The sequence below is a fragment of the uncultured Vagococcus sp. genome, from assembly GCF_963518325.1.
Taxonomy (GTDB): domain Bacteria; phylum Bacillota; class Bacilli; order Lactobacillales; family Vagococcaceae; genus Vagococcus_D.
On sequence record NZ_CAUQJB010000035.1, the window covers coordinates 1 to 50,089 of the forward strand.

43 protein-coding genes, 1 pseudogene, 1 riboswitch and 1 other annotated feature are annotated in these 50,089 nt (G+C 38.9%); of the genes and pseudogenes, 10 read left to right on the top strand and 34 right to left on the bottom strand.

The genetic code is table 11. From position 1 onward, the window contains the following. From fdrA to allC, 5 genes are all read right to left on the bottom strand, one after another. Positions 1 to 1,645, bottom strand: a 1,645-nt coding sequence (fdrA, locus tag RWN13_RS19860) for an acyl-CoA synthetase FdrA (protein WP_314067317.1), incomplete at its 3' end; no start/stop codon positions are given. Positions 1,646 to 2,111: 466 nt separating this feature from the next. After that, positions 2,112 to 3,179 carry an ureidoglycolate dehydrogenase gene (allD, locus tag RWN13_RS19865; protein WP_314067320.1) on the bottom strand — a complete coding sequence of 356 codons (1,068 nt, stop codon included), beginning with the start codon at positions 3,177 to 3,179 and terminating at the stop codon, positions 2,112 to 2,114. Positions 3,180 to 3,333: 154 nt separating this feature from the next. Next, complete coding sequence (allE, locus tag RWN13_RS19870) at positions 3,334 to 4,119, bottom strand: (S)-ureidoglycine aminohydrolase (protein ID WP_314067323.1); 786 nt, start codon at positions 4,117 to 4,119, stop codon at positions 3,334 to 3,336. 26 nt (positions 4,120 to 4,145) lie between these two features. Further along, positions 4,146 to 5,390, bottom strand: a complete 1,245-nt coding sequence (locus RWN13_RS19875; RefSeq protein ID WP_314067326.1) for an MFS transporter — start codon at positions 5,388 to 5,390, stop codon at positions 4,146 to 4,148. Between the two features lie 18 nt (positions 5,391 to 5,408). Next, positions 5,409 to 6,641 (bottom strand): allantoate deiminase, encoded by a 1,233-nt coding sequence (gene allC / locus RWN13_RS19880; protein ID WP_314067327.1) that lies wholly within the window; start codon positions 6,639 to 6,641, stop codon positions 5,409 to 5,411. Between the two features lie 444 nt (positions 6,642 to 7,085). On the opposite strand from allC, the gene RWN13_RS19885 reads away from it, so the two are divergent. Further along, positions 7,086 to 8,300 carry a dicarboxylate/amino acid:cation symporter gene (locus RWN13_RS19885; protein WP_314067330.1) on the top strand — a complete coding sequence of 405 codons (1,215 nt, stop codon included), beginning with the start codon at positions 7,086 to 7,088 and terminating at the stop codon, positions 8,298 to 8,300. A 70-nt stretch (positions 8,301 to 8,370) separates the two neighbouring features. On the opposite strand, the gene RWN13_RS19890 is transcribed toward RWN13_RS19885, so the two are convergent. The 8 genes and pseudogenes from RWN13_RS19890 to RWN13_RS19925 form a co-directional block, all read right to left on the bottom strand. Beyond that, positions 8,371 to 9,084, bottom strand: a complete 714-nt coding sequence (locus tag RWN13_RS19890) for a GntR family transcriptional regulator (protein WP_314067333.1) — start codon at positions 9,082 to 9,084, stop codon at positions 8,371 to 8,373. A 186-nt stretch (positions 9,085 to 9,270) separates the two neighbouring features. Beyond that, entirely contained in the window at positions 9,271 to 10,563 is a 1,293-nt protein-coding gene (locus RWN13_RS19895; RefSeq protein ID WP_314067335.1) for a PTS sugar transporter subunit IIC, read from the bottom strand. Between the two features lie 289 nt (positions 10,564 to 10,852). Further along, positions 10,853 to 11,446 (bottom strand): sortase domain-bontaining protein, encoded by a 594-nt coding sequence (locus RWN13_RS19900; protein WP_314067338.1) that lies wholly within the window; start codon positions 11,444 to 11,446, stop codon positions 10,853 to 10,855. A 345-nt stretch (positions 11,447 to 11,791) separates the two neighbouring features. Next, a pseudogene (locus RWN13_RS19905) lies at positions 11,792 to 11,998 on the bottom strand (EF-Tu/IF-2/RF-3 family GTPase); the annotation flags it as partial. Between the two features lie 425 nt (positions 11,999 to 12,423). After that, positions 12,424 to 13,119, bottom strand: a complete 696-nt coding sequence (locus tag RWN13_RS19910) for a tryptophan synthase subunit alpha (protein ID WP_314067344.1) — start codon at positions 13,117 to 13,119, stop codon at positions 12,424 to 12,426. Beyond that, positions 13,120 to 14,400 carry a PTS ascorbate transporter subunit IIC gene (locus RWN13_RS19915; RefSeq protein WP_314067347.1) on the bottom strand — a complete coding sequence of 427 codons (1,281 nt, stop codon included), beginning with the start codon at positions 14,398 to 14,400 and terminating at the stop codon, positions 13,120 to 13,122. A 70-nt stretch (positions 14,401 to 14,470) separates the two neighbouring features. After that, a complete protein-coding gene (locus tag RWN13_RS19920) occupies positions 14,471 to 14,752 on the bottom strand; it encodes a PTS sugar transporter subunit IIB (RefSeq protein WP_314067350.1) in 282 nt (93 codons plus the stop codon). 1 nt (position 14,753) lies between these two features. Beyond that, positions 14,754 to 16,811, bottom strand: a complete 2,058-nt coding sequence (locus RWN13_RS19925) for a BglG family transcription antiterminator (RefSeq protein ID WP_314067353.1) — start codon at positions 16,809 to 16,811, stop codon at positions 14,754 to 14,756. 172 nt (positions 16,812 to 16,983) lie between these two features. On the opposite strand from RWN13_RS19925, the gene RWN13_RS19930 reads away from it, so the two are divergent. Then, entirely contained in the window at positions 16,984 to 17,451 is a 468-nt protein-coding gene (locus RWN13_RS19930) for a glutathione peroxidase (protein WP_314067356.1), read from the top strand. Positions 17,452 to 17,540: 89 nt separating this feature from the next. On the opposite strand, the gene RWN13_RS19935 is transcribed toward RWN13_RS19930, so the two are convergent. Further along, positions 17,541 to 18,509 carry a pyridoxal-phosphate dependent enzyme gene (locus tag RWN13_RS19935; protein WP_314067357.1) on the bottom strand — a complete coding sequence of 323 codons (969 nt, stop codon included), beginning with the start codon at positions 18,507 to 18,509 and terminating at the stop codon, positions 17,541 to 17,543. A 352-nt stretch (positions 18,510 to 18,861) separates the two neighbouring features. Between RWN13_RS19935 and RWN13_RS19940 the strand changes: the two genes are divergently transcribed. Next, positions 18,862 to 19,080 carry a hypothetical protein gene (locus RWN13_RS19940; protein ID WP_314067359.1) on the top strand — a complete coding sequence of 73 codons (219 nt, stop codon included), beginning with the start codon at positions 18,862 to 18,864 and terminating at the stop codon, positions 19,078 to 19,080. 628 nt (positions 19,081 to 19,708) lie between these two features. Here RWN13_RS19940 and RWN13_RS19945 read toward each other — a convergent pair. From RWN13_RS19945 to RWN13_RS19960, 4 genes are read right to left on the bottom strand one after another with little or no spacing between them, the layout of a single operon-like run. Beyond that, complete coding sequence (locus RWN13_RS19945) at positions 19,709 to 20,908, bottom strand: ABC transporter permease (protein ID WP_314067362.1); 1,200 nt, start codon at positions 20,906 to 20,908, stop codon at positions 19,709 to 19,711. Then, positions 20,905 to 21,588: an ABC transporter ATP-binding protein gene (locus tag RWN13_RS19950; RefSeq protein WP_314067365.1), complete on the bottom strand. Its 684-nt coding sequence runs from the start codon at positions 21,586 to 21,588 to the stop codon at positions 20,905 to 20,907. Before RWN13_RS19950 ends, RWN13_RS19945 begins: the two co-directional genes overlap by 4 nt. Beyond that, positions 21,585 to 22,778, bottom strand: a complete 1,194-nt coding sequence (locus tag RWN13_RS19955; RefSeq protein ID WP_314067368.1) for an efflux RND transporter periplasmic adaptor subunit — start codon at positions 22,776 to 22,778, stop codon at positions 21,585 to 21,587. The genes RWN13_RS19950 and RWN13_RS19955 overlap by 4 nt, the downstream gene beginning before the upstream one ends. Positions 22,779 to 22,798: 20 nt before the next feature. Beyond that, the gene (locus RWN13_RS19960) at positions 22,799 to 23,281 is read right to left on the bottom strand and encodes a hypothetical protein (RefSeq protein WP_314067371.1); all 483 of its coding nucleotides are present in this window, start codon (positions 23,279 to 23,281) and stop codon (positions 22,799 to 22,801) included. A gap of 435 nt (positions 23,282 to 23,716) precedes the next feature. On the opposite strand from RWN13_RS19960, the gene RWN13_RS19965 reads away from it, so the two are divergent. Next, positions 23,717 to 23,983: a hypothetical protein gene (locus tag RWN13_RS19965; protein WP_314067374.1), complete on the top strand. Its 267-nt coding sequence runs from the start codon at positions 23,717 to 23,719 to the stop codon at positions 23,981 to 23,983. Positions 23,984 to 24,234: 251 nt separating this feature from the next. Here RWN13_RS19965 and RWN13_RS19970 read toward each other — a convergent pair whose 3' ends face one another. From RWN13_RS19970 to gcvT, 6 genes are all read right to left on the bottom strand, one after another. Next, positions 24,235 to 24,600 carry a hypothetical protein gene (locus RWN13_RS19970; protein WP_314067377.1) on the bottom strand — a complete coding sequence of 122 codons (366 nt, stop codon included), beginning with the start codon at positions 24,598 to 24,600 and terminating at the stop codon, positions 24,235 to 24,237. Between the two features lie 276 nt (positions 24,601 to 24,876). Beyond that, positions 24,877 to 26,550: a formate--tetrahydrofolate ligase gene (locus RWN13_RS19975; RefSeq protein ID WP_314067379.1), complete on the bottom strand. Its 1,674-nt coding sequence runs from the start codon at positions 26,548 to 26,550 to the stop codon at positions 24,877 to 24,879. A 129-nt stretch (positions 26,551 to 26,679) separates the two neighbouring features. After that, a complete protein-coding gene (gcvPB, locus tag RWN13_RS19980) occupies positions 26,680 to 28,116 on the bottom strand; it encodes an aminomethyl-transferring glycine dehydrogenase subunit GcvPB (protein WP_314067382.1) in 1,437 nt (478 codons plus the stop codon). Continuing rightward, on the bottom strand, positions 28,116 to 29,435 hold the full coding sequence (gcvPA, locus tag RWN13_RS19985) for an aminomethyl-transferring glycine dehydrogenase subunit GcvPA (RefSeq protein ID WP_314067384.1): 1,320 nt from the start codon (positions 29,433 to 29,435) through the stop codon (positions 28,116 to 28,118). Before gcvPA ends, gcvPB begins: the two co-directional genes overlap by 1 nt. A 3-nt stretch (positions 29,436 to 29,438) precedes the next feature. Further along, complete coding sequence (gene gcvH, locus RWN13_RS19990; RefSeq protein ID WP_314067387.1) at positions 29,439 to 29,825, bottom strand: glycine cleavage system protein GcvH; 387 nt, start codon at positions 29,823 to 29,825, stop codon at positions 29,439 to 29,441. Positions 29,826 to 29,882: 57 nt separating this feature from the next. After that, the gene (gene gcvT / locus RWN13_RS19995) at positions 29,883 to 30,980 is read right to left on the bottom strand and encodes a glycine cleavage system aminomethyltransferase GcvT (RefSeq protein WP_314067389.1); all 1,098 of its coding nucleotides are present in this window, start codon (positions 30,978 to 30,980) and stop codon (positions 29,883 to 29,885) included. A gap of 306 nt (positions 30,981 to 31,286) precedes the next feature. Next, positions 31,287 to 31,391, bottom strand: a riboswitch (glycine riboswitch). Positions 31,392 to 31,896: 505 nt separating this feature from the next. Here gcvT and RWN13_RS20000 point away from each other — a divergent pair. Beyond that, the gene (locus RWN13_RS20000; protein WP_314067391.1) at positions 31,897 to 32,112 is read left to right on the top strand and encodes a hypothetical protein; all 216 of its coding nucleotides are present in this window, start codon (positions 31,897 to 31,899) and stop codon (positions 32,110 to 32,112) included. Positions 32,113 to 32,182: 70 nt separating this feature from the next. Here RWN13_RS20000 and RWN13_RS20005 read toward each other — a convergent pair whose 3' ends face one another. From RWN13_RS20005 to RWN13_RS20050, 10 genes are all read right to left on the bottom strand, one after another. Continuing rightward, the gene (locus RWN13_RS20005) at positions 32,183 to 32,737 is read right to left on the bottom strand and encodes an HAAS signaling domain-containing protein (protein ID WP_314067393.1); all 555 of its coding nucleotides are present in this window, start codon (positions 32,735 to 32,737) and stop codon (positions 32,183 to 32,185) included. Continuing rightward, positions 32,737 to 33,078, bottom strand: coding sequence for a PadR family transcriptional regulator (locus RWN13_RS20010; RefSeq protein WP_314067395.1), 342 nt, complete (start codon positions 33,076 to 33,078; stop codon positions 32,737 to 32,739). Before RWN13_RS20010 ends, RWN13_RS20005 begins: the two co-directional genes overlap by 1 nt. A 132-nt stretch (positions 33,079 to 33,210) precedes the next feature. Beyond that, a complete protein-coding gene (locus tag RWN13_RS20015; RefSeq protein WP_314067398.1) occupies positions 33,211 to 36,042 on the bottom strand; it encodes a MucBP domain-containing protein in 2,832 nt (943 codons plus the stop codon). Positions 36,043 to 36,857: 815 nt separating this feature from the next. Beyond that, the gene (locus tag RWN13_RS20020; protein ID WP_314067400.1) at positions 36,858 to 37,412 is read right to left on the bottom strand and encodes a DUF2179 domain-containing protein; all 555 of its coding nucleotides are present in this window, start codon (positions 37,410 to 37,412) and stop codon (positions 36,858 to 36,860) included. Positions 37,413 to 37,594: 182 nt separating this feature from the next. Then, on the bottom strand, positions 37,595 to 38,917 hold the full coding sequence (locus RWN13_RS20025) for an amino acid permease (protein ID WP_314067402.1): 1,323 nt from the start codon (positions 38,915 to 38,917) through the stop codon (positions 37,595 to 37,597). 201 nt (positions 38,918 to 39,118) lie between these two features. Next, the gene (pheT, locus tag RWN13_RS20030; protein ID WP_314067405.1) at positions 39,119 to 41,533 is read right to left on the bottom strand and encodes a phenylalanine--tRNA ligase subunit beta; all 2,415 of its coding nucleotides are present in this window, start codon (positions 41,531 to 41,533) and stop codon (positions 39,119 to 39,121) included. 4 nt (positions 41,534 to 41,537) lie between these two features. Continuing rightward, the gene (pheS, locus tag RWN13_RS20035) at positions 41,538 to 42,584 is read right to left on the bottom strand and encodes a phenylalanine--tRNA ligase subunit alpha (RefSeq protein ID WP_314067408.1); all 1,047 of its coding nucleotides are present in this window, start codon (positions 42,582 to 42,584) and stop codon (positions 41,538 to 41,540) included. Positions 42,585 to 42,687: 103 nt separating this feature from the next. After that, positions 42,688 to 42,894, bottom strand: a binding site (T-box leader). A 39-nt stretch (positions 42,895 to 42,933) separates the two neighbouring features. Next, a complete protein-coding gene (locus RWN13_RS20040; protein WP_314067411.1) occupies positions 42,934 to 43,296 on the bottom strand; it encodes a winged helix-turn-helix transcriptional regulator in 363 nt (120 codons plus the stop codon). 133 nt (positions 43,297 to 43,429) lie between these two features. Continuing rightward, positions 43,430 to 43,927, bottom strand: coding sequence for an HD domain-containing protein (locus RWN13_RS20045; RefSeq protein WP_314067412.1), 498 nt, complete (start codon positions 43,925 to 43,927; stop codon positions 43,430 to 43,432). A 146-nt stretch (positions 43,928 to 44,073) separates the two neighbouring features. Next, positions 44,074 to 44,841 (bottom strand): RNA methyltransferase, encoded by a 768-nt coding sequence (locus RWN13_RS20050; RefSeq protein WP_314067414.1) that lies wholly within the window; start codon positions 44,839 to 44,841, stop codon positions 44,074 to 44,076. A 188-nt stretch (positions 44,842 to 45,029) separates the two neighbouring features. On the opposite strand from RWN13_RS20050, the gene RWN13_RS20055 reads away from it, so the two are divergent. The 5 genes from RWN13_RS20055 to RWN13_RS20075 all read left to right on the top strand — a co-directional run bounded on the left by RWN13_RS20055 (position 45,030) and on the right by RWN13_RS20075 (position 49,778). Continuing rightward, positions 45,030 to 45,305 (top strand): acylphosphatase, encoded by a 276-nt coding sequence (locus RWN13_RS20055; protein ID WP_314067416.1) that lies wholly within the window; start codon positions 45,030 to 45,032, stop codon positions 45,303 to 45,305. A gap of 107 nt (positions 45,306 to 45,412) precedes the next feature. Then, positions 45,413 to 46,372 (top strand): membrane protein insertase YidC, encoded by a 960-nt coding sequence (yidC, locus tag RWN13_RS20060; protein WP_314067419.1) that lies wholly within the window; start codon positions 45,413 to 45,415, stop codon positions 46,370 to 46,372. A gap of 222 nt (positions 46,373 to 46,594) precedes the next feature. Then, the gene (locus tag RWN13_RS20065) at positions 46,595 to 47,938 is read left to right on the top strand and encodes an MATE family efflux transporter (RefSeq protein ID WP_314067422.1); all 1,344 of its coding nucleotides are present in this window, start codon (positions 46,595 to 46,597) and stop codon (positions 47,936 to 47,938) included. 207 nt (positions 47,939 to 48,145) lie between these two features. Then, positions 48,146 to 48,766 carry a DUF47 family protein gene (locus RWN13_RS20070; protein WP_314067425.1) on the top strand — a complete coding sequence of 207 codons (621 nt, stop codon included), beginning with the start codon at positions 48,146 to 48,148 and terminating at the stop codon, positions 48,764 to 48,766. A 13-nt stretch (positions 48,767 to 48,779) separates the two neighbouring features. After that, positions 48,780 to 49,778 carry an anion permease gene (locus RWN13_RS20075; RefSeq protein WP_314067427.1) on the top strand — a complete coding sequence of 333 codons (999 nt, stop codon included), beginning with the start codon at positions 48,780 to 48,782 and terminating at the stop codon, positions 49,776 to 49,778. The last annotated feature ends 311 nt before the right edge of the window (positions 49,779 to 50,089 follow it).

The window sequence follows — 50,089 nt, forward strand, 5'->3', positions numbered from 1 at the left end:
CGTTGTCCGTAATCGACTCTGTAAAGCTCTGTAAGCCGATGTTAATCACTTTTGGCTTAACTGCTAATAACTCTGTTACTTTTTCAGACGCAATCGGCAAAGCATCTAATGAGCTCGCTATTTTTTCAGTGACTGATTTGGCAGCAAAATCTAAAGTATGCCCTGTTGCGCCAAGAGCAGTTCGAACCATTTGGACATTATTTTGACACATAACAACGCCAGCTTCTTCTAAAATTTCCACCTGTGACTCATATCCCTGTTTGTCTGCATCGGTTCCGACAATTACACCGACAAAAACCACATCTCGGTTTTGTTCTTGTAACTTCGCCTTAAGAGCTTTAATGGGTTCAGCCAAAGCCGTTGCCATATCCTCATGAGCACCATAACCAAGTACGATATCCAGCATGACAACCCCAACTTCTGGTTGCTTCAATACCTTATTAAGCTCTGTTACACGCACTTCAGGGTCAATCATCGGGTGAGGTCGTCCATTGGTATATAAATCATCACCTAAATCCATAATTTCATGTGGGCCATTTTGCATAATAAAACCTTCTGCATGAGACGTTTCAGGTAAGTTTAACGCATCTTGTAATAAAAAGGCCGCTTCATAAGCAAGTGTACCACCAGAATAAAGGCCTTTGATTCCACTGGCAGTTGCTTTTTTGATTATTTTGGCAGGGGCTGGTGTATACTCAACCGCCTCTTTAAGGCTGATTTTTGTCGCTAATTGAGCGGCTTCTTCCAGTGTGTAAGCGTGATACAAGTTTTCCTCATGAGACTCCGGCTTTGATCCAAGGAACAACGTCACAACTGGTTTCGACACTTGACGCAAGACATCTAATACCTTAGTAGCAACTTCTTTTGCTGGTGGCTTCGAAATCACCACGATAACATCCGTATCTGCTGAATCATTCAATGCGATAATACTGTCAATCATTGTTACAGCGCCGACTTCAGTTGATAAATCGCGCCCACCAGTTCCAATGGCGTTCGTCACCCCTTGTCCATAACGATGAATTAAGGTCGTCACTTCTTGAATACCTGTTCCTGAGGCTCCAACAACGCCAATCGTACCTGGACGAACATTATTGGTAAAGGCCAACGGCAAGCTATGAATAATTCCTGTACCACAATCCGGACCCATCACTAAAAGCCCTTTGTCATGTGCTTTTTGTTTTAAACGCGCTTCATCTTCAATGGCCACATTATCACTAAAAACAAAGGCATGTAACCCATTGTCCAAGGCTTTTTCAATTTCCAAGGCAGTGTAGGCACCTGGAATCGAGATTAATGCCACATTGGCATCTGGTAAAGTTTTCAAGGCTTTTTCCCAAGTATTGATGGTTTCTTTGACCTCTCCTTCACTTTCCTTTTGACTGTTGAGTTCTGAGTCAATTAAATCCAGGACTTCTTGCGTATCGTCTTCAGATTTAACTTCAAGCATGACTAACATATCATTAGCAGTTGCATCCGCCATTTCTGGCGTATCAAATCCGCCAGAGACTAAAATATCTTTATTGGCAGGTGTTCCCATCATAATAGAGACCCGCTCCACACTTGGTAGCTGATTTAATTTACTTGTTAAAAGCATCAAGACAACTGAGTCCTGATAACTATTTTTCATAATAATCGTTTGTAACATATTCCCACTCCTTTTACTTTATGGTCCCGTTGTCCTAAACACTTCACTTTGCTTCGATCTCATCAATTTCTATGCACTGTCGTTGTTCTAGCATTTTAATACGTAGAGACAAGGGACAACGTAGTAAAGTGCTAAGAATTGAAGGTCTACGCATTAAAAATGCTAGAGTTAAGGCACTCCTTTTACTTTATGGTCCGTTGTCCTAAACACTTCACTTTGCTTCGATCTCATCAATTTCTATGCACTAAAGAGCTAAGAATTGAAGGTCTACGCATTAAAAATGCTAGAGTTAAGGCACTCCTTTTACTTTATGGTCCGTTGTCCTAAACACTTCACTTTGCTTCGATCTCATCAATTTCTATGCACTAAAGAGCTAAGAATTGAAGGTCTACGCATTAAAAATGCTAGAGTTAAGGCACTCCTTTTACTTTATACATTTTTTATAATGTCTAAATCATTTTAGTCTTTATTTTTCTGCAAAGGTATCCGAATGATCATATTTATCAGAATGAACGGTGTCACTTACTAAGTAATCATAAATTTCTTTGACAATAGGAATGCCTTTAGCATCGCTTTCTGCTTGTACTTTTTCAGCTAATTCGCCCGGGTAAAGGACTTGATCAAAGCCTTTGGTCGGCTGATTTTGATGTAATTCATCAATCATAGTAGATAGATTATCTTTAAATTGGTCCAAATCAGTAAAGTAGGCTGGGTTTATAACAATATGTAAATGCCCTAAATTACGGCCCTCCGACAAATCTGAATACATCGAACTTACATGTTTACCAAATGGTAACCCAAGTAAACTTCCTGATAAAATATCGACCATCATCATTAAGCCATAGCCTTTTGGACCAGCTATCGGCAGTAAGCCCTGAACTTTATGGGGATCAGTAGTCGGTTGTCCTTCACCGTCTACTGCCCAATTGTTCGGAATTTCTTGATGTTTACTACGAGCATCTAATATTTTCCCCCAGGCTTGAACCGTGGTGGCCATATCAAAAATAATCGGCCGTTCGCCTTTAGTCGGCGCACTAAACGCAATAGGATTAGTTCCAAAATAAGGTTCCGTACCACCAAAAGGGACAGCCATCGGATCTGATTGACAAACTGTTAAGCAAATCAAATCTGCTTGAGCGGCAATATCAGCGTAATAAGATAACATACCACTGTGGCCCATTCTCGAAATGCCAACAATTCCAACACCGGTTTCTTTTGCTAGCTTAATGGCGTGAAATAGCCCTTCTTTGGCCGCCACGTGTCCAGATCCATTGTCTCCATGAAAAATCCCTGTGCTGGGACCAGTTTGTTCGAACTTAAAGTCAGGGGCTAATGTCAACCCGCCTTTGGCAATTCGCTCTGCGTAATATTCCACACGCACAGCTCCATGGGAATGAATACCACGAGCATCAGCATATCGCAAATGACTTCCAACTTCATCCGCATGTTCTCGAGGCAGTCCAGCTGCTTGTAATTTGCGACTGACCAGTGATTCTAGTTCTGTTGCTTCTAAGTATACTAATTCTTCTGACATGTTAATCCTCCTAATTAAGAAAAGCTTTTCGATTCGTAGTCTGGTAAATGGTCTGTTTCCAAAGAGGTAAAAGTGAAGAGCTTTCCGAGAGCTAATTCTCTCGAAAAGCTCTATCCTTTAACAAGATGGCATCAGCTGACTACCAGTCTCAGATCTACAGTTCCACGTCGCGATTACAGTCTTTAGAATATAAATAACTCAAAGGTGCATTACGTCCAACTGAATAACAAGCTTGTAAATTATAAGCGCCCATAAAGATGTAATCACCTTTTTTCACAGGAACCCAGTTATTGTCGAGATTGTACATGCCTTCGCCACTTAATAACAGTGCACCATGTTCCTGATAATGAGTCTCGATGTACCCATGAGAACCACCTGTATCGAAAGCTAGAATATGAAAATTCATGTCAAAATTTAAATCTGTTGGCAATAGATTTTTGAAATTAACGTCTGTCATGCCTTCATAAGCTTCGCCTTCAACCTCATTAGAATTGCCAGAAACAACGTAAGGTTCATAACCATCCGCTGGTTGATATTTTTTCTTGTAAAGGAACGTTTCAGTTGCGACAGACGAGTGATTAACAAACGTTAACTTCTCAGTGGGCGGGCAATAAACATACCCTCCTGTTGTCAAATCAAAGGTCTCCTGACCAACGGATACTGTCAATTCACCAGTCATCACATAAATAAATGTTTCAATGCCATTCCCACCAAACCCTTGGTCATTTTTTCCACCGGGTAACACATTACACACGTAATCCACGAATGTTGCGCCTAATTTAGGTGTGGCTAAAATTGTCATTTCGCAATTATCAAAGCCAGGAAGAACATTCTTAACTAGCCCATTGGGTGGGATAATCGCAAAGTTCCCTCGTTCAATTACCGCTCGTGATGCTAATAAATCTGTTGGATACCCCATCTCATTTGTCTTGTAACCCATGTCAATACGCCTCTTTCATTTACATTTTAAGCATTTGCTTTTTTTCTATTTGTTATGACAAACAACACTGTTGCCACAACTAAAATCACCGCTGAAATATAGAAGCCCATAATTTTCGAGCCAGTATTATCAGAGATTAAACCAGTTAAGGCTGGTGCAATAACGGATGAACTCATACCAAAGAAATTGAATACGCCAAAAGTGGTTCCATAACTTTCTTTTGATGCACTGTCGGCAATGTAAGAAATAATAATTGGTTCTACAGCCAATTTACCTAATAATCCATACAAAATTAAGGCAACTAATAAAATACCTGAACTTGGTGCCAAAACAGTTAGTAACAACATTAAGGCTGCTGCAATTTCTAAAACAAAGATAAAGCTGATTTTTTTGTCACGATTTTTATCTGACAATCGACTGAAGAACAATGCACCTGGAATAGCTGAAAAGGCCACTAATGCCGATGAAAACCCAATCGCCAATCCTTGAAATCCTCTTTCTTCTTGCAAGAAGGATGGCAACCATGTTACGACCATATAATAGCCATAACAAGTACCAAAATATAACAAGTAAGCTGTAATCATTTTCAAACTGAACAATTGTTTCATATTAGTCTTGCCTTGCGGTTGCGTATCTTCCACTACTTCTTTGCTAGTAGAAACAGGTGCAACCTGGCCTGGTTTAATAACAATCGCAAAAACTGCTACCATCGCAAGGATTGCCACCACACAGATATACATCATCGTTTGCCAAGGCATACCAAACTGTTTAACAATCAAACTTGAACCGATTAAACCAAATCCCATCCCCACTGCTGATCCACTGTTAATGATGGCAGTTGAAAGCCCCCGACGCTCAGCAGGAATACTTTCAGACGAAAGTGAGTATGCCGCTCCGTAATAAGAACCACAACCGATCCCAGCTAAAACACTACCGATGTAGATACCTGTAATGGACGTTGCCGTTGAAATAAAGAAGGCGGCTACAGCGAATAACAGGAATCCTGGAATTAGGACTGTTTTCTTCCCTAATTTATCGACTAAAATCCCAGCTGGTATTTGCATACCCGTATAACCAAAGAAATAACAACTTGAAATTAGACCCATTTGAGCATTTGAATACTTACCAATCGTTGCTTGAATTTCCGGGAAAAGGGGTGTTAGTGCTGAACGATAAATCCAAATCGTCACCCAACCTAAACACAACATAATAATTACTTTTTGCCAATACTGTAGGCCCTTCTCCTGGGGGCTTGTGCTAACATTTTCCATCTATTTCTCCCTCACTCTCTAATCTTCGTACGCTAATTTATGAATCGATGCAATTAAAGCTTTCAGACCTTCGACTAAATCTTCTGTTTTGGTTGCTTCGGCTGGGTTGTGGCTGATGCCGCCAATACTTGGAACAAAGAGCATTGCCGTGGGAACATTGACTGCAAAAATTTGTGAATCATGACCAGCACCACTGTGCATCACTTGGAAATTTAAACCAGCTTCGGTACAAGCGGCCTCTAAAACATCCACGATTTCTTTAGACATTGGAGTTGGCGCTTCATCCATCCAATTTTCAATCTCTATTTTAATCCCCATTTTTTCAGCAGTTACTTTCATGTCTTCTTCAATTTCTTTAGTGAACGCTGCAAGTTCAGTTGCGTCAGTGTGGCGGCAATCCATTGTAAACATCGTATGACCAGGTACAACATTGACAGTATTAGGTTGAACTTCCACATGACCAAAAGTTAACACCAACGGATCTCCCAAGTGATGTGCTTTCTCAATTGCCTCATTAATCATCTTGCTCATGGCATAAACCGTATCCTTGCGGTATCCCATCGGCGTCGTTCCCGCATGATTTGACTCACCTTCTAAGGTGATGTTATAGCGCTTTTGTCCGACAATACTGTTCACAACACCTACTTGTTTGCCAGTTTTTTCTAAAACAGACCCTTGTTCAATATGAATTTCCACAAAGGCTTTAATGTCTTTACGCAGTACTTCATTTTCATCTTTAAAATCAAAGCCAGCATCACGCATTGCATCAACAAATTTAATACCTGCTGCATCAGCAGCTTCAAGTACATCTGCTTTGTTGGCAATCCCCCAGATATTTTTACTGCCCCAGAAAGCGTAAGGAAAACGACTGCCCTCTTCTTCCGCCATTGAAATAACTTCCACACTCCGCAATGGCTGTCCGTATTTTTCTGTTAAGTATTTTACTGCTAAATAAGACGCTAAAATACCAAATTGACCATCCAACGCTCCACCGTTAACCACTGTGTCCACATGAGATCCTGTCATAATGGTTTCCATTGGGTATTTACTGCCTTCAATTCTTCCGAACAAATTACCTACAGCATCAAATGATGTCTTTAAACCAATTACTTCAAATTTTTCCTTTAAGCCATTTTGAGCAATTTGCCAGTTTTCATCATATAAGAGACGAGTTGTGCCACCTGTTGGGTCAGCACCGATTCCTGATAACCATGCCACATGTTCTTCCACTACTAAGTTTAAATCATTCATTCGTTCGTTCCACTCCTTTTTTCTTATGGGTCCCTTGTTTCCAAGTTCTAAAACCTTAGAACAACGGGATGACTTAAATTAATTGACTTCTAAAGTGTAAGCCTTTTACAAATAGTTAGCATTAGCTAATAACACTAAAAAGTAGGTCTACTTTTAGCTATTATGACCAAATGCCTTTTCACATAGTAATTCCAACAAACTCTTACAGCCCTGTGATTCCTAAAAAGATTGTGTGTTTTTCCGAACATTATTTTATAAAGTTATTTTTCTTTTGTCTGTTTTGAACAAGGTTTATTTTCTTCTTTGGCATTTTCACTTATATCATCTGGAAAACGCTTCATGGTATTATTTCTATATATCCTATATGATGCTTCTTAAAAGAGTAATGAATACGATCGACGCATAAAAGTTCATAGTTGTATAAATCGGAAGGAGCTTGATAAAATGAAAGTTTGGAGACGACTGGGAACAACCAATCAAATCATGGTGATGTTAGTAGCTGGAATAATTGTTGGCCTTTCTGTGGGTGAAGCAGTTGCCCCGATTAAAGTTGTAGGTGATATTTTTTTAAGATTAATTCAGATGTCAGTTGTTTTACTTGTCATGGGGGCAGTAATTGAAGCAGTTGGTAGTTTATCTCCTAAGGATTTAGGTAAATTAGGTTTGAAAAGTTTAGCATGGTTCATGTTTTCAACTATTATTGCAGCAGCCGTTGGCATCGTTTTTTCACTATTTATTAACCCAGGGAAAGGCCTATCCCTTGTGAGTGGTGCCGAGACAATCACCCCACCAAATACTCAGATTGATGAGATGATTATCGAATTTTTTCCAACTAATGTGATTACATCAATGGCAGAAGGAAATATGATTCAAGTGATCATCTTTGCCATCCTTTTCGGTATTGCGTTGAGTTTTGTTCAGAAGGAACAAGGGGACTCAAAACTTTTAACCCTACTCCAAGAGTTTAACAAAATTATCATCCAAATGGTAACCTTTATCATGACATTGGCTCCTTTCGGTGTTTTCGCCCTAATTACATGGGTCACAGGCACCATCGGATTTAAAGTAATCTTGCCACTCGGAAAATTTCTTTTAACCTTTGGTCTAGCTACACTCTTCTTTTTATTTATTTGGTTTGTTTTTGTAGGCTTCTACGTCAAGGTTTCACCTTTGCTTATCTTAAGTCGGATGAAACGGATACTAATTGTTGCCTTTACCACAACCAGTTCTGCTATAACTTTGCCTGTTGAAATGGAAGATGCTGAATCAAAGCTAGGCATCTCCAAAAAAATCACTAAGTTGGTGTTACCTCTTGGTTTAGCATTAAATAGCAATGGGCTAGCAACCTTTTTAGCCGTTGCTTGTATCACCTTAAGCCAAGTCTATGGTTTGCCAACAAATCCTTCATCCATCATCAGCATCATTCTGCTGTCCACTTTGGCTACCTTAGGTACAGTTGTTGTTCCTGGAGGAGGTCTAGTCGCACTGGCTATCGTCGTTCCTAGTATGGGGATTCCAGTTGAAGGGATTGCTCTTTTAGCAGGAATTGATTGGTTCTCTGGCATGTTTAGAACGGTCTCCAACGTTGCTGGCGACACGACGATTGCCTTAATGGTGGCAAAGGATGAAAATGAAATTGACCGAAATATCCTATCCTAGCAAAAATAAGCCTTTAAAATAGTGATAATACGCAAAAAAAAAACACTTCACTAACTGAAGTGTTTTTTGCTCAATTATCAATAACATCTAAAACTGAATAACTCCTCTGATCAAAACGACTGCGGCTGCGGGAATAATCAATGATTTTACCGTCTTTTAAATAAATAACCTGATCCAACTCCAAAATCGGATCACAATCACCACACTTTAAAAATTCTCTGTCGTAATCGTCGGGACGGTCCGCCTTAATATTTCTTAAGGCTCCGGCAAAGCCTAAACCTAATTCTTGATGAATATAGTCATAAATTGATTTTTCCAAAACCTCCTCAGTCAAATTAATCACGATGTTAGTCGGCATAAAACTATGTTCAATGACATAGGGACTGCCATCTACAATTCGCAAACGAATAATTTTGTATACGGGCTGATGAGCATTAATCATCAATCTTTTTTGTACCAACTCATCGGGAAATTCCACATTAAAATAAATAATATGGCTTTTCAAATCCCGCCCTTTCATTTGAACGCTTAGTCCCTCGTAGTCTTTTGCCGAATAATTTTCCGCCCCTAGTAAATCATTGTTCAGCACACGAGTTCCTGCCCCTCTTTGGCTGTATACCAACCCCTCCATGGTCAAGATGTTCACGGCTTTTTTTATCGTGACACGACTAACTTGAAATTCTTCTACCAGATCAACTTGGTTAGGCAACCAACTATCAACAGGATAGTCACCATCCTTAATCCGCTTGCGAATGACATTAGCAATTTGTTCATATTTTGTCACCCTGTTCCCCCACCTCTCAACTGAAAACGCTCCCCATAAAGCTTAATTAACTTGTAAGGGGTGCCCTCCGATATACCCACTTCTATTATACCCAACTATTTAACTACTCACAATTCAATTACTGACTAAACGAAGAAAAAGAACAGAAAATTCAGCTCAGCGAATTTCCTGCTCTTTTAGTTGCGACTAAAGCGAGTCGTTCTCTAAATCAACTCGACGTGATTCTTGGATTTGTGCCATCTTAACAAATGGTAAATAAATCAGCACTGAAATCAATAGATTGACGGCTGCCAAAACACCACCTGCTAAACTTTGAGTCGCTAGAGCACCACCAATAATGGGTGGTGTCGTCCAAGGCGCGATAATAGTCGCAGCCGGCACTAAACCGACGGCTGTTGCAAAATAGGCCACTGTGACTAAAACTAAAGGTGTTAACACATACGGAATAAATAATAATGGATTTAAAACAACTGGTAACCCAAACATAATGGGTTCGTTAATCATGAAGATCCCAGGTGCAACAGACAATTTTGCGACAGTCATATAAGCTTTATGTTGACGAGCCACTAGGAAAATGGCGATAATTAACCCTAATGTAGCACCCGTCCCACCTAAGTTAACAAACGAGTCAAAGAAAGGTTTATTGACAATATAAGGCATTTTTTGGCCCGCTTCTAATGCTTTAACATTGGCTTCAATAGCTGGAATATTAATCGTTTGCATAAATGGATCGATAATATTCGCCCCATGTAAACCAAAGAACCATAAGAAAGCTGAGATAAACCCTAACAATAAAGCCGCTGGATAAGAATTCGCTAATCCCATAAAAGGCTCTTGAACTAATTGATAAAAGGCTGTTACCAAGCTTGTAATGCCAGCTGCTTGGAATAAAGCAGTTATAAACGCAAAAATTGATACGGTAATCATTGCTGGGAATAAGGCCGCAAACGAACGGGACACTGCTGGTGGGACACCGTCCGGCATGTTGATAACCAATCTTTTATTATCAGCTAAGCGACGGAATACTTCTGTTGATACAATGGCAACAATTAACGCTAAGAAAAGCCCCTGAGAACCTAACCCGGCATTGCTTAGAACCCCTTTATCATCTGGGGCTAAAGCGCCTAATGAAAAGAAACTTGAAACAGAGATAACACCACCAGCTAGGGCATCTTTACCATAGCCTTTTGTTAAATTATAGGCAACGGTAAAGGCTATCAATAAAGCTAAAATTGAAAAAGTGCCATTGGCTAAATTATTACCAAATGCCTGCCATTTACCTTCACCAAACAGGTTATTCATAAAATTAATATACGGTGGAATCGGAAAATTGTTAATCAGTACACCAAACGAGCCTAAAATCATCAATGGCATTGTGACGATAAACCCATCTCTAATCGCAACTAGGTGTCGTTGGGCGCCAATTTTCGCAGCCACTGGGATAAAGTGCTTTTCCATAAATGCGATAAATTTATTCATCTCTAGTTCTCCTTTTTGTATTCTTTGCTTATACTTGTGTCACAAAGAATAGTGTTAGTTACTATTTGACCCACTTCACTACTTCAATACTACTTTGTTATTCCTTTGCGCGAAGAACAACTAATTGAAATCGATTTCTTGTTTATTGTATCATCATCTGTTAATAATGACTAGTCATTTAACTCACTGGGTCGAACTTTTCTTTTATTGATGGTTTAATCAACAAAATAAGCAATGGCTTAACCGAAAATTCGGCTGTCACTGCTTATTTTGACAATGGATTTTTTCTCTATTTAGCTTTCGCTTCGACAATTAAATTAATTTTACTCGTCAAACAAGTCTGGAACGTCACCCGCTCACCGCCAGAAGTTCCTGTAATACGACTCCAGTAGTTGACGCCGTTAGTTATTCCTTTGGCATAATCATCCACTTTGTATATGGCGTTAACCACATAGGTTTTAGCTGCCCCCTTACTGTCAGTTATTACGATTGATACGCCGTTCTTAAGGCTTATAAGCGAGTTAAAGGCACCTGGATTATGCCCGATAAAATGAGTATTACTATTATCCGTACCCGATTGAATCGCTTTACCTCCCCATGTAGAAGCCAGACTATTTGGATTACGGTTAATCACAGCCTGTCCATTTCCCTTACCAGCATTTTGATAAGAGATGGTTTTCCCTAAAAACTTAATGACTTGTTTTTGGACAGTAGCAGTCCGAGGCAGAGTGGTTTCACCAACGCTCTCCACAGCGGTAATCATAGTTTCTGGCAAAGGCGTCCCTCTTTTCGAAGTGGCATGAGACACACCAAGCTCTGATAAACTATTTACTAATAAACTTCCAAACAACGTGCAAGTAATAATCAGTCGTTTTCTATTCATTTTTTCTCCCTCATTTCTAGTTGATGAGGCGCGCCTTTTTTGCTAGCAATCTGTTAAAGTGTTTCATGGGTTACTAAATACTTAGCTTTGTTATACCCTTATCATAACGTCTATCTAAAACAACGAAGTTGACTAAGGAAACTTCCTCATTAAACCCTCATAAAAGAGCCAGATTTTCTACAAAAGCTGCCTTTGCAGACCAAATAAGTGATTAGTCACTGATTAACGCACCAAAAGCACTGCTTCTTGCTGAGTTTCTTCTTGATAATCAATTATTAGGTTATTTAATGTTTTAGTTAAGGTCCACTCGGGAACTTGTTTAACATCTTCAAAAGTAAGTCAGCTTAGCGTTGATCCGATGTTATCACTTGCTTCAGCATAATCCAATTCTTTATGAAACATTTCCATACTAGTAACAGTTATTTTAAGTGGTTCTTCTACAAATCGGACTATTTCCACTTCATCTCCTGAACGAACAACGCCGCGTTCGACACAACCTGTTGACGCTGTCCCTCTCCTAGTAATCGTAGAGATATCTTTGATCGGCATCATAACTATCTAAGTATTCACTTACTTTTTGAAAGTAAATCATTAAAAAGGATTGATTCCTTAAACGGCTTAAACTTGAATCATTAAGAGCAGAAAGGATCTAAGTTCTGACCAAATTTGTTACAATCGACGTAGAGTTTCGATACTAACTGCTTTCAGTTCACTACTGAAATTACTTTCATACAGCCTGAGGACCTTGTTTTTTGGCATGTTTGCGCCTAAGACTATTTTTTTACAACCTCTCGATTCACTGTCTTTGTTTTACGTTTACCTTTGGACTTTGGTGTGTTAAGCAATTTCCTTCATCATTTCTAACTTCGTGCGGGTCACTTTGTTTGGCGACAACTCCCGCGTCTGGACGTGTACCAGCCAGATAATTGCCATGGCTGACTCACCAAAAAAAAGAGTGTCTTTTCAGACACCCTTAGTTACAAAACTGCTTGCAAACTTTTAATATACTTGCGAGCTTTGGCTAATCCTTCATGTTTAAGCAATGCCATAAAGTGTGAACCAATCACCACCCCATCAGCACCATGCTCACAAACTTCTGCCACATCTGCCGCTGTTTTAATACCGAACCCTACGTAGATTGGTTTATCACTTTGGCTACGAACAAAAGGAATCGTAATTTGATAACCAGTTGGCACATGGTTAAAGGTCCCCGTTTTGCCAAGACCACTCATCACATAATGAAACTGAGAACTATGATTTAGCTTATCTTTACAATCATCAAGTGTCATCTGTTCATTGAACAATTGAACCAATCGAGGGCTATCGTTGATACTTATAAACTGATCCACACACAATAAGCCATCATAAAGCTTCTCTGGCAAGGCCAATATATCGAAATACTCAATTCCAGACTTGTATGTCATCAGTGTTACTTCAAAGTTGTAACGACTACGAATTTCTTCTAAATGTCTCTTTAGATTAGCCGGCGTTAAGCCTAACGCCAGTACTTCTCGATGACTCTCCTGAATAATTTCACCGTCCATATAAGGCTCTAATACAGGCACACCTAACTCTACCACGTCTACTTGACAGTCGTTTAGCATATCCAATGTCTGATAGAACTGTTCCTCATCAGGATACATGAATGTCAGATAAATCACTAATTTTTTCATTTATAAAGCTCCAATCACTTTCAGAATAGCTCCTAAAATTGGGCCGTAAAAAGCATAGTCCGTCTCACTTAATATGCGCATAATTGGCTCATAAGCCCCAACCATTGGCAGTAAGAATGCCTGACCAATTATGAGAATTAACCCATTAACAAAGGATCCAATAAAAGCGCCACGGCGACCACCTGTGGAATTCCCAAAAATCGCTGTAATCGCACCTGTAAAGAAAGTCGGTATCAGCGCTGGGAAAACGGCAATCGGGTAATTTACCATAGCTAAGGCAGCCATCCCGATGAATCCTGCTAATAAACTAACTAAAAAGCCAAAAATAACTGAGGTTGGATAATTTGGAAACAACAATGGAATATCCAACCCTGGAACAGCATTGGGAATAACTTTATCAGCAATACCATGGAATGCTGGTATAATTTCTGACAAGAGCATCCGTACACCTGTCAACAAGACCGTAATCCACAAACCAAATTGCAAACCGTTTAACAATGAGAACGTCACAATATCCTGACCATTTGAGACATTAGCCATAATCCAACTTGGACCCGCCAAAAGTGAAATAATCAAAAACATCAATGTCATAATAACAGTTAATGCGATAGTCATTTCACGTAAAAAGTTTAATTTTTTCGGTAATTTAATGTCTTCTAAGTCGTGATCTTTATTGCCAAAAAGTTTACCTAACTTAGCTGCAATCCAAATCCCTACCGAACTCGAATGAGCCAAAGTAAAACCTTCTCCGCCTTTGACATCCTTCATCAAAGGTGCCACATAAGCACAAGACAACGTTAGGTACAGACCTAATAAAATAGAACCAATGACAACAATCCATAAAAAACTTAAGTTGGTTCCGTATTTTAACAACGCTGCCATCATTCCTGAATAAAAGAACGAAACATGAGCCGACAAATGGACATATTTAAAGCGAGTGAACCGGGCCAATAAAATATTAGTTAAAAAACCAAAGGCAAAAATCAAGGCCATTTCACTGCCAATGCCTTCCATACTTGCACCTGAGGCTGAAGCCAAATCTTGTACTGCCACATTCAAATGAAATAATTTAATTAACATCGGCTGCAAGGGCAAGAGCGCCACACCAAGTGTTTGGCCCCCGGTATTAACTAATAAAAAGCCAATCATGGTTTTAATAGCACTTGACACGATTTTTTCAACTGGTGTTTTTTGAGCAACCAACCCGATAATCACCACTAAACCGATCACGAACACCGCTTGTCCCAGAACATTATTGATGATATACATTATTATACTCATATCTATCCCCTATCTCTCTAACGAAGCTGCCCCCCCAAAAAAAAAGTATTTCTAGCAGCTCGATTTTTAACTATTTACCTACTTTGGCAATGGCTTTCAACAACTCTATTTTCAAATAGGCTTTATCCATCATATTATCAATACGGACAATTTCTGCTGAAGAATTCCGTAACACATCAGCAAAGTCTGATGTGGTTACCACAATGTCATAATTTGCTGCGTCAACAGTACCGATATCAGAGGCATCCACTTCCGCATCTTTACCTTCTGCCGATAAAATTTGTTGGGTATAGAGTCGCAACATCATACTGCTCCCTACACCTGCTCCACAAACAGTTACAATTTTTAACATACTATACATCCTCCTTAATAATTGTCATGACTTCTGCTGGCGTTGTTGCCGCTAGAATTCGCTTAACATTGTTTTGATTGCCTAAAATATCCACTAATTCAGACAGAGCTTGCAAATGGGACTGATGATCAACGGCACAAAGGCCAAAAATGATTTGCACAGGATCATTGGTCGGATGACCGAATACAACTGGCTCAGCCAATGTTACCAAACTAAAGCCGATGTCTTTTGCGCCATATTCAGGACGGGCGTGAGGCATGGCAATTCCCGGTGCAATCACAATATAATTGCCGTTCTCTCTTAAATTATCAATCATTGCGTCAATATAAGTTTCTTCTACTAAATCTTGTTGAAATAATAGCTGACCACATTTTCTAACAGCCCCTTCTTTGTCCGTAATAGGCTGATTAACAGCAATTAGCGCTTCGTTTAAAACTTCGATCAACATAGGGTCTCTTACTCCTTTATATCGTGGTTTGTCGGGATTGGGTTGTAAATAAGCTTTCAGCTCTACTTCTAACTGATCCCGCTTGGTTATCTGAGCATTACGGTCAATAATGGACAAAATTCGGTCTAAATCAACCTCAGTATCAATTGCCATCATGACTTGTTTGAGACGTTGAATGTCTTTATTTACTAAAATAGGACTAACTTTAACCACTTGAACATGGTCTCGTTGTAAATCAACGGTCGAAATAATTAAATCAATCTCATATTTGTCTAAAATACGGTCAACATCTCTTGAGGAATAGGAGCCAATTAGTGTCATATCGAAAAGGGTTTCAATTTGTGAGGCTAATATCTGAGATGTGCTAATTCCAGAGGAGCAAACAATCAGAACACGCGGTTTTACTCGCTTATAATTTTTTTGACGCTCTACTGCCCCTGCAATATACATCGTCAAGAATGAGATTTCGTCATCATTAAACCCAACATTTAACTGCAACTCCAACCATTTTACGTTAACTAATACTGAAGCATGAATGTCTTTATAGGACTGACGAATTTGTTCAAGCATCGGATTAGCCACACGTTCTTTTGCTATCATTCGATAATAGGCAGGTCGTAAATGTGCCAGTAATCCTTGAAACAGACTTTGATCTTTTAATAAATAAGTCCCTATGTCTGCTGCGACTCCTTGCAAAAACTCATAAGTGCCAATTTGTAACGGTACCCAAATATCAATCAACCCATTTTGAGTCATATCGGCATGAATGCTGCTGCTCATCAGTTGCAAGGTTAAGTAGTTAATTTCACCAATCGAAAAATGAACGTCACATAATTGCGTCAATTTATGACTAAGAATTGAAATAATTTCATATTCCTTACTGATGCTCAGCTCAGCCATCTGTAATTCAATACCTTGAGATTTTTGCTGACGGTTACGCGCAATCGCCATGGCAACATACAAACGAAACTCTTCATAAGAAACATCCGTAAATCTAAAATTCAACTCTGTTTCAATTTCGCTTAACAAAAGATCTAAATGAGCTAATTCATCCTGACTGACAAAGCTGGCTAATACAGTTTTTGATTCCTGGAAGTTTCCACCTAAGTTATCCACGTATAGACTAACCATTGCTCGCCGCTTAGCCAACTCTTTTCCTTGAACTATCAATCCTTGATAGGGGTAACTGTCTAAGCTAAGCTCCTTGTCTTGAAAAAAAGGTTTCACTTCCTGTAAATCATTGACGATTGTATTGCGAGAAACCCTAAAGTGATTGGATAATTCATCAATCGTCACATAACCATGTTTAAATAGCAATAAGGCTAAGAGCCGACTACGTCTGATAGCCGGTTCTAAATAATCCGACTGGCCATTCTCTAATAACTGAATGATGTGATTGAATAATTGTTTATCCGCCAAGTAACGAATGCCTTTACCCTTTGTACGATTTAACTGGGGAATACCATTCTCTTTGAGAAATAAATCGATCTGAGCCAAGTCATTGTATATGGAACGGGTACTCACCTCATGAAGTTCTGCTAAATCAGTAATTGTGACGTAAGCCTGTTGATGAATCAGCGACAAAAACACTTTCTTTTCACGATTATTCACTATTTCCTCCTCCTCACCAAAAGTATAGGTTATTATTATAGTAAGCACCAAAACCAATTTATTTCAAAGTAATTTGCACTGTATTGCTACCCCATTGGCCAAACTTTCACGAGTCACTTCGCTTCCTAAAGACGACTCTATTTGTTACCATTAAAGCAAGAGGTGAAAGATAATGACAGTATATGATTTTACAGTAGACAACATAGAAGGTACAAGCCAACCCCTTAGTGAGTTTAAAAATAAAGTAGTGCTAATTGTTAACACTGCTAGTAAATGTGGCTTTACTCAACAATTCGCTGGTTTAGAGGCACTCTATGAGAAGTATCGGGAGAAAGGCCTGGTTATTTTAGGTTTTCCCTGTAATCAGTTTAAACAACAAGATCCAAACAGCAATCAGGACATTCTAGAATTTTGTCAGTTAAACTATGGGGTGACCTTTCCAATGTTCGCTAAAATAGATGTTAATGGTTCAGAACGAGCCCCCCTTTACGATTATTTAATCAGTGAAACAGGTGGCGAAGACATTGAATGGAATTTTGCTAAGTTTTTAATTGGGAAGGATGGTCAGATCGTTAAACGGTTTGCTCCTAAGGTTACACCTGAAGAATTAGAGACAGATATAGCCACCTTATTAGCATAACTAAAAAAACACTACAGTCCCGTGTAAGGACTGAAGTGTTTTTTTAACTATAGGAAAGCGCATCACTTTCCCTATATTTTAGTCGGTGTCTAACTTAAAGTAGCCAGTCCCTTGCGATAAACAGCCAACAATTCATTTGCCCCACTCATTTGCATGACAACTGTTTTTCCTGCTAGCTGCTCCTTTAGTTTTAAACAGGCCATAATACTAGCCGATCCAGCTCCCTCTGCCACATTTTTAGTGTATTTGTAGGCTAAACCAATACCTTCTAAAATCTCCTTTTCACTCAATAACACAAAATCTGTTAGATGGTCTTGATAGATCGACAATGGTAATTGACAACCCGCTCCTGTAGCAAAACCTCCAGCAAAAGTGTGGTTATCTGCCTGTCTTATCTTTTTAGACTGCCAACTCAAATAAGCCGCAGGTGATTCTTTTGCTTGAACTGCGATAATGGCCACCTGTGGCTTTAGCTCTTTAAAAACAGTGACTGCCGCCGCTAGCTCGCTACCACCACCGATTGGTAGAATAATTGCATCGATATTAGGTAATGCTTCAATGATTTCCAAAAAGCCGGTTGCCACGCCATTAATCAAATGGGGTTCATTGGCGGCATGGATAAAGCGATACCCCTTTTCTTTTTGCAACTGAAGGCCGTACTCGGCTGCTTCTTCAAAATTATTACCTGCTTCTACCAATTTTGCCCCAGTCTCTATAATCAACTGATTTTTTTCAATTGAATTCCCTTTTGGCACAACCACAATAGCAGGAATTTGATAATAGTTAGCTGACATCCCAACAGAAATCCCATGATTTCCAGTTGAAAAAGTAATAACACCTGGTACTTCAGCCTTTTTTAAGTGATGCATGAGATTCAAACCACCTCTAATTTTAAAACTACCACCTGGTTGTTGGTTCTCGTGTTTGATGTAGGCCTTAACCCCTAATAAATCTGATAATCCTTGATAATGAGTCAAGCTAGTTGGTGATAGTTGTTGACTGATAATCCTCTTTGCCTCAACTGCTTCTTTAACTGACACACATATTTCTTTTTCCATCGAGCTCACACTTTCCTTTCCAATTTATGACTACTTTACACTCTAAATTACCCCTATTCTAATCCCTAATGGATTCTAGCCTAGATGTAATTGAAAGAACAAAACTTCTTTGAAGTTATTCGGGAAATTATTTTACCCGTGTGCTTGTTGATAATGACATAGTATAAATCAATTCTCGTTTGTTATTTAACTATTTATTACCTTGACAAAGATAACTTCACTAATTTAACATAAAGGTAATTACTTTAGATGGCGCTCATCAGTCAACAGTCCGATAATTTTGGAACAAATTCTCTTACCTTAGCACAACTTTCTAATTGCCCTTTTTGATGTCAATGAAAGGATGAATGTCATGAGAAAAATACTCAAACTTAAATTATCTGAAGCAGAAATTTATAAGATGCAGCAACGAGATAATTGGACGAACAAACATAATTACCGTAACGGAAAAACCGTTTATTATCGTCATGGAGTCACTCAAAAACAAGAGACATATGAAACAGAGGCAGAAGCCAACTATTTTTTGATTGAACGGATGGCTGATTTTTACAGTTCTACCTACCCTATTTAATTTTTCCCTTAACAGCTAGCATCACTTGACATAGACAAAACAAGAACAGAGACATGAGCTTTTGACACTGTGCTTGTTTTTTGTCTTGTAATCATAATTTCATAAAAATCTTTTCTAAGCCTTATGCTTACCCGCAGATTTGACCTGTCCGTAATTAATGATTCGCTCTAAGAGTCCAAGATAATCATTCGCTCCACCTTCATAACTTAGGTAAAAGGAAATCACTGATTTTTAAGTACCCCAAATCTCTGTGACCAATTTGACAACTCAGTGTAAATTTATTAGAAATCAGTCTTTTTGCACCTTACTTTAAACAGCTATAGGCAATAAACTATATTTAACAAATGACTAGACACCGACATATTATCCCTTGCTTTCCTTTTTTATGATTGATGGAAATTGACAATAATCGTTGAATTTATTTCACTAGCCATAAATCAGGTCCTAATACCCAATGGAAGGTAAGTAAATAACTATCTATTAATACTCACAATACTCTACTGACTATCAGACATATAAATCTACCGTACCATAATACATTCCTATCAAAAAACATTGATATCCATAAGGAATACCAATGTTTTTTTAACCATTCAAAGCAAGATAATAACTCTCTCGCATATTTCCGCTACCTTAATATATCAATTAAATCTTTCTTAGCTGCAGCCGAGGCTGGCATCACACTGAATATCAAGCCAATAGCCGTTGAAACACCTAAAGCCAAGGCAATCGTAAAGAAATCTACTGCAATTGGAATATCCATTAAACTACCAATGATCTTAGCCAAAATAAACCCTAATACATAACCGAAAACCCCACCAATCATTGTTAAGGTAACTCCTTCAAGCAAGAATTGTAATTGAATTGATTTTTCTGTCGCGCCCATGGCACGTCGTATGCCAATCTCTTGTGTCCGCTCCGAAACAGAAATATACATCATATTCATTACCCCAACCCCTGCAATAAAAAGGGATATTCCTGCAATAGCAGAGATAAAATAAGTCAATGTACTAAGAACAGTCCCAATACCATCCGTTAAAAAGGCCATATCAAAAACTTGATATTCTCCTGAATCCCGCATCGTGCCGTTCTCTTCCAAGGTCTTAATCACTTTTGTCGTCACTTTATTTGGCGTCGCCCCTTCTTCTAAGATGACTTCAATGCTACTGGTGACTTCGTCTTTTGCGAAATAATCTTTGTAGCTAGCTTTTGGCACGTAGATATTTGATTCTGGCATGGAGAACATACTAGCCAATTCAACTGAAGGAAACACACCTACAATCGTAAATAATTGACCATCTAACTCCAACCCACGACCTAAAGCGTTATCCTCTGTATTATAGAGTTCCTCAGCGGTTTTACTGTCAATCAGGACTACTTTATTGTGGGTTTGATTGTCCTCAATTTCTAACTCACGGCCGGTCGTTGGCTTTTTGTTGGAGGATGTCACTAGTCGTAATTGCTTATTCTCTTTTTTCCCTCGTATCAACAATTCTTTATAAGCTGCACTATCATCGCCTTTGGGATATCGAACATCTTTCACGCCATCAAGGGTTTTCAGACGCTGCATATCAGCATCCTGAAAAAGTGACACATTACTTTGATACAGATTATTATCTTCTGGGACAAAATCCACTTGAACAGTGACTTCTTCTCCTTCATTAGCCGTTAAACTTTTTATCGTTTCTTTTTCAAAACCACGACCAAGGGACATAATCGTAATAACGGAAGCAATCCCAATAACGATACCAATCATCGTCAAGATACTACGTTTACGATTTTTTAAGATTGCTTTTAAGGAGGTACGCCACGTTACATAGACGTTCATTTAACCAACTCCTTGTCTTGGATAACCGTCCCATCGCGGATTTCAATCAGCCGACTACAGTATTCAATCATCTCCGGATTATGGGTCACTAAAATAATCGTCACACCTTCTTGTTGATTAAGCTCTTGAAATAATTCCATGATTTCCACGCTGGTCACGGTGTCCAACGCTCCCGTCGGCTCATCCGCAATGATAAATTTGGGTTCATTCACCAAGGCTCTCGCAATGGCTACTCGTTGTTGTTGCCCTCCCGACAGTTGCTTTGGGTGTTTATCTGCTTTATCCGCTAAACCAACTTTTGCAAGAACCGTACTGACCCGCTCTTTTGTTTTACTAAAACTATAGCCATTGTAGAGCAGTGGCAATTCCACATTTTCATAAACGGTGTTATTGGCAATCAAGCTGAAGTTTTGAAAAACAAAGCCGACACTCCGATTACGAATGGCCGATAGCTTAGCATCATTACTATCGACTAATGACTCTCCTTCAAATAAGTAAGCGCCCTCGAACTTCCGATCAATAAACCCAATTAGATTAATTAAAGTGGATTTACCTGAGCCAGATGGACCCATAATGGCAACAAATTCACCTTTTTTTATATGAAGATTGATTTCATTTAAGACATGTAAACTTTCTTCGTCTGTTTTATAATACTTATTGACATGTTCTAACCGAATCATTTTTTCACCGCCACTTCATCCCCATCTTTTAATGTGTCTGTCGGATTGCTGATAATCGTGTCACCGATTGTGAGACCTTCTTGAACCACAATAAAGCCATCCTGATTGATTGTTTTTACGACTTGTTTAATCGCCTTTCCTTTGCGGTAAACAAAGACTTTCTCGAGCTCTCCTTCTTTGACGATGGCTTTTTTCGGAATTCGTAGTTCCTTTTGATTGACTGAAATTTGAACATTGTAACCATATTGCAATTCTTTTTCAGGTACAACCTTAAAGTCGAAGTTAATCATTGTGGAAGTATCACCTGCCGTCTTTGTTAAAGGTAGTTTATCAACATAAGTCACTTTCCCTTTTACTACCTCACTTGAACTAACTGGTCGTATGTCAACTTCCTGATTTACTGATACTTTTTGATAATCATATTCCGAAACAATTCCGTTGACAACTACTTTTGGACTAACAATTTTCACCACTGGGGTTGTCATATCTGTCTTGCCTGTTTCATCAATATAAGCAATCCCATCAGTCGGTGCTTTGATGGTGGTCGTTACTTTCTCCTTGGCATCATCCAGAGCCCCAGTACTGTCATTCAAATCTAAATTAGCAGCTTCTAAGGCTTGATTTGCTTGGCGAATCACATCTTCTTGAGCTTCCAGAGCCTGCTTATTTTGTTCATAGGTAGCTTTATCCTCTTGAGCTTGAGCTGCCCCTTCTGCTGTTGATTCATCTCGTTTATTATAATCATTTGCAGCCTGATTTACTTTCGCCGTTAAATCATTCTTTTTAGCAATGGCACTGTTTACATTTTCTTGAGCCGTTGAAACAGCCAGTGAACTTTTATTTAACAAACGTTCTTGCTGAGTAACATCGGTTTGCACCACATCATTTTGATAAGACAACAAAACATCATCTTTTTTGACTTCTTTACCATCAGTTACTGCAATACTCGATATTTTACCTAAACTCTGATCGTAGTAAATACTATCTACTTTTTCAGCATCGACTGTTCCTTTGAACAGTAATGGATCTGATTCTTTTATCTTATATACAGAATAACGATCTGCAGTCTCTTCCGTCCCCTGACTTCCAATAATTGCCGCAACAGCGATAGCAACAATCGCGATGACTCCGCCTACAATGCTTAGACGAATTTTTTGTTTTTTGGTCAATTTTTTCTTTTGCTTCGCCATTTACTCACTCTTTCTTTTATTTATTCTTGATCACTGTCTAATTTGAATAAGTTTACTAATATTAAAATAACTGGAATTGCTCGTAGCAAAGTGAACGCTAAGTTAGCGATAGCAAAATTACCTTGAGCCAACGTAATTACGATTGATAAGACGACTGTTCCCAAATAAATGTAATAAGGAATCATGCTAACTTTAATTTGTTGCTTCAATTTTCGATTAGCCAAAAAATAACAAATCAAAAGTGCGACCCCTACAACAATTGAAGCCAAGGAATAAATTCGATAGACAGGACTTAATGTCAGCTTAATCGTTTGCTCCATAGCCGCGATTGCTTTTGCATCATCAATCATGCCAATACTTTGCTCCAATATCTTGACAGAACTAGCAGGGTTAATTAGACTAGGTATCATTATTAGGCTTAAAACCACTCCAATAGCGCTTAATACCAAATGAACCATGTTCCACGTTTTTGCTTTTTTAAATAATGTTGCTTGTTTTTCCATTTTAACATCTCCTTAATAAAAATACCCCTTTTTATACAAAAAGGTTTTGTCATCAACACATACACTCACTTATTATTATATCGCTAACACTTGCCTAACTCAAACTTTTTTTAGACTTCATTATTTTTTTTGTCGAATAGAATTTTTTTGCTTTTTATAGTTAGTAACACTCGTTTTTGCTAAAACATGAAATAAACTTCTTTCAACAGTCTTATTTCTGCAAGACTCTCGTTGTTAGCTCTCAGGCAACTATTTAATAGAGTACTAAGTTAATTATAGCAAACAAAAAAGCTGACAGGTCTGTCCCTACTAAGGAATTACCTGGCAGACTATCCTTATAAATCGACTAATTTTCAGAAGTTTTCTTTTTAAATCAGCATTTTATTTTACCACAAAACACTTATGTGGTATTTTAATGTAAAGGATGTGATATTAATGAGACACGAAATAACAAATATCAGACGAAATCATCTTACACATGACACTACCGAAAGTATTTATGGAGTCAAACTAGACCAAGGAGATCACTTGTTAATCAACGCCCTAATTACTTATCTTGACATGGGTGTTACTTACTTTTATTTTGATCATGACCTGGCAGAAAGGGAAATAGAAACCATCCATCCCCTCTATAAGGAATCATACATTCGTACTCGTGATTGTTCAAAAGATGACCCTTTACTCCAATTACCGCCCTATTAAAATAAGAAGCTAGTCCAAAGGATTAGCTTCTTATTTTATCTGAGTATAAAAAAAAATAACTTTCGCTACAACGTCGTTTGGATCCATCTTCACGATGCAACACTGGTTTCTCTTTGATCTCAACAAATTCTAAAGTCCCTTCGACCTTGGTACTCTTATCTCTTCACTCTTATTACTGCTGTTATTCGCTAGAAAACAGGGACATTCCAGAAAAGCAATAAGAGCAACCACAACGCCTCATTCAGCTTTTCTTATTGAGAACTAAGTAATTTCAATTCGCGTGTCATTGAATTGAACTCTTTTTGATTGATGGCATGAATTTCTTCTAAATCTATTTGTTTAAGCTGATTTGTCTCGAAAACCTCTTGAATTCGATAGATGCTGGCCTGGTAAAAACTTCGTGATTTAATCCGTAAAATATAAGGAAATTCGGAACGGTATTTTTCAGATTTTACAGAATTTTCTAATTCCCAATCATTGACAAAATTTTTTAATACTAAAGGCAGGGATTCAATCTGCTTCCCATTTTCCGCTAACCTGACACTGAATTCAGATAGCTTATCAAGATTGGCAATGTAACCATCTTCCGTTCGTTTAAATTCCAATAACATTTTCATATTAGGTTCCTTCTCTCTTTTTTACAGGCTTATTCATAGCACTTGTCTTTGTTTGTTAATTTTATCACAATCTTTCCGAAAGCGCAAATGATGGAAGTTTTATTTTAGGTCTTGACTCTCTTTCATGTACATCAAGACCTACGAAGTCGAAAGATTCCACTTCATTTTGACACTCTCTCAGATTCTAATTATGGCAAAAAGACCTCCAATGTGAGCTTTTACCCACACATCAGAGATCACAATATATTTATAATTTTACTTTCTTACTTTTACAAGTTAAAACAAGCCCGTTATAACCCCTTCGGCCGTTACATCAATTTTATTAGCTGCAGGGACTTTTGGTAAACCCGGCATGGTCATGACCGCTCCAGTATATACTACAACGAAACCAGCGCCTGCTGATACCTTCACATTGCTGACTTCAATCTCAAAGCCACTTGGACGCCCCAAAAGAGACGGATCATCAGAAAATGAGTACTGAGTTTTAGCCATACAGACAGGTAAATCACCAAATCCAAGCCTAGCTAATTTAGCAAGCTCACGCTTCGCTACTTTAGAAAAGCTTACGCCATCTCCACCGTATATCTTTTGAACCACAGCTTCGATTTTTTCTTCAATACTTAAGTTAGTTTCATAAGCATAATGGAAATTAGACTCAACGGTTTCAGCCAAGCGAACCACTTCATTCGCAAGTGCTTCTCCGCCAGCACCTCCTTGTCCCCAGACATCTGATACTACCACATTAACACCTAATTCTCGGCACTTTTCTTCGACCAACTGTAATTCAGACGCATCATCTGTCGGAAATTTATTAATCGCCACTACTGATGGTAACCCAAAAATCTCACTAATATTTTCAATATGCTTTAATAAGTTAGGTAATCCTTTTTCAAGGGCTACTAAATCAGTCTCATTTAATTCCGTTTTAGCCAGCCCACCATGCATCTTTAAAGCTCTGACCGTTGCCACAATCACGACTGCAGCTGGTTCAATTCCTGCTTTACGGCATTTTATATCCAAAAATTTCTCTGCTCCCAAATCAGCGCCAAAACCAGCTTCGGTAATCACATAATCAGCCAATTTCATCGCCGTTTTAGTTGCCACAACTGAGTTACAGCCATGGGCAATATTAGCAAATGGCCCACCGTGGATAATGGCTGGATTATGTTCAAGCGTTTGGACTAAATTGGGTTTCATGGCATCTTTTAGCAAGGCAGCCATGGCCCCTTCAGCTTCTAATTGGTGAGCAGTCACCGGCTGATCCTGCTGAGTATAACCAACAATAATACGGCCTAAATTAGCCTTTAAATCAGCCAAATCGGTTGACAGACATAAAACAGCCATAATTTCCGAAGCCACAGTAATTTCAAAACCATCTTCACGAGGTACACCATTTGCCCTGGCTCCCAAGCCATCGACAATGCTTCGCAACTGCCGATCATTCATGTCCACACACCGTTTCCAAGTAATTCGATTCACATCAATGTCAAGGTTATTTCCTTGATGAATATGATTATCCAATAAGGCAGCTAATAAATTATTCGCCGCGCCGATTGCATGAAAATCGCCAGTGAAGTGAAGATTAATATCTTCCATCGGTACAACCTGAGCATACCCACCACCTGCCGCTCCGCCCTTCACGCCAAAAACAGGTCCTAATGATGGTTCTCGTAAAGCTACAATGGTTTGTTTACCAATTCTGTTCATCGCATCCCCTAAGCCAACGACTGTCGTAGTTTTCCCCTCGCCTGCTGGTGTTGGAGTGATCGCGGTGACCAGTATAACCTTGCCTCTTTCTTTCCCGCTTAATGTCGTTGGGTCAATTTTTGCTTTATAATTCCCGTACAACTCCAAACTGTCACGGTTTAAACCTAGCCTCTCTCCGATAATTTCAATGTTCTTTAATTCTGTTTGTTGTGCTATTTCAATATCACTTAAATAAGTCGCCATTTCATGTTGCCTCCCGTTTCATATTCAAAAAAGCCAAAGGTAAAGAGGTGAGGATAATAGATTGAACATATCTCTGACCACCTTTTTGCCTATGACTTTAGTTTAATCGACTTTGTCGCATTTTTCTAGCTAATCTTTAAATTGATATGACAATATAGGTTGTCTAGCCGCTCTTACTTCGTCCACCCGTTTAATATACGTCTTATAAGGGGCTCCTTTCAAATAATCTGGATCCGCATAAGCTTTTTCATATATCTCTCGATAAGCTTTGACTGCTGCATCAATGGTTTCTTTTGATTCAGTTTCTGTCGGTTCTACCATCAATGCTTCATGAACCACATTTGGGAAATACATCGTTGGCGGGTGCATGCCGTTGTCTAAAATACCTTTAGCAATATCCAGAGCATTTACTCCCGTTTCTTTTTTCATTCGTTCTAGAGTGATAACAAATTCATGCATACATGGCCCTTCATACTTCATGTCATATAAATCAGATAGCTGACTCATCATGTAATTAGCGTTTAAGACGGCATTTATTGCCGCTTCAGGAATCCCTTCCTGTCCAAGTGTTAAAATATAAGTCAAAGCTCTAACAACAATTCCGAAATGACCATAAAAGCCTTTAACACTGCCAATGGTTTTTTCCGGGGTCATGAAGGTAAAACCTTCTTCTTTATGGACTGGATAATACATTGGTAAGAAGTCTTTCAAACGCTCCTTACAGCCAATTGGACCGCTACCTGGGCCGCCGCCACCATGTGGGGTAGAAAAAGTCTTATGGATGTTCAAGTGGACTACATCAAAGCCCATATCACCCGGACGTACAATTCCCATAATGGGATTAAGATTGGCACCATCATAATAATTCAAGCCACCCGCATCATGGATGATTTGCGTAATTTCTGTTATATTTTCTTCAAAGAGCCCGACTGTACTTGGATTCGTCAGCATCAAGCCTGCTGTATCGTCTCCAACCGCTGCTCTTAAGGCATCTACATCGACTAAGCCATTTTCTTTTGATTTAATATTTACCGTTTCGTATCCGACCATTGACGCACTGGCGGGATTAGTTCCATGGGCCGCATCAGGCACAATAATTTTATTGCGTTTCGGGTCGTTATTGGCTTTGTGATAACCCTTAAACATCAATAGCGCCGTTAATTCGCCGTGAGCTCCAGCTGCAGGTTGAAAAGTCATATAATCCATACCTGTAATTTCAGTTAATAGGGCTTCGGCCGTTTTAAAGACTTCAAAGGCTCCTTGTACGGTGTGCTCTGGTTGTAGCGGATGAATTCCGGAAAATCCTGGTAGATTAGCCATTTCATCATTTATCTTGGGATTGTATTTCATGGTACAAGAACCCAGTGGGTAAAAACCGTCATTAACGCCAAAAGTTTGTTTTGCCAATTCTGTGTAATGGCGACTGACATCTGGCTGAGCCACTTCTGGTAAACGCAGTTCCCGCTTTCGAGACAGCTCCTCAGGAATTTTAAATTCTGGCACATCCAGCTCTGGTAACATGGCGTTAAAACGGTCAGGCTGACTTCTTTCAAATATAAGTTTCATTAGACGGTTACCTCCTTAAGGACTGTAACAAGTTGATCGATTTGTTCCTTTGTGTTCATTTCAGTAGCACACCATAGGATGTCCTTTCCTAGTGGGTAGCCACCTAAAATATGATGCTCTTCTAATTTTGCCATCAATACCTCTGGTGCAACTGGCGATGAGGTTAGAAATTCATGGAAAAACGGACCTGAATAACATAAATCAAAACCAGAAATGTTTGTTAATTCCTGAGCCAAATAATGTGCTTTAGAATAGCTTTGACGTGCCACTTCCTTAACTCCTTGCGGGCCCATCGTGGTCATGTAAATCGAAGCAGTCAACGCGCAATGGGCTTGATTAGAACAAATATTAGAGGCAGCTTTTTCCCGTCGAATATGTTGTTCTCTGGCTTGTAGTGTCAACACAAAGGCTCTTTCACCATTAGCATCAACTGTCTCACCTGCAATTCGGCCAGGCAACGAGCGAGTTAATTTCTCAGTTGTCGCCATAAAACCTAAGTATGGTCCGCCATAAGCCATTGGTAAGCCCAGTGGTTGAGCTTCACCTGTGACAATATCCGCTCCCGATTCTGCAGGTGTTTTTAATACTGTGACCGCCAATGGATTCACGCCCATTATAAATTTCCCCTTATGCTCATGGACTAACTCGCCGATTGTATCAGCAGGTTCAATTTGACCAAAGAAGTTTGGCTGTTGGATATACATACAGGCTGTCTCCTTATCCAGAAGCTTAGCTAAAGAGCTTACATCAGTTACCCCATCTTTAGCAGGTACAACCGTCAATTCTATGTCAGCTCCTACACAATAGGTCTTGATCGTTTGAATCGTCATCGGATTAGCTGTTGCTGAAACTAAGACTTTTTTTCGTTTACGGTCAATTGTCATATTGACCGCTTCAGCTGCCGCCGTCGCTCCATCATAAACTGAAGCATTCGCCGAATCCATTCCGGTTATTTCCGTAATCATTGTTTGAAACTCAAAGATAGCTTGCAAGACGCCTTGACTGATTTCAGCTTGATAAGGCGTATAAGCTGTTAGAAATTCTTCCTTGACGGCAATTTGCTTTACAAGCGCCGGAATGTAGTGATTGTAAGACCCGGCGCCTCTAAAAATTGCTGGAAAAATTTTATTTTTAGCTGCAATATCTGTCATCGTTTTTCTAACTTCAAACTCTGATTTCGCCTTTGGGATATTTAGCTCATTAATACGCAACTCTTTTGGTACACTGACATACAGTTCTTCAAAGCTCTTCATGCCAACGCTTTCTAGCATCAGCTGTTGCTCTTCCGTTGTAGCTGGCACATACTTCCCTAACCCCATCTTTTACGCCTCCTCGGCAACTAATTTCTCATACTCATCAGCACTTAAGGTATTCTCTTGAACTTCCGTCACACTACCTACTTCAAACAACCAAGCACTATACGAATCTGCATTTACTAATTCCGGTGCGTCTTCCAACTCTTCGTTAATTCGAGAAACAACTCCTGACACGGGTGAGAAAATATCAGAGACAGACTTGACTGATTCAATGTCAGCCACAGAATCTTCCGCACTTACTTCATCATCCACCTCAGGTAAGCCAATATAGACGATATCTCCCAATTGATCTTGAGCAAACTCTGTAATCCCAATCAGTGCTGTTTTGCCATCTTCTGATAATTTAATCCATTCGTGATCCTCTGTGTAAAGTAATTCTGTTGGATAAGCCATGATTTTTTCCTCCTATTTTTAAGGTCTTTTGATTTGTCAAAAAACCAATTTATCTCATTATTTTTTTTCGCGTTTATAAAACATACTGGAAACCACTTCAACTGGAATACGTCGACCTCTCACTTCTGCTTCCAAAGTCGTGCCAATTTCTGCAAACTCTTTGTTGATCAAAGCCATGGCAATCGGATAACCAAGGGTCGGTGAATGGGTCCCCGATGTGCTGTAACCAATTTCCTGTCCATCAGCAAAAATCGTCGCTTGCTCCCGAACAATCCCTTTTCCTGTAACTTTTAACCCGACTCGTTTGATGGTTGGCTCCCCTTTTTCTTCCAGGGCATGTTTACCAATAAAATCATCCTTTTGCATTTTAACAGCAAATTTTAAGCCTGTTTCTAAAGGTGAAATTTCCTCTGTCATCTCATGTCCGTATAGTGGCATGCCAGCTTCTAAACGCAACGTGTCTCTGGCACCTAAGGCTGCTGGAATCAAGCCTAAATCCGCCCCTGCATCTAGCAAAATATCCCAAACTTTTACGGCATTTTCTGGGGTCATGTATAACTCATACCCCATTTCTCCAGTGTAACCGGTTTGTGATATATCAACAGTAATACCTTGCAACTGAACTTTTTCATTAAAACGATAGTACTTAGCTGGGATATCAGCCGAATTCATTACTTTTTTTAAAATATCAGTAGAGCTAGGACCTTGAAGAGCCAAAATAGCTGTTTCGTCAGAGCGATCATCCATTTGACATTCACCAAAGATATGCTCTTTTATCCACTTTCCATCCTTATGACGGTTTGCTGCATTCACTACTAGCATATAAGTCTCTATCGAATATTTATAAACAATAAAGTCATCAATCACGCCCCCATGGTCATTTAACATCACGGTATAACGGACTTGACCATCCTCCATATTAGTAAAGTCATTGGATAAAAGATAATTCACATTGGCTAAGGCGTCTTTTCCAAGTATAAAAATCGCCCCCATATGCGACACATCAAACAGTCCTGCTTTCTCTCTGACTGCTTCATGCTCAATCATTAGACTACTTGGCTTATAGGTTACGGGTAATAAGTAACCAGCAAATGGCACCATTTTTCCCCCTCTTGCCACATGGGCATCGTAAAGAGGTGTTTTCAATTCTGACATCCTATTCAATCCTTTCGTTTTAAGAAATTAAGAAACGATCTTTCACACTCTGACATCATTCTATCAATATTCGTCATTTAATGGAAGAGCAAAGTCAAAACTTCTTATTTTTTTCGATAAACCTAACAAAACACGAACATTAAAACGGTATACAATTTAAATAGTTAAGCGAAAAACCAAAACTAAAACCTGATAAAAAACAGAGGAACACACTTAAATAAAGTGCATTCCTCTGTTGGGGTACCTGAGAGATTTCTCCCCAAAATAAGGGAATTGCTCCTTCGGTGACTATGCTTTCCAGAGAGTCGTCCTACTGCGGTCTTGTAACCTGAGATCTTCACTTGACGCTTGCAACGCCAAATTTATTCCTTCGGTGTTATTGTTAACAATAAACTCTCCCGCAGTAATCATTCGTATTGTTATCGCTTACAGCCTTATTACTCTATTATAGGTTTAACTGAAAAAAATACAAGCTTTTCACTCAAATTTCACAAATTTATATAGTCGTTTGACTTTTTTTCTAAATTAATCAGAGCTGCTAAAATAAAGGCAGGGCCTTTTACAACAACTTACTTACAAATAATAACTAAATGATCACATTTGATAATATCGACAATTATATATCGATCAATAAATAAATTTTTCAGAGAGTTAATCGTTGATATAACAATGTTTATAGAAAAAAATCTGAATATAGCTGAAGTTTAGATATGCATAATAGTTGTTATTTTAGCTAATTTTTAATAGAATGACATTAAATTTAGAAAGATTATGTTATTTAATCTGTAAATTCGTTTTTAACTTTATGGAAGTTGTGGTTAAAAGACAATCTATTTTTGAAACACCGAGGGTAGCTCGTCTTAAATGTAACTGTGTGAAAACATCCTGGAACAAATTCAAATAAGAAAGATGGTTGGTGAACGCAATGCAAAAAAATGATGTCTCTATTGGAAAAAAATGTCAGTGTCAGAGTGTTTTACTAGGTGACGTTTTCGAAGGTGATGTTGTGGCCTTGTACGAAAATACTTGTATTGTAGAATTAAAAAATTGTGCACCGCAAGATACGGCAAGAGCCTTGGAATTTAATAATCGATTTGTCATTCGGTTTGAAGACATGACTGCCGCCTCATAATCAACTGTCAACATATGAAATCAACTGGCGACAGTATTCATTATCAGATGAATGCTGTCGCTTTAGTTTGTTACCTTAGTTTTGAGAAACTCAAGGATATATTATGCAAAAAACCTTTCAAAAATTTCCATAGTTTGCGGCTGGTTAGGTAGAGAAGACCCGCTACTAAAAAAGAGATAATCAAGGCTAACCAGTAGGGAGCTTGCCAAAAACCAAAATCCAAGATAACAAAAGGAAGGTCTATTCCCCAAAGTCCACTGATGCCTTTCAGAACAACCCCTAATACGATAATAATTGAACTTGCATAGAAAGTAAAAGAGGTAATAGCAACAAAGGGGATAACAAACATCCCTTTAATTCCAACAACAAAAGAAAATTTTATCATCGTGATCAAACTTTTCAAGTTAAACTTGGTATTTTTCACGATAACCTCACTACCATAAGATTTCGCTAACTCTTTAGGATTTCCAAATCCTGCTAGCACCTCTTCAATCTCACTTCCCTCCACAATCCGCTCATAAATATGACTGCCTACCTCTTCCATGATATCTCGTCTCTCGATTTCACTAAGATAGTTCAATTGACCATCCAATTCACTTAAATACGCTTTGACCTGCTTGTCCATTATTTCTCCTCCTCAAATGTCTGAATATCTTCAATCGCCTTTACCAGATGTTGCCACGAAATGGTCATTTCCACTAAGTATCTGATACCTAAATCTGTTATTTTATAATACTTACGGCGAGGAAAATCGTGATTTTCCTGCCAATAGCTCTCTAAAAACCCTTCTTTTGTTAAGCGCCGTAGTAGTGGATAAATCGTATTTTCATTTGCTGACACAATTTTCCAATTCGCTAAAACACTTGTTAATTCATACCCATAATAATCATTTTCCTTTAACAGTGACAAGATACATAATTCTAATGTCCCACGCTTTGCCTGGGTTCTCCATTCTTCAATGTTCATTTCATCACCCCTCTTATACAGTGTACTACACAGTACTGTGCGGTACAACTATCTTTAAATAATTTTCGAATAAATCAGCCTTAAGACTAAAAGAAGTGCCAACGAATGACGTTAGCACTTCTGATTACGTATTTAAACCTTTTTTCGTTTCAAATAATTTAATACTGCCAACCCTAGTAATGCAATACCAGTTATAATTGACATTCGGGAATTAACTTCACCAGTTTTTGGCAAAGTGGTTTTAGCAGTTGCACTGTTTGTTGCTGTAGGTTTCTTAATAGAGGTTCCAGTACTTCCTGGCGTTACTGACGTTTTCGGTAGAGGGATGACATTACCGTCACCTTTTTCTGATTTAAAACCAGTCTCTGGGTCAAAGGAAATAGCTGAATTAATCTGACCTTCTTTTAAATGAATGTTTTTCGGAACATCAACTGCCCATTTGCCATCTGCATCAACATCAGCAGTAACTGTGGTACCGTCAGGGAATGTGATGATTACTTGGGTACCTGGTGTACCAGTTCCTGTTAATTTAGTTGCACCTTCGTATACCGTATCAACTGTTGGGGGGACAATTTTTGCGTAAACATAAGTAACTTCTTGGGTTGCCACTTTATGTTTGCCATTTTGCGGAGCCCCTTTAACTAACAGGTAAACATATCCAGGAATAGTCACTTTTTCAGTTTGGTAGTCATCGTTAAAGAGTCCGTTTTTGACCTCATCAAGAGCTATTTTATTGCCGGCCTGATCCACATGATGAACAATAACTTGAGTGGCTTTTTTCTTGTAGATATAGGTAACAGTTGTATCAACATCCGTGTATTGTCCGTTTTGATTGACTGGAACTTCAGTTAATTCATACCCTTCAATCACTTCTTTTTCTGTCACATATTCTTCGCCATACTTACCTGAAATCACTTTTGTAAGGGAAATTTCATTCCCTTGCTCATCTACATGTTTAATAATTAAATTTGATGGAATTTTCTCATAAACATATGTCACATCTGGTGTTGTCATTGCATAGTTGCCTTTTGCATTAGTTGGTGCGGTAACTAAACGATATCCTTCAAACTCTTTCTGAGTTGTTACGTATGGGTCAGAAAACTTGCCGGGAAGTGTTTCTGGCGCGGTCAGAACAGTACCGTCGCTAGTAATGTGATGGACAATTACCTGTGTGTCTTTTTTCCGATATTTATAGGTAACCGTCGTATCTACTTCACCGTATTCTCCTGTTGGGTTATTAGGTGTAACAACTAGCTCATATCCTTCAATTTCTTTTTGAGATGTTTCATAAGAATCCTTATATTCACCTGTCGTTTTTGTGGTCGGAATTAACGGTTGGTCATTCTCATCCAAATGCTCCACAATTAGAAGCGTCTTAACTTTTGAATAATAATATGTTACCTCTGTTGGATCTACAGCATGTTGGCCAACTTTATTCTTCGGTTCTATTTCCAATACATAACCAACAATCTGTTCCTCAGTTGTCGTATAATCATCTTCGAAAAATCCATTAATCACGGTATCTGGTGCCAATGTAGCGCCACCCAAATCTTTGTGATGAACTGTTACGATAGTTGGCTTTTTCTTATAAACATAAGTAACCTCTTTTTTATCCACACCATACTTATCATTTTCTAAGCCTACTGTTTTTTCTGGTACCAAATCATACCCAATAATTTCGATTGGTTGCGTTTGAAATGTTGTATCATAATCACCTTTTTTCGAAACTGGGTTTGATATTACTTTTCCTTTTTCATCTATAAAATTAGTAATCACTTCAGATACAATTGCTTGATAATAGTGTGTAACATTAGCCAAGCCATCTCGTTCATAGATTCCATTAGGATCGCCCTCTGTTTTAGCAGCTACTAATGTATAACCTGGAATTACAATTGGATCTGCTTCTACAAATGACGTACCTGGCTTTCCTGTATTTTCAATAACTGAATAACTTCCAATGATTGATCCATCAGAAGCGGTCAATACATGTTCTACTCTTAGAGATCCACCAGTAATTTCAAAATCTGCAGAAATATTATCTGAAATAGTTGAATTATAAATAGTTTGGTCCGAAGCATTGTTTGTCACTTGATACGTTCCAGGAGGTAATTGATCTAGAACTTCCTGCGGAACAACATTGCCTGAACCAGTGATATTTACTGGTTCACCACCATCTGTTCGAGTGATTGACCATGAGAGTGAGGCAGCTGTTCGATCTTGACTGCTTATCATAGTGTCGGGCCTATCTTTTGCACCTAATGTTATTGATGTCGGATTTGTATATTGATCAATCGACACAGTTGCGACAATTAATTCATGGTTAATACTCACCTCCACAGAATCAATAAAGCCTTCTTCAAAAAATATATTTGTTGTAACTTTGTACTCACCTGGCTCACTAATCAAACTTGTAATATCAATCGTGTTCTGAGGTAAATATGTAAAAGTCGCACCAAAAGGCAATATTGTCTTACCATTATGAGTGACTTTATACCGATATTCTATCGGCTCATCATCAGAACTTCCAATGTAGCTTCCAAAAGAAAACCCTTTTGATAAATCTAAAATATGAGAGACATTGTACATTACATAAGTTCCACCAATAGCTTGAATCGGAAAATGATCACTACTTCTAGGAGAGATTTTTTTCTGTGATTTGTATTCTTCAGAAACCCTAGTAGAGTTGATTAACTCTACTGGACCGACCTCTTCAACAACTTCATCAGGAACTACCTCAGCCACGGCTTGTTCCTCCTCAACAATAGGTTGTTCTTCAAAGGTTGTCGCAGATATTTCAGTTGATTCGGTTGTCGGGTCTGATTCTTGAGTCACTTCGACCAATGATTCCACAACTTCCGACGTTATTTCATTAGTATCTTCAGCCGTTGAAGCATCTACAATATTGTAAGGTAAACTACTTAAAATAATAGAACAAACAGCTAATTTTTGCATCCATTTTTTCATCTTATTCCTTCTTTCTTTAAATACTCGTTTTTTATACAAAAGATAATAAAAAAACAAATTCACACTATTTAATATAATATAATATATCACATATATTAGCAACACTTATTTACACATGTGAAAATAATATTTATTTAATTCAATTCTTTATCGCTTATACTCGAAACATATTGACATTTATCGCCCATAAAACAAATCATCAATAACTATTTATCCCACCGTTAAATAACAATGTTCATTTTATACATTAAAAACAAACGATTTTAAATAGCCTTTTTTATCCGACCGATTATTATAAACGATTTTGCAGTACGTTTCTATTTTTATTATTTCTCGATAGCATTCCCTTTTAACTCCTGCTCATTTTTATCAATCACTTTACATTTTCATTGTTATTTAAATACAAAAAAGCTGAACAGAGCTCAGCTTTAGTTTGATACAAATATTGTAAGGTAAATGTATCCTTTGTTAGGACGGGGCTTATATCGTCTTAAGTTTAGAAACGTGTTTTCTTCGTTTCAGCAAGTAACTAATGATAATTAGAATTAAATCTTTGACCTCCATTCTGCTTAACAAGCTCAATTATTAAGATATGTTACGACGAAATCAGTCGTTCGAATTACTCAAAGTTTAACTTTACTAACTTAAATTAAACTTAAACCCATTCAATAAACTTATTCAATCAGGGGGCAAAAGGATAAGTGATCTCCCAATTCAAACTGACACACCCAATACATAACCTATTTCCCTCTATTACCATACTGGTACTCTAACAAAAAAAGAGCATCATCTTTTTTTGATGACACTCTTTCAACTTATTGTTTTAATGATAAGTGATCGTGACGTTTTTTGACCCGTTTCGTCCAAAAACCACCACTGATATATTTAGGCTCATGGGAAATAACAAACGCACTGGGTTCCAGTTCTTTAATTAACTTATACAAACTGCGTTCATTTTTACGTGAGCTCAATATTTCCAAAATCATTCGCTCCCCTTCCCGCCCAAAACCAAAAGTAACTGTTACACCATAACCTTCATCACGCAAATCATTGGCCATGGTACTTTCTTCTTTCACTGGAATAATGGCGGTCACCATAATATACCCCAGTGCTAAGTACTCCTCGAGTCGAATCCCGATTCCAACACCAATCCCATAACCTAAAGCATAAGCAGCTAAGTTCCAGGGATTATCCAAGCGACTCAGAACCATATTTAAACCGAGAACATAAACCGTTATTTCGATGATGCTGACCAGCGGGGCAATATTACGGTACCCTTTCATCGTTAGCATAAACCTGATGGTGTTCAACGTAATATAGCTCAGGTTAATAATGAAAATCATCCCTAACATTTTAATGTCTATCCCCATTACACAACATCCTCTCATTAAATACCACTATTTATCATGGCTTCTTTTAATTATAGAGCAGATAGATGGCAGTTGCAAAGAAGGTCAACTTTCACTTAGATAATTTTAACAATTAGTAGTTGATATTAAATGTTTTCATAAAAAAAGCCCTCCCACCATTTAGTGAAAGGAGCTCTAACTTATCAGTCAGGCTTGATTCGTTTATGCCAATAGTAGAGAGGTAAGCCTATGGCCGTCAATACAAGTCCTAAGGTGGCATTTAAGGGCTGTTCCAGCAACGTATTGATCACGATGAACCCACCGCCCACAATCGCTACTAAAGGCACGATTGGATATAAAGGTACATTGTAGCTTCGAGGCGTATCAGGCTGGCGTTTTCTTAAGACGAATATCCCAACAAACGTCAATGTATTAAACATCCAGATAACAAAAATTGACAAATCAGTTAACTGATCAAAGGAGCCAGATAAAATCATCCCAATGATGATGGCAAGTAAAACCAAACCACCGTTAATCGGCATATTGGTCTTAGGGTGCAACTTAGCAAACCATTGACTTTTTGGCAACATATTTTTCATTCCCAAGGCGTATGGAACCCGCCAAGCTGCCATCGAATACCCATTAATCCCACCAAAGACCGAAATTAAAATACCGACTGTCACGAGTTTACTACCGAACCCTGGAAATAACAACGTTGCCACATCTGCTGCTGGCGTGACAGTATTCGCTAACTCTTGCGCAGTCATTACATTTAAATACGCCATATTTATCATTAAATAAAGAGCAATCACAATCGATAACCCGCCAACGATTGCTCGTGGTAAATCACGACTTGGATTCTTCATCTCGCCAGACAACGCACTGACATTCATCCAGCCATCATATGCGAATAATGTTGCGACCAAACTGGCTCCAAAGCTACTGCCAAAGGACCTGGTTCCTTCGCTTAACGGAAATAAGGTAACCGTCAAGGGGTCTTTATTTAACAACAACCCAGCGACAATTAAGACAACTAAAGGGATAATCTTCATAACTGTTGCCACAGTCTGTAAAGCGCCTGTTGCTTTATTGCCGATGCCATTAATGATCGTAATGATGATAATTGCGATGATACTTATAGGAACAATCCAAAACTGAGCTACCCCCAACAGGTTTACTGCCTGAGTTCCAAAGATGATACTCAACGCGGCAATGTTGGCTGGAAAATAAACCACAAGTTGAGCCCAACCGACCAGAAAGCCTAAAGGTTTACCAAATATTTTTTCTAAAAACACCATCATGCCACCTGTTTCAGGTATTAATGTGCCGATTTCAGCTACTGTTAAGCCACCACAAATCGCTATAATTCCGCCGACTACCCAAGCCAACATCCCCAGTCCCGCGCCTCCTGATGCACTAAAAACTGCTGTTGGTTTAAAGAACACACCTGCTCCAATGACCGTGCCTACAACGACAGTCAAAGCCGTTAATCCTGAAATCTCCTTTTTTAATGTTCTCTCCGCCATACTTCTTCTCCTACTTTCCATCATTTCTCCCGACACCTTTTTGCAGCTTAGTTTCGTGATTCTCTGCACAAAAGTGATTGGTCTATTTTACCAATTTTCAATCAAAAATACCAGACTAAATTGCCACGTGCGTTGAATTGCTTTTTAATAAAAAAGAACACTTCTCTGACCTTGGGCCAAAGAAATGCTCATTTCATCTGATTATCTTATCTCTACATGATAATCATTTATTAACGCATTTTGAATTTTATCCATAGCAGCCGTCACCTCTTCGTCCACTAGTGTGGCTTCTGGGTTTTGGAACGTCAATGAATACGCCATCGATTTTTTACCAGCCCCCAATTTTTCACCTTGGAAAATATCAAACAATTGAACACTTTGTAAGAATTTACCGCCATTCCCTTTAATCACAGTCACTAACTCCTGATTTGAAATAGCCCCATCAACGAGCAAAGCTATATCCCGTTTCATTGACGGAAACTTAGAAACAGCTTCATAATCAATCCCAACAAGATTCGAGTCTAATAAAGTATCTAAATCGAGTTCTAAGACATAAGTTTCATTAATATCATAAGCCTTTGCCGTTAAAGGGTGAACTTGGCCAATAAACCCAATAGATTGGCCCTCAAGTATAATCTTTGCTGTTCGGCCAGGGTGTAAATCAGAGTACTCTGAAGTTGGTTCAAAACATACTAAGGTCTCTGCGCCAATGACTTTTAACAGGTTTTCGACAATCCCTTTAAGTAAATAAAAATCAACAGGCGCTTTAGCAACTTGCCAGGTTTTATCTTCCCAAGCACCTGTAATTGCCATAGCTAAATGACGGGTTTCGATTGGGAGTTGACCCGCTTCAGTGGCACTGAATATATTGCCAATTTCGAATAACGCCACATCATGATTTTTACGGGCCACATTGTAAGCAATATCCGTCAATAACCCACTTGTTAGATTTTGGCGCAATACCGCATGATCCTCACTCATTGGTGATTGTAACTTAACGACTGGTCGTGGCGCTACAACAAACTCAACCGCCTTAGGTTCAGTCGTTAACGCATAGCTGATTGCTTCCGTTAACCCACTACCTTCCAACGTAGTTTGAGTCGTCCGAGTCAATTGTTGCTTACGGGTTAAAGCTCCTGGTAAGGCCTCACCACTTGGTAATGTTGAAGGCAGATTATCATAACCAAAGATCCTCGCCACTTCTTCCACTAAATCAGCTTCAATCGTAATATCCCAACGTCTAGATGGAATAGTCACTGTAAAAAGATCTTCTGTAACCGTAAAAGGGAAATCCAAGGCATCAAAAATTTCGCTGACAACTTCAGTCGTTAGGGCTGTTCCTAATGAACGGTTGATTTTTTCTAACGTAATCCCAATTTCAATTTTCGGCGCCTTTGTTTCAGAAGCCACCATCTCTCCAGAAACAATGGTGCCATCGCCAAGCTCGGCTACCATTGCGGCAGCAAAATCACAGGCTTCTTGGACTGTATTTAGATTAATGCCTTTTTCAAAACGACTGCTTGATTCACTGCGCAAACCAAATTGTTTTGATGTTAAACGAGTTGTAATCGGTTCAAAGGAAGCAGCCTCAAGAGCAACCGTTGTTGTTGTACTCACAATCTCGGAGTCAAAACCGCCCATAACGCCCGCTAAAGCAATCGGATCTTGACCATTTGTAATCACAATATTAGCGGGTGTTAATTGACGATCCTCACCATCTAATGTTTTTAATACTTCCTCGTCTTTGGCACGTCGAACGACAATCTCTTTACTGCCAATTTTGTCATAATCAAAGGCATGCATCGGTTGTCCAAAAAGTAATAAGACATAGTTTGTCACATCCACGACGTTGCTGATGGGACGAATGCCTTCATTCATCAAGCGCGTTTGCAACCATAATGGGCTCTCTTTTACTGTGACATCCTTGACAAGGCGCATACGGTAATTAGGCGCATCATTGATGTCTTCCACTTTAGCAGTTAGATAATCCTCAATCCTACTGGTTTGATCTTCTACTAATACTTTTGTTGGGAAAACTGGTTTTTGACGATAAATTGCGCCAACTTCATGAGCCACGCCACGCATGCTTAATGCATCTGCACGATTAGCCGTGATTGACAATTCGATGATGGCATCATCCATCTCTAAATATGAGAAGACCGGCTCGCCAGGTACAGCATTATCAGGCATGAAATAGATACCATCAGCATAGTCTTTGGGAATCAGGTTATCTGAATAGCCCAGTTCTTGTAGTGAACAAATCATGCCAAGAGACACTTGACCGCGCATCTTGCCTTTTTTTATTTTAACATTGCCAGCAATACGAGAATTAGGTAATGCCACAATCACTTTTTTACCTGCTTTGATGTTAGGCGCGCCACAAACAATTTGAGATAATTCATCTTCACCTACATCTACTTGGCAGATTGATAAATGATCGCTATCCGGATGAGGCACACATTCTTTGACATCGCCAACGACGATTTTTTTTAAGCCCTCTTCTGGAACATTAACCTCTTCTACTTCAATTCCTGTGCGTGACATTTTATCTGCTAATTCGTCAGGCGTAGCTGACAAATCAATTAATTCATTCAACCATTTATAAGATACTAACATAGTATTACTCCTTTACCTTGAATTGTTCTAAGAATCGAATATCATTTTGATAGAAATAACGAATATCGTTGACACCATGACGTAACATCGCAATCCGATCGGGTCCCATACCAAAAGCAAAACCACTGTATATGGTAGAATCGATATTGGACATCTCCAAGACGTTTGGATGAACCACACCAGCTCCTAAAATTTCAATCCAGCCTGTTTGTTTGCATACATTACAACCTTCACCGCCGCATTTAAAACAACTGACGTCAACTTCAACTGACGGTTCTGTAAATGGGAAATAGCTCGGACGCAAACGAATTTCACGATCGTCACCGAACATTTTTTTCATCACTACTTCCAGGGTTCCTTTTAAATCTCCCATGGTAATGTTTTTATCAATAACCAAGCCTTCGATTTGATGGAACTGATGGCTATGTGTAGCATCGTCGCTGTCACGACGGAAAACTTTTCCTGGGCTAATCATGCGCAATGGGCCTTTCGAAAAATCGTGTTTCTCCATAGTCCGTGCTTGAACAGGCGATGTATGAGTTCTTAGCAATAGTTCCTCAGTGATATAGAAAGTGTCTTGCATGTCACGAGCTGGATGATTTTTAGGCAAATTCATCCGTTCAAAATTATAGTGATCTTGCTCCACTTCAAAACCTTCAACGACCTGGTATCCCATACCGATAAAAATATCTTCCATTTCTTGCATCGTTTGAGTTAGGACATGAGCCGTTCCTTGAGGGACATGTTTTCCTGGTAGTGTAACATCCAAAGTTTCATTTTCTAAAGCAGCGTTCATCTCTGCTAATTCCAACTCACCTTTCTTCTCCTCGATTTTAGCTGCTAAGTGGTCACGAATTTCATTAGCAAAGCTCCCAACTAAAGGGCGTTCCTCCGCGGTTAAATCTTTCATTCCACGTAATACTTCCGTGATTGGGCCTTTTTTCCCAAGGGTTTCCACACGGATTTGATTTAATTCATGTAAGGCAGCGCTGTTAGCAATTTTATCAACTGTTTCAGCTTTCAGTATTTCTAATTGTTCTTTCAAAGACATGATAATAATTCCTTTCTATTGGTTTTATCTATAATCTGGATGAATAGAAGAGCGTTTGAAAATGAGCGGTCCACAGGCAAAACAAAAATAAGACCTCATTCCATAAAGGAACGAAGTCTCGCGGTACCATCCTAATTTACGACAATGTCGTACACTTTTCTTTGTTAACGGTGGACTCACCGACTTAGTTTAAACACTAAGTGACTCAGGAAGTGAACTTCATTTAGTTAAAGAGGGGTCGCTTTCAGTCAGTGGCGACCTTCCCTGTGCTCTTTTAGTCTAAATTACTCTTTTCCTTCAACGTTTTTCTCTCTATTACTTTACAGTCTACAAGAAACTATTCAGAAGGTCAACTGCTTTCCTCAACTGATAGCCATTTTTCTGACCATTTTTGGATTTCTCCCATGGCCCCCTTTAAATCCCGCCCTTTTTCGGTTAAACGGTATTCGACTTTTTTACTGTTGTCTTTATCTTCAATTCGTTCAACAATCTCGTTAAGTTCAAGCTCTTTTAATCGTTCCACTAAAACACGATCACTTAGGTTAGGAATCTTTACTGCAAGCTCGCCAAATCGCTGACAACCTTCTTCCAATAACACATCAATGATTAGCCCGTTCCAGCGCTTACCTAAAATCGAAAAACTTTTTTCAAATTTAGGACATAAGGTAAACTGACGTTCTTGGCATTCCGTACTTATTTGAATTTCGGCCATACCTCTCACCTCTCTTTTAATATAGTATAGCACCTTTCCTTACTAATTATAAGCTAGCTGTTTGTGTATTACCACACAAAAGAAAAATAAAAAGTAGTCAACCAACAACTCGTTGACTACTTTAGACTCGTTCTTACCCAGCCATTCCAAACATGGAATAAACTTTATTTTTAGCATTTCTGAAAGCCGGCACTAAAGCCTCATGAGTCGCACAATACTTGTCTACCATTGTGACGATATAGCTCTCCTTGTATTTAGGTGGTGCAATAGTGGCTAACCACATATGCTTGATGATAATATCTTTTTCCAAGTCAGATAATTCAGTTAGTTTTTCAGCATTTTTCACGGCAACTCGTGGATGAACATAAGCATGGGTCCCACCATCGAATTTTTCCGTCCGCCAATCGTAATAAAATAAGTCATGCAATAAACCAGCACGAGCTGTTGCACGGGCGTTACCATTCCACTTCTTTGCCAAGCGATAGCTCAAATAAGAAACAGAGATAGAATGCTCTAACCGTGTAGAGTAGTGATGCTGCTTGAATTCACCTAGACTTTGTACTTCATCTGTGTAAATTAAATCTTCGATATAAGACATATACTCTTGATCTTCTTGCCAATTTTGTTTCAATTCACATAACTTCCTTCGTTTTTAGTGACGTTTTAAATTGATAAAACCCCCGTAGAAACTATCGTGAGGTTTACAATAATTATATAATATCACCTGCCATAAAATAATTCCACCTTATCGCACAATATTAATGTTTTCGTAATATATTAAGATTGTAATGAAAACATCAGAATCCCTGCGGCAACGGCCACATTTAATGATTCAGCTTGACCGATAATTGGTATATACACATTTTTGTCTGTTAACTGTAATAATTGGGAAGAAACACCTTGACCTTCATTCCCCATCACTAAGGCCACATGAGACTCAAGGGACAACTCTCGATAATCAACCGCTTCTGGATTAAGTTCTGTCCCAATTAGTTGAAGTCCTTTTGTTTTTAAAGCTGGAATGACCTCAGCTAAATCCCCCTCCATAATTGTTAAATGAAAATGAGACCCCTGCATGGATCTAAGTACTTTTGGATTGTATATATCGGCGCAGCCTTCTCCTAGTACCACACCAGCATAACCTGCTGCATCAGCCGTTCTTATCATGGTCCCCACATTTCCGGGATCTTGAACATTATCCAACAACAATAAATTTCCCGTCACCGTCTCTGGCAACACCTCTTTATTCAACTTAACCAAAGCCATCATACCTTGAGGTGCTGGCACATCACTAACGTTTCTAAAGACCTCATCACTCAATAAATAATAGGTGATCGCATCTGAGGTCATTGGTAATCCGGGTAACAATTCATAGCCCTGATTATTCATAATGATGGTTGTCACCATTGCTGGTGACTTTAAGGCTTCCTCAATTAAATGAACACCTTCGATTACATAATGGCCATGCTCTTCTCGGTACTTTTTCTTCGTTAGTTTTTTGATTTCTTTAATAAAATTATTTTTAGTTGAACTGATTTCAATCATTTGTTTAAATCTCCTTCTGGACTGGATTTCGCTACATTATATCATTGAATAGGAACAAGAACTATAATTCTTCGCAAATTAGTTATTGAAAAAACTTTTTTTACAGGTAAAATTAAGGTAATAATGACTTTTTAGCTAATTCTCCATGACTTGGGTTAGCTTCACTATCTTTTATAGGAGGTATTGACATGAAGAAAGTACGTATGCGCGTGAGCGGTCGCGTGCAAGGTGTTGGTTTTCGGTTTCTCACAAAGATGGCAGCAGACCGATTAGGAATCAAAGGGATTGTTCGCAATGAGCATGATGGGTCAATCTACATTGAGGCCATTGGGGCTGAAGATGTCTTAGAGGACTTTATTAGCCTGATAAAAGGATCTCCCTCACCAAGTGGGCGAGTCGATGAATGTGATATCATATACGATGATGCGATCAAAGAACGGACGAGTTTTGACGTGACTTACTAGAGTCATGGAGATAGCCGTTACATTATTTTAACGATTTCAATTGAAAAAAGCATGAAAATCTATTATAGTAGTCTTTACGAGTAAAATTTGAAAAAAGGAAGAAACTAATGAAGAAAAAATTTAAAAAATGGCTGTTAGCATCTGGGATGTTCGGCTTATTATTAACCCTTTCAGGTTGCGTTCAGACCATTAAGAGTGGTCCTAATGCTGGAAAACCAACTGGAGATGGCTGGGTATACAATCTGTTAGTTGAACCGTTCAGTAAACTGATCACCTTTTTTGTGGATATGTTTGGTGGCAACTATGGGTTAGCGATTATCGTTTTCACCTTGATTGTTAGAGCGATTATTTTGCCACTTGGTTTACATCAATCTAAAAAAGCCAGTTTACAATCAGAAAAAATGCAATTTTTAAAACCGTCTATTGACGCGTTGCAACAAAAACAAAAAGCAGCCGTTACTCAAGAAGAACAAATGGCCGCCACCCAAGAAATGCAAGCTTTCTATAAAGATAACAATATGAGCATGTTTGGTGGTATGGGTTGTTTGCCTCTTCTGATTCAAATGCCTGTCTTCACTGCCCTTTTCTTCACAATTAAATACATGCCTGGAATCGATACTGCTACTTTCTTAGGAATCAATCTAGGTAAACCAAATATGATTTTCACTGTACTGGCTGCCTTAAGCTACTTGCTACAAAGTTATTTAGGTACAATTGGCATTCCTGAAGAACAGAAAAAACAAATGAAAACGATGATGTTTATGTCTCCTTTGATGATTGGTTTTATTTCCTTAAGTTCCCCGGCAGGTGTTACACTATACTGGGTCATCGGTGGTATTTTCTCTTGTATTCAAACTGTTATTAGTAACTTTTATCAAAAACCACGGATTCGCGCACAAATCGCTGAAGAATTCCGTAAAAATCCGCCTAAAGAGGTTAAGATTCCCGTTGTGAAACCAAAAGATGTGACACCGGCACAATCTAATTCTAAAAGTTATAACGCAACCAAATTAAATAAAAATGCTCAAGGTGGTCGGAATGCTGGTCGCCAACAAAATCGCAAATAGTTTCCTATACAGTTCTACCTAAAAAGGTGGAGCTGTTTTTTTACATCCACTAGTCCTTAGAGCCTCACAATTTGATTGACCTGATTCCCCTTTTTATCGTTCCGATTACCTCTATTCTCCTTCATCCAAGTTAGATAATACATTCATTTAGCAAAATAACCTATTGTTATTTCTTTTTTTTATGATAACCTGAATAAATAGTTAGACAGTAGGAGGCTTATATTGAAAGATTTAACAAGTGGAAACCCAATTAAACTTATTTTACTTTTCACCATTCCCTTATTAATCGGAAATGTGTTTCAACAATTTTATCACATGGCCGACATGATTATCGTCGGTCAAGTGCTCGGTAAAAATGCTCTTGCAGCAGTCGGGTCAACAGGGAGCTTGACCTTTTTGATTATTGGTTTTGCCCAAGGACTGACGGCTGGATTATCCATTATCGCTGCTCAGCGCTTTGGGGCACGGGATTACCAAGGGATCAAGCGCAGTTTTGCCATGAGCATCTTAATTAGCGCCGTAGTAACGGTCGCTCTAACCATCCTTGGGTTATTGTTTATTCGACCAATGTTGGTCTTGATGCAAACACCAGCTGAAATTATCGATGATGCCTATACCTTTATTGCCATTATTATCATCGGAATCTTTGCCGCAATGGCCTTTAACTTATTATCCAATGTCATTCGGGCTTTGGGAGATAGCCGTACACCTTTACTGTTTTTAATCGTTGCTAGCGTAGTGAATGTGGCCTTAGATGTGTTGTTAATCGTCTATTTGGACTTCGGTGTCGCGGGAGCAGGGATTGCAACCGTTTCTGCCCAAGCCGTTTCCGCTATCCTTTGTATGCTGTATATTAAGCGGAGTATTCCTCAACTCCAACTTTCCAAACGTGACTTTAGCTTAGCTTGGGATGAATGTTACACCCATATTCGAATCGCCTTGCCAATGGCCTTTCAAGCGTCAATCATTGCCATTGGAGCGATTATCCTGCAGACTGCTCTGAACGGTTTAGGAACGGATGTCGTTGCGGCACAAGCCGCGGCTAGTAAGATTGACCAATTCGCCGTATTGCCAATGGCCTCATTCGGCGTAACCATGGCCACTTACACCGCCCAGAATTACGGTGCCAAAGAATATCAACGAATCCTTAAGGGGGTCCGTCAGTGCCTAACCTTAAGCATTGGATTTAGTATTGTGGCTGGTTTGATTGTCATCCTATTCGGAGGTAAATTAGTGACTCTGTTTGTCAGCCCTAAAGAAACTGCTGTCATCAGTCTAGCTCAAACCTTTTTCAATATTAACGGCAGCCTCTATTGGATTCTAGCCATTCTCTTTATTATTCGCTACACCTTACAAGGCCTTGGCCAAAGCGTCATCCCAACCATTGCTGGGATTGTAGAATTAATCATGCGTTCCTTTGCCGCTCTTGTTTTAACGGCCATGTTTGGTTTTGCTGGAGCCGCGATTGCTGGCCCACTCGCATGGGTTGGCTCAGTGGTTGTCCTCCTTTATTCCTACTTCAAAGCAGTTAAGAAGCTAAAACAGCTCTCTTTGGATAGCCTTTAAACACAAAAGTCATCGGACTTTTGTGTTTTTTTGAAACTTGCTCAATAGTCCTTACCAGATCCATACAAAATGAAATAACTAGTACTTTCACTGAAATATTCAATGAAAATTACTAAATAAGCTCATTTAGCCATAGTTAAAAAACCCTTTTTATGTTAACATTGAACTTGTGTTTTTAACTTCAATTATAGTTAGGAGATTTTTATCATGTTTGCAAGAAACAAAAAAGATCAATTCGCCGAATTACTCCATGATATGACTGTCAATCTAAAGGAAGCGGCTACTTACTTTTCTTCTTTTTCTTTAGAGAAACCCGAGGACGTCAGTGTTTTTTCTGAAACAATCAACAACTATGAATCTAAAGGCGATAGACTAGTCTACCAAATGATTGTTCAACTCAACGACACGTTTATTACGCCAATCGAGCGGGAAGATATTTTAGAACTGACCAACCGCATCGATGATGTCCTAGATGCCATGGAAAAAGCGGCCCTTTCCTTTGAAATTTGCCACTTATCCAAATTTAACAACGTTATCACTAAAATGGCTGCTGAGATTTCAGGAGCTACCGATGAAATCGCTACAGCTGTAGATCATATTTTCACCAAAAAATTAAAATTAATCAATGCCCATTCCAAAAAAATCAAACAACATGAATCGACTTGTGACGCCCTTTATCGTGAAGCGTTGCTCGCTCTATTTCAAGATGAACAAGATCCAATTCGTTTAATCCGTTATAAAACGGTATACGAAAACCTCGAAGAAATCGCGAACTTCTGTGAAGATGTCTCTAAGACCCTCAACTCAATCGTGATGAAAAACGCTTAGGGGGCCGGTTTAGATGGATCAAATGTTTTTTGTCACCGTCCTAATTGTCATCGCCGCCTTAGTCTTTGATTTGATCAATGGCTTTCACGATACAGCAAATGCGATCGCCACAAGCGTCTCAACCAAAGCTTTAAAACCAAAACATGCCATCATGATGGCTGCTGTGATGAACTTCCTAGGAGCTATTTCGTTTACGGGAGTTGCCAAGACAATTACAAAGGGGATTGTTGACCCCATCACCTTACCTAAAGGTGAAATAGTGATTTTAGCGGCGCTAATTTCAGCCATTATTTGGAATCTAGTGACGTGGTACTTTGGTATTCCCAGTAGTTCTTCTCACGCACTAATCGGTGCGATCGCAGGTGCCGCCATTGCATCTGCTGGCTTTAGTGCTATCAAATATTCTGGCTTTGTTCTGATTATTATTGGGCTAATTGCTTCGCCAATCATTGCCTTTATTGTCGGTTATCTTGTTTATACCTTGATTAAGACGGTTTTCAAAAATGCCAATCTGTCAAAAGCTAATAATCGTTTTCGCTTATTTCAGATTTTAACTGCCGCTCTCCAGTCTTATACTCATGGTACCAACGATGCCCAAAAAGCTATGGGGATTATCACAATGGCTTTAATTGCCAATGGCTATCAAACCGGTGATGACGTCCAACGTTGGGTCCAAATCGCCTGTGCCACTGCCATGGCTATCGGAACCAGCATTGGTGGCTGGCGGATCATTAAAACTGTTGGTGGTAAAATCATGAAAATCAAGCCCGTAAGTGGTGTGGCAGCCGATGTTAGTTCCGTCATGATTATTTTCAGCGCCACTCTCTTCCATTTACCCGTTAGTACAACCCACGTTATCAGTTCGGCTATTATGGGGGTTGGTGCCTCACATCGAATCAAAGGAGTGAAGTGGGATACCGGTCAACGCATGCTTTTCACCTGGGTCATCACACTTCCGATTTCTGCTGTTATTTCAGCAATTATTTTCACAATCTTAAAGCTCTTTATTTAGTCACTATTTCACGACTTGACAGGAAACTGTTGAGTCGTTTTTTTCGCCACTTAGATAGTCAACAAAAACCTTATTGAAGCGCCTTTTCATCATAAAGCCAACCAGAGAATCAATTGTCGAAATTATCTAAAAATAACCTCTGATAACCTCTCTTAAACCACTCTCATTTGTGCACATTTCACTAATAAAAAAAGTTGATTTTTTTAGCTTGCAATTTCTATTTTTACATGTTATCTTTATGTCAAATACAAATAGTTGATTTGTTAGGTGAGGCTTCTATACAAACACAGGATGCTGCCCAGAAACATCGA

Excerpts from the sequence above, each read along its gene's own strand:
- RWN13_RS19945 (WP_314067362.1), bottom strand. The coding sequence starts at position 20,908 with ATGAACGTCTATGTAACGTGGCGTACCTCCTTAAAAGCAATCTTAAAA.
- RWN13_RS19940 (WP_314067359.1), top strand. The coding sequence starts at position 18,862 with ATGAGAAAAATACTCAAACTTAAATTATCTGAAGCAGAAATTTATAAG.
- RWN13_RS19965 (WP_314067374.1), top strand. The coding sequence starts at position 23,717 with ATGAGACACGAAATAACAAATATCAGACGAAATCATCTTACACATGAC.
- RWN13_RS20010 (WP_314067395.1), bottom strand. The coding sequence starts at position 33,078 with ATGAACATTGAAGAATGGAGAACCCAGGCAAAGCGTGGGACATTAGAA.
- RWN13_RS19920 (WP_314067350.1), bottom strand. The coding sequence starts at position 14,752 with ATGTTAAAAATTGTAACTGTTTGTGGAGCAGGTGTAGGGAGCAGTATG.
- RWN13_RS19900 (WP_314067338.1), bottom strand. The coding sequence starts at position 11,446 with ATGAATAGAAAACGACTGATTATTACTTGCACGTTGTTTGGAAGTTTA.
- RWN13_RS19955 (WP_314067368.1), bottom strand. The coding sequence starts at position 22,778 with ATGGCGAAGCAAAAGAAAAAATTGACCAAAAAACAAAAAATTCGTCTA.
- RWN13_RS19875 (WP_314067326.1), bottom strand. The coding sequence starts at position 5,390 with ATGGAAAATGTTAGCACAAGCCCCCAGGAGAAGGGCCTACAGTATTGG.
- RWN13_RS19885 (WP_314067330.1), top strand. The coding sequence starts at position 7,086 with ATGAAAGTTTGGAGACGACTGGGAACAACCAATCAAATCATGGTGATG.
- RWN13_RS20075 (WP_314067427.1), top strand. The coding sequence starts at position 48,780 with ATGGATCAAATGTTTTTTGTCACCGTCCTAATTGTCATCGCCGCCTTA.
- RWN13_RS19930 (WP_314067356.1), top strand. The coding sequence starts at position 16,984 with ATGACAGTATATGATTTTACAGTAGACAACATAGAAGGTACAAGCCAA.
- pheS (WP_314067408.1), bottom strand. The coding sequence starts at position 42,584 with ATGTCTTTGAAAGAACAATTAGAAATACTGAAAGCTGAAACAGTTGAT.
- RWN13_RS20020 (WP_314067400.1), bottom strand. The coding sequence starts at position 37,412 with ATGGGGATAGACATTAAAATGTTAGGGATGATTTTCATTATTAACCTG.
- pheT (WP_314067405.1), bottom strand. The coding sequence starts at position 41,533 with ATGTTAGTATCTTATAAATGGTTGAATGAATTAATTGATTTGTCAGCT.
- RWN13_RS19970 (WP_314067377.1), bottom strand. The coding sequence starts at position 24,600 with ATGAAAATGTTATTGGAATTTAAACGAACGGAAGATGGTTACATTGCC.
- RWN13_RS20050 (WP_314067414.1), bottom strand. The coding sequence starts at position 44,841 with ATGATTGAAATCAGTTCAACTAAAAATAATTTTATTAAAGAAATCAAA.
- gcvH (WP_314067387.1), bottom strand. The coding sequence starts at position 29,825 with ATGGCTTATCCAACAGAATTACTTTACACAGAGGATCACGAATGGATT.
- gcvT (WP_314067389.1), bottom strand. The coding sequence starts at position 30,980 with ATGTCAGAATTGAAAACACCTCTTTACGATGCCCATGTGGCAAGAGGG.
- RWN13_RS19935 (WP_314067357.1), bottom strand. The coding sequence starts at position 18,509 with ATGGAAAAAGAAATATGTGTGTCAGTTAAAGAAGCAGTTGAGGCAAAG.
- RWN13_RS20025 (WP_314067402.1), bottom strand. The coding sequence starts at position 38,917 with ATGGCGGAGAGAACATTAAAAAAGGAGATTTCAGGATTAACGGCTTTG.
- RWN13_RS20055 (WP_314067416.1), top strand. The coding sequence starts at position 45,030 with ATGAAGAAAGTACGTATGCGCGTGAGCGGTCGCGTGCAAGGTGTTGGT.
- RWN13_RS19895 (WP_314067335.1), bottom strand. The coding sequence starts at position 10,563 with ATGAATAAATTTATCGCATTTATGGAAAAGCACTTTATCCCAGTGGCT.
- yidC (WP_314067419.1), top strand. The coding sequence starts at position 45,413 with ATGAAGAAAAAATTTAAAAAATGGCTGTTAGCATCTGGGATGTTCGGC.
- gcvPB (WP_314067382.1), bottom strand. The coding sequence starts at position 28,116 with ATGAAACTTATATTTGAAAGAAGTCAGCCTGACCGTTTTAACGCCATG.
- allE (WP_314067323.1), bottom strand. The coding sequence starts at position 4,119 with ATGGGTTACAAGACAAATGAGATGGGGTATCCAACAGATTTATTAGCA.
- gcvPA (WP_314067384.1), bottom strand. The coding sequence starts at position 29,435 with ATGGGGTTAGGGAAGTATGTGCCAGCTACAACGGAAGAGCAACAGCTG.
- RWN13_RS19910 (WP_314067344.1), bottom strand. The coding sequence starts at position 13,119 with ATGAAAAAATTAGTGATTTATCTGACATTCATGTATCCTGATGAGGAA.
- RWN13_RS19960 (WP_314067371.1), bottom strand. The coding sequence starts at position 23,281 with ATGGAAAAACAAGCAACATTATTTAAAAAAGCAAAAACGTGGAACATG.
- RWN13_RS20005 (WP_314067393.1), bottom strand. The coding sequence starts at position 32,737 with ATGGACAAGCAGGTCAAAGCGTATTTAAGTGAATTGGATGGTCAATTG.
- allC (WP_314067327.1), bottom strand. The coding sequence starts at position 6,641 with ATGAATGATTTAAACTTAGTAGTGGAAGAACATGTGGCATGGTTATCA.
- RWN13_RS19975 (WP_314067379.1), bottom strand. The coding sequence starts at position 26,550 with ATGGCGACTTATTTAAGTGATATTGAAATAGCACAACAAACAGAATTA.
- RWN13_RS19950 (WP_314067365.1), bottom strand. The coding sequence starts at position 21,588 with ATGATTCGGTTAGAACATGTCAATAAGTATTATAAAACAGACGAAGAA.
- allD (WP_314067320.1), bottom strand. The coding sequence starts at position 3,179 with ATGTCAGAAGAATTAGTATACTTAGAAGCAACAGAACTAGAATCACTG.
- RWN13_RS19915 (WP_314067347.1), bottom strand. The coding sequence starts at position 14,400 with ATGAGTATAATAATGTATATCATCAATAATGTTCTGGGACAAGCGGTG.
- RWN13_RS20015 (WP_314067398.1), bottom strand. The coding sequence starts at position 36,042 with ATGAAAAAATGGATGCAAAAATTAGCTGTTTGTTCTATTATTTTAAGT.
- RWN13_RS20040 (WP_314067411.1), bottom strand. The coding sequence starts at position 43,296 with ATGGCCGAAATTCAAATAAGTACGGAATGCCAAGAACGTCAGTTTACC.
- RWN13_RS20070 (WP_314067425.1), top strand. The coding sequence starts at position 48,146 with ATGTTTGCAAGAAACAAAAAAGATCAATTCGCCGAATTACTCCATGAT.